64 protein-coding genes and 1 other RNA gene (2 of these 65 only partly in view) are annotated in these 57,671 nt (G+C 36.1%); 8 read left to right on the top strand and 57 right to left on the bottom strand.

Annotated features, from left to right (window positions below):
* Nucleotides 1–411 carry the start of a formate--tetrahydrofolate ligase gene (locus tag ABC228_RS03405; protein ID WP_345823675.1) on the bottom strand. 1,260 nt of this gene lie to the left of the window's left edge, so only the first 411 of its 1,671 coding nucleotides appear in the window; it begins with the start codon at nt 409–411; its stop codon lies beyond the left edge, outside the window.
* A 352-nt stretch (nt 412–763) separates the two neighbouring features.
* Here ABC228_RS03405 and ABC228_RS03400 point away from each other — a divergent pair, with 352 nt between their 5' ends.
* Nucleotides 764–964 (top strand): cold-shock protein, encoded by a 201-nt coding sequence (locus tag ABC228_RS03400; RefSeq protein ID WP_345823674.1) that lies wholly within the window; start codon nt 764–766, stop codon nt 962–964.
* Between the two features lie 55 nt (nt 965–1,019).
* Here ABC228_RS03400 and ABC228_RS03395 read toward each other — a convergent pair whose 3' ends face one another.
* Nucleotides 1,020–1,532, bottom strand: a complete 513-nt coding sequence (locus tag ABC228_RS03395) for an isoprenylcysteine carboxyl methyltransferase family protein (RefSeq protein ID WP_345823673.1) — start codon at nt 1,530–1,532, stop codon at nt 1,020–1,022.
* Nucleotides 1,532–2,617, bottom strand: coding sequence for a type III polyketide synthase (locus ABC228_RS03390; RefSeq protein WP_345823672.1), 1,086 nt, complete (start codon nt 2,615–2,617; stop codon nt 1,532–1,534). The genes ABC228_RS03395 and ABC228_RS03390 overlap by 1 nt, the downstream gene beginning before the upstream one ends.
* 245 nt (nt 2,618–2,862) lie before the next feature.
* Between ABC228_RS03390 and ABC228_RS03385 the strand changes: the two genes are divergently transcribed.
* Genes ABC228_RS03385 through ABC228_RS03375 form a run of 3 tightly spaced genes read left to right on the top strand, consistent with a single transcriptional unit; the run spans nt 2,863 to nt 5,225 of the window.
* On the top strand, nt 2,863–3,006 hold the full coding sequence (locus tag ABC228_RS03385; RefSeq protein ID WP_345823671.1) for a cytochrome c oxidase subunit 2A: 144 nt from the start codon (nt 2,863–2,865) through the stop codon (nt 3,004–3,006).
* A gap of 30 nt (nt 3,007–3,036) precedes the next feature.
* Nucleotides 3,037–3,540, top strand: coding sequence for a cytochrome c oxidase subunit II (locus ABC228_RS03380; RefSeq protein ID WP_345823670.1), 504 nt, complete (start codon nt 3,037–3,039; stop codon nt 3,538–3,540).
* The gene (locus ABC228_RS03375; RefSeq protein ID WP_345823669.1) at nt 3,540–5,225 is read left to right on the top strand and encodes a b(o/a)3-type cytochrome-c oxidase subunit 1; all 1,686 of its coding nucleotides are present in this window, start codon (nt 3,540–3,542) and stop codon (nt 5,223–5,225) included. The genes ABC228_RS03380 and ABC228_RS03375 overlap by 1 nt, the downstream gene beginning before the upstream one ends.
* Before the next feature lie 105 nt (nt 5,226–5,330).
* Here ABC228_RS03375 and ABC228_RS03370 read toward each other — a convergent pair whose 3' ends face one another.
* The 8 genes from ABC228_RS03370 to ABC228_RS03335 form a co-directional block, all read right to left on the bottom strand.
* Nucleotides 5,331–6,830 carry a carboxypeptidase M32 gene (locus tag ABC228_RS03370; RefSeq protein WP_345823668.1) on the bottom strand — a complete coding sequence of 500 codons (1,500 nt, stop codon included), beginning with the start codon at nt 6,828–6,830 and terminating at the stop codon, nt 5,331–5,333.
* A complete protein-coding gene (locus ABC228_RS03365; protein WP_345823667.1) occupies nt 6,827–7,972 on the bottom strand; it encodes a THUMP domain-containing class I SAM-dependent RNA methyltransferase in 1,146 nt (381 codons plus the stop codon). The genes ABC228_RS03370 and ABC228_RS03365 overlap by 4 nt, the downstream gene beginning before the upstream one ends.
* Nucleotides 7,973–8,100: 128 nt before the next feature.
* Nucleotides 8,101–8,476, bottom strand: an RNA gene (gene rnpB / locus ABC228_RS03360) — RNase P RNA component class B.
* A 66-nt stretch (nt 8,477–8,542) separates the two neighbouring features.
* Entirely contained in the window at nt 8,543–8,851 is a 309-nt protein-coding gene (gene gpsB / locus ABC228_RS03355; RefSeq protein ID WP_345823666.1) for a cell division regulator GpsB, read from the bottom strand.
* A 154-nt stretch (nt 8,852–9,005) separates the two neighbouring features.
* A complete protein-coding gene (locus ABC228_RS03350) occupies nt 9,006–9,404 on the bottom strand; it encodes a cytidine deaminase (RefSeq protein WP_345823665.1) in 399 nt (132 codons plus the stop codon).
* 72 nt (nt 9,405–9,476) lie between these two features.
* Nucleotides 9,477–9,827 (bottom strand): DUF1798 family protein, encoded by a 351-nt coding sequence (locus ABC228_RS03345; RefSeq protein ID WP_345823664.1) that lies wholly within the window; start codon nt 9,825–9,827, stop codon nt 9,477–9,479.
* A 107-nt stretch (nt 9,828–9,934) separates the two neighbouring features.
* The gene (locus tag ABC228_RS03340) at nt 9,935–10,204 is read right to left on the bottom strand and encodes a hypothetical protein (protein WP_345823663.1); all 270 of its coding nucleotides are present in this window, start codon (nt 10,202–10,204) and stop codon (nt 9,935–9,937) included.
* A 254-nt stretch (nt 10,205–10,458) separates the two neighbouring features.
* Nucleotides 10,459–11,409, bottom strand: a complete 951-nt coding sequence (locus ABC228_RS03335) for a DUF2515 family protein (protein WP_345823662.1) — start codon at nt 11,407–11,409, stop codon at nt 10,459–10,461.
* Between the two features lie 144 nt (nt 11,410–11,553).
* Between ABC228_RS03335 and recU the strand changes: the two genes are divergently transcribed.
* Nucleotides 11,554–12,129 carry a Holliday junction resolvase RecU gene (gene recU / locus ABC228_RS03330; protein WP_345823661.1) on the top strand — a complete coding sequence of 192 codons (576 nt, stop codon included), beginning with the start codon at nt 11,554–11,556 and terminating at the stop codon, nt 12,127–12,129.
* Between the two features lie 17 nt (nt 12,130–12,146).
* The gene (locus tag ABC228_RS03325; RefSeq protein WP_345823660.1) at nt 12,147–14,849 is read left to right on the top strand and encodes a PBP1A family penicillin-binding protein; all 2,703 of its coding nucleotides are present in this window, start codon (nt 12,147–12,149) and stop codon (nt 14,847–14,849) included.
* A gap of 43 nt (nt 14,850–14,892) precedes the next feature.
* Here ABC228_RS03325 and nth read toward each other — a convergent pair whose 3' ends face one another.
* The 12 genes from nth to ABC228_RS03265 form a co-directional block, all read right to left on the bottom strand.
* On the bottom strand, nt 14,893–15,552 hold the full coding sequence (gene nth / locus ABC228_RS03320) for an endonuclease III (protein ID WP_345823659.1): 660 nt from the start codon (nt 15,550–15,552) through the stop codon (nt 14,893–14,895).
* Complete coding sequence (locus tag ABC228_RS03315; RefSeq protein ID WP_345823658.1) at nt 15,552–16,241, bottom strand: DnaD domain-containing protein; 690 nt, start codon at nt 16,239–16,241, stop codon at nt 15,552–15,554. The genes nth and ABC228_RS03315 overlap by 1 nt, the downstream gene beginning before the upstream one ends.
* Nucleotides 16,242–16,328: 87 nt before the next feature.
* Nucleotides 16,329–17,621: an asparagine--tRNA ligase gene (gene asnS / locus ABC228_RS03310; protein ID WP_345823657.1), complete on the bottom strand. Its 1,293-nt coding sequence runs from the start codon at nt 17,619–17,621 to the stop codon at nt 16,329–16,331.
* A 62-nt stretch (nt 17,622–17,683) separates the two neighbouring features.
* Complete coding sequence (locus tag ABC228_RS03305; protein ID WP_345823656.1) at nt 17,684–18,865, bottom strand: pyridoxal phosphate-dependent aminotransferase; 1,182 nt, start codon at nt 18,863–18,865, stop codon at nt 17,684–17,686.
* A 15-nt stretch (nt 18,866–18,880) separates the two neighbouring features.
* Nucleotides 18,881–19,402: a cell wall elongation regulator TseB-like domain-containing protein gene (locus tag ABC228_RS03300; RefSeq protein ID WP_345823655.1), complete on the bottom strand. Its 522-nt coding sequence runs from the start codon at nt 19,400–19,402 to the stop codon at nt 18,881–18,883.
* 397 nt (nt 19,403–19,799) lie between these two features.
* On the bottom strand, nt 19,800–22,586 hold the full coding sequence (dinG, locus tag ABC228_RS03295; RefSeq protein ID WP_345823654.1) for an ATP-dependent DNA helicase DinG: 2,787 nt from the start codon (nt 22,584–22,586) through the stop codon (nt 19,800–19,802).
* A 163-nt stretch (nt 22,587–22,749) separates the two neighbouring features.
* A complete protein-coding gene (locus ABC228_RS03290) occupies nt 22,750–23,742 on the bottom strand; it encodes a biotin--[acetyl-CoA-carboxylase] ligase (protein ID WP_345823653.1) in 993 nt (330 codons plus the stop codon).
* Nucleotides 23,718–24,917, bottom strand: a complete 1,200-nt coding sequence (locus ABC228_RS03285) for a CCA tRNA nucleotidyltransferase (protein ID WP_345823652.1) — start codon at nt 24,915–24,917, stop codon at nt 23,718–23,720. The genes ABC228_RS03290 and ABC228_RS03285 overlap by 25 nt, the downstream gene beginning before the upstream one ends.
* A gap of 36 nt (nt 24,918–24,953) precedes the next feature.
* Complete coding sequence (gene bshA / locus ABC228_RS03280; protein ID WP_345823651.1) at nt 24,954–26,087, bottom strand: N-acetyl-alpha-D-glucosaminyl L-malate synthase BshA; 1,134 nt, start codon at nt 26,085–26,087, stop codon at nt 24,954–24,956.
* On the bottom strand, nt 26,084–26,500 hold the full coding sequence (mgsA, locus tag ABC228_RS03275) for a methylglyoxal synthase (protein ID WP_345823650.1): 417 nt from the start codon (nt 26,498–26,500) through the stop codon (nt 26,084–26,086). The genes bshA and mgsA overlap by 4 nt, the downstream gene beginning before the upstream one ends.
* A gap of 20 nt (nt 26,501–26,520) precedes the next feature.
* Nucleotides 26,521–27,315: a 4-hydroxy-tetrahydrodipicolinate reductase gene (gene dapB / locus ABC228_RS03270; protein ID WP_345823649.1), complete on the bottom strand. Its 795-nt coding sequence runs from the start codon at nt 27,313–27,315 to the stop codon at nt 26,521–26,523.
* A 32-nt stretch (nt 27,316–27,347) separates the two neighbouring features.
* Nucleotides 27,348–27,680, bottom strand: coding sequence for a nucleotide pyrophosphohydrolase (locus ABC228_RS03265; RefSeq protein WP_345823648.1), 333 nt, complete (start codon nt 27,678–27,680; stop codon nt 27,348–27,350).
* Between the two features lie 187 nt (nt 27,681–27,867).
* Here ABC228_RS03265 and ABC228_RS03260 point away from each other — a divergent pair, with 187 nt between their 5' ends.
* On the top strand, nt 27,868–28,740 hold the full coding sequence (locus ABC228_RS03260) for a YitT family protein (RefSeq protein ID WP_345823647.1): 873 nt from the start codon (nt 27,868–27,870) through the stop codon (nt 28,738–28,740).
* Nucleotides 28,741–28,778: 38 nt separating this feature from the next.
* Here ABC228_RS03260 and ABC228_RS03255 read toward each other — a convergent pair whose 3' ends face one another.
* From ABC228_RS03255 to prsW, 34 genes are all read right to left on the bottom strand, one after another.
* Complete coding sequence (locus ABC228_RS03255; protein WP_345823646.1) at nt 28,779–29,456, bottom strand: zinc metallopeptidase; 678 nt, start codon at nt 29,454–29,456, stop codon at nt 28,779–28,781.
* 78 nt (nt 29,457–29,534) lie between these two features.
* Complete coding sequence (locus tag ABC228_RS03250) at nt 29,535–29,789, bottom strand: sporulation protein YpjB (RefSeq protein ID WP_345823645.1); 255 nt, start codon at nt 29,787–29,789, stop codon at nt 29,535–29,537.
* 64 nt (nt 29,790–29,853) lie between these two features.
* The gene (lhaT, locus tag ABC228_RS03245; protein ID WP_345823644.1) at nt 29,854–30,435 is read right to left on the bottom strand and encodes a lipoprotein heptaprenylglyceryl N-acetyltransferase LhaT; all 582 of its coding nucleotides are present in this window, start codon (nt 30,433–30,435) and stop codon (nt 29,854–29,856) included.
* 80 nt (nt 30,436–30,515) lie between these two features.
* Nucleotides 30,516–31,298 (bottom strand): menaquinol-cytochrome c reductase cytochrome b/c subunit, encoded by a 783-nt coding sequence (locus ABC228_RS03240; protein WP_345823643.1) that lies wholly within the window; start codon nt 31,296–31,298, stop codon nt 30,516–30,518.
* 15 nt (nt 31,299–31,313) lie between these two features.
* Nucleotides 31,314–31,988: a menaquinol-cytochrome c reductase cytochrome b subunit gene (gene qcrB / locus ABC228_RS03235; protein WP_345823642.1), complete on the bottom strand. Its 675-nt coding sequence runs from the start codon at nt 31,986–31,988 to the stop codon at nt 31,314–31,316.
* A 6-nt stretch (nt 31,989–31,994) separates the two neighbouring features.
* Nucleotides 31,995–32,507, bottom strand: a complete 513-nt coding sequence (locus ABC228_RS03230) for a QcrA and Rieske domain-containing protein (RefSeq protein ID WP_345823641.1) — start codon at nt 32,505–32,507, stop codon at nt 31,995–31,997.
* Between the two features lie 139 nt (nt 32,508–32,646).
* Complete coding sequence (locus tag ABC228_RS03225; RefSeq protein ID WP_345823640.1) at nt 32,647–33,105, bottom strand: DUF2487 family protein; 459 nt, start codon at nt 33,103–33,105, stop codon at nt 32,647–32,649.
* 89 nt (nt 33,106–33,194) lie between these two features.
* Nucleotides 33,195–33,770, bottom strand: a complete 576-nt coding sequence (locus ABC228_RS03220) for a ReoY family proteolytic degradation factor (RefSeq protein ID WP_345823639.1) — start codon at nt 33,768–33,770, stop codon at nt 33,195–33,197.
* 27 nt (nt 33,771–33,797) lie between these two features.
* Nucleotides 33,798–35,045 carry a tetratricopeptide repeat protein gene (locus tag ABC228_RS03215; RefSeq protein WP_345823638.1) on the bottom strand — a complete coding sequence of 416 codons (1,248 nt, stop codon included), beginning with the start codon at nt 35,043–35,045 and terminating at the stop codon, nt 33,798–33,800.
* A gap of 23 nt (nt 35,046–35,068) precedes the next feature.
* Nucleotides 35,069–36,364 carry a 3-phosphoshikimate 1-carboxyvinyltransferase gene (gene aroA / locus ABC228_RS03210; RefSeq protein ID WP_345823637.1) on the bottom strand — a complete coding sequence of 432 codons (1,296 nt, stop codon included), beginning with the start codon at nt 36,362–36,364 and terminating at the stop codon, nt 35,069–35,071.
* A 9-nt stretch (nt 36,365–36,373) separates the two neighbouring features.
* Nucleotides 36,374–37,456, bottom strand: a complete 1,083-nt coding sequence (aroB, locus tag ABC228_RS03205; RefSeq protein WP_345823636.1) for a 3-dehydroquinate synthase — start codon at nt 37,454–37,456, stop codon at nt 36,374–36,376.
* Nucleotides 37,456–38,622: a chorismate synthase gene (gene aroC, locus ABC228_RS03200; protein WP_345823635.1), complete on the bottom strand. Its 1,167-nt coding sequence runs from the start codon at nt 38,620–38,622 to the stop codon at nt 37,456–37,458. The genes aroB and aroC overlap by 1 nt, the downstream gene beginning before the upstream one ends.
* A 157-nt stretch (nt 38,623–38,779) precedes the next feature.
* Nucleotides 38,780–39,550, bottom strand: a complete 771-nt coding sequence (locus ABC228_RS03195) for a CheR family methyltransferase (protein WP_345823634.1) — start codon at nt 39,548–39,550, stop codon at nt 38,780–38,782.
* A gap of 129 nt (nt 39,551–39,679) precedes the next feature.
* Nucleotides 39,680–40,126 (bottom strand): nucleoside-diphosphate kinase, encoded by a 447-nt coding sequence (gene ndk / locus ABC228_RS03190; RefSeq protein WP_345823633.1) that lies wholly within the window; start codon nt 40,124–40,126, stop codon nt 39,680–39,682.
* 77 nt (nt 40,127–40,203) lie between these two features.
* Nucleotides 40,204–41,175 (bottom strand): heptaprenyl diphosphate synthase component II, encoded by a 972-nt coding sequence (gene hepT, locus ABC228_RS03185; RefSeq protein WP_345823632.1) that lies wholly within the window; start codon nt 41,173–41,175, stop codon nt 40,204–40,206.
* Between the two features lie 35 nt (nt 41,176–41,210).
* Complete coding sequence (gene menG, locus ABC228_RS03180) at nt 41,211–41,915, bottom strand: demethylmenaquinone methyltransferase (protein ID WP_345823631.1); 705 nt, start codon at nt 41,913–41,915, stop codon at nt 41,211–41,213.
* Nucleotides 41,905–42,648, bottom strand: coding sequence for a heptaprenyl diphosphate synthase component 1 (locus ABC228_RS03175; RefSeq protein WP_345823630.1), 744 nt, complete (start codon nt 42,646–42,648; stop codon nt 41,905–41,907). Before ABC228_RS03175 ends, menG begins: the two co-directional genes overlap by 11 nt.
* Nucleotides 42,649–42,753: 105 nt before the next feature.
* Nucleotides 42,754–42,969: a trp RNA-binding attenuation protein MtrB gene (gene mtrB / locus ABC228_RS03170; RefSeq protein ID WP_345823629.1), complete on the bottom strand. Its 216-nt coding sequence runs from the start codon at nt 42,967–42,969 to the stop codon at nt 42,754–42,756.
* Nucleotides 42,970–43,166: 197 nt separating this feature from the next.
* Nucleotides 43,167–43,439, bottom strand: a complete 273-nt coding sequence (locus ABC228_RS03165; protein ID WP_010095921.1) for an HU family DNA-binding protein — start codon at nt 43,437–43,439, stop codon at nt 43,167–43,169.
* A 352-nt stretch (nt 43,440–43,791) separates the two neighbouring features.
* Nucleotides 43,792–45,270 (bottom strand): stage IV sporulation protein A, encoded by a 1,479-nt coding sequence (gene spoIVA, locus ABC228_RS03160; protein ID WP_345823628.1) that lies wholly within the window; start codon nt 45,268–45,270, stop codon nt 43,792–43,794.
* Nucleotides 45,271–45,509: 239 nt separating this feature from the next.
* A complete protein-coding gene (locus ABC228_RS03155; RefSeq protein ID WP_345823627.1) occupies nt 45,510–46,232 on the bottom strand; it encodes a hypothetical protein in 723 nt (240 codons plus the stop codon).
* A 16-nt stretch (nt 46,233–46,248) separates the two neighbouring features.
* On the bottom strand, nt 46,249–46,446 hold the full coding sequence (locus ABC228_RS03150; protein ID WP_345823626.1) for a DUF2768 domain-containing protein: 198 nt from the start codon (nt 46,444–46,446) through the stop codon (nt 46,249–46,251).
* A 265-nt stretch (nt 46,447–46,711) separates the two neighbouring features.
* Entirely contained in the window at nt 46,712–46,972 is a 261-nt protein-coding gene (locus ABC228_RS03145) for a stage VI sporulation protein F (RefSeq protein WP_345823625.1), read from the bottom strand.
* A gap of 62 nt (nt 46,973–47,034) precedes the next feature.
* On the bottom strand, nt 47,035–48,072 hold the full coding sequence (locus ABC228_RS03140; RefSeq protein WP_345823624.1) for an NAD(P)H-dependent glycerol-3-phosphate dehydrogenase: 1,038 nt from the start codon (nt 48,070–48,072) through the stop codon (nt 47,035–47,037).
* Between the two features lie 14 nt (nt 48,073–48,086).
* Complete coding sequence (gene der, locus ABC228_RS03135) at nt 48,087–49,397, bottom strand: ribosome biogenesis GTPase Der (RefSeq protein ID WP_345823623.1); 1,311 nt, start codon at nt 49,395–49,397, stop codon at nt 48,087–48,089.
* Nucleotides 49,398–49,518: 121 nt separating this feature from the next.
* On the bottom strand, nt 49,519–49,704 hold the full coding sequence (locus tag ABC228_RS03130) for a capping complex subunit for YIEGIA (RefSeq protein WP_345823622.1): 186 nt from the start codon (nt 49,702–49,704) through the stop codon (nt 49,519–49,521).
* Nucleotides 49,705–49,709: 5 nt separating this feature from the next.
* Nucleotides 49,710–50,597 (bottom strand): YIEGIA family protein, encoded by an 888-nt coding sequence (locus ABC228_RS03125; protein ID WP_345824156.1) that lies wholly within the window; start codon nt 50,595–50,597, stop codon nt 49,710–49,712.
* Nucleotides 50,598–50,689: 92 nt separating this feature from the next.
* Nucleotides 50,690–51,265 carry a YphA family membrane protein gene (locus ABC228_RS03120; protein WP_345823621.1) on the bottom strand — a complete coding sequence of 192 codons (576 nt, stop codon included), beginning with the start codon at nt 51,263–51,265 and terminating at the stop codon, nt 50,690–50,692.
* A gap of 129 nt (nt 51,266–51,394) precedes the next feature.
* Nucleotides 51,395–52,528, bottom strand: a complete 1,134-nt coding sequence (rpsA, locus tag ABC228_RS03115; RefSeq protein WP_345823620.1) for a 30S ribosomal protein S1 — start codon at nt 52,526–52,528, stop codon at nt 51,395–51,397.
* Between the two features lie 159 nt (nt 52,529–52,687).
* Nucleotides 52,688–53,362, bottom strand: a complete 675-nt coding sequence (cmk, locus tag ABC228_RS03110; RefSeq protein WP_345823619.1) for a (d)CMP kinase — start codon at nt 53,360–53,362, stop codon at nt 52,688–52,690.
* Between the two features lie 63 nt (nt 53,363–53,425).
* The gene (locus ABC228_RS03105; protein ID WP_345823618.1) at nt 53,426–54,085 is read right to left on the bottom strand and encodes a flagellar brake protein; all 660 of its coding nucleotides are present in this window, start codon (nt 54,083–54,085) and stop codon (nt 53,426–53,428) included.
* 92 nt (nt 54,086–54,177) lie between these two features.
* Nucleotides 54,178–55,521, bottom strand: a complete 1,344-nt coding sequence (gene ypeB / locus ABC228_RS03100) for a germination protein YpeB (RefSeq protein ID WP_345823617.1) — start codon at nt 55,519–55,521, stop codon at nt 54,178–54,180.
* 14 nt (nt 55,522–55,535) lie between these two features.
* Nucleotides 55,536–56,444: a spore cortex-lytic enzyme gene (sleB, locus tag ABC228_RS03095; protein ID WP_345823616.1), complete on the bottom strand. Its 909-nt coding sequence runs from the start codon at nt 56,442–56,444 to the stop codon at nt 55,536–55,538.
* Nucleotides 56,445–56,569: 125 nt separating this feature from the next.
* Nucleotides 56,570–57,202, bottom strand: a complete 633-nt coding sequence (gene prsW, locus ABC228_RS03090) for a glutamic-type intramembrane protease PrsW (RefSeq protein WP_345823615.1) — start codon at nt 57,200–57,202, stop codon at nt 56,570–56,572.
* A 99-nt stretch (nt 57,203–57,301) separates the two neighbouring features.
* Here prsW and ABC228_RS03085 point away from each other — a divergent pair, with 99 nt between their 5' ends.
* Nucleotides 57,302–57,671, top strand: partial view of an asparaginase gene (locus ABC228_RS03085; RefSeq protein WP_345823614.1) — the beginning only. 602 nt of this gene lie beyond the right edge of the window; the window shows 370 of its 972 coding nt (coding positions 1–370); the start codon lies at nt 57,302–57,304; its stop codon lies beyond the right edge, outside the window.

Genomic DNA, 57,671 nt, shown 5'->3' with positions numbered 1-57,671 from the left:
GTTCGCGCTTGTGATAGCATGTAAATCACCTGTGAAGTGAAGGTTAATGTCTTCCATAGGCAAAACTTGCGAATATCCGCCTCCGGCTGCACCACCCTTAATACCCATTACTGGTCCAAGTGATGGTTCTCGAAGTGCAATCACTGTCTTTTTTCCAATTTTATTTAATGCTTGACCTAACCCTACAGTTACAGTAGATTTTCCTTCTCCTGCAGGTGTTGGATTAATCGCCGTCACTAAAATGATTTTTCCGTTTGGCTTATCGGATAACTTGTCTAATAATTTGTCAGATAGCTTTGCCTTGGTATGTCCATATGGTTCCCAATCCTCAAGTGATAAATTGAGCTCTTCTGCGATTTCACTAATTGGCTTTAAGCTTGCTTCTTGTGCTATTTCTATATCTGTCTTCATTTCTCCTCTTCCCTTCCATTGGTATTATAGGTACTCGAAAAAAATGGGTACATGATACATAATATTTACGAAAAACAGTACACTAAGATTATACAATGAATGACAGTAAAACAACAGATTCATTATTGGATTATTCTGCATGTTTTTCCAGGAATCTTGACTGTCATGATAAAATAAGCTATAGTTGACACAAGCAAAGAAGATTTATGGATCATTAGAAATGGTGGCTTCGATTAGAAAGAAGTGGGTTATTTATGATCCAGACTTTCTGACTTAGCTACCTTTTTTGATTGTCATTTTTCTGATTTGTAATAACACGTTTTACGTGAAAGTTTTTAGGAGGATTATTTACATGGAAAACGGAGTAGTAAAATGGTTTAACGCAGAAAAAGGTTATGGATTTATTTCAGTTGAAGGTGGAAACGATGTATTCGTACACTATTCAGCAATTCAAGGTGAAGGCTTCAAAACACTAGAAGAAGGCCAAGAAGTAACATTTGAAATTGTTGATGGTGAACGTGGTCCACAAGCAGCTAACGTTGAAAAAAAATAAGAGAACATATATAAATAAACGGTAATCAATCAAGATTACCGTTTTTTTTGATGCTTTAAAGCTTCGATAGCGAGGCCAACGCTCTTTCTTCTGCTGGAATCCGAATTCGTAATAAAAGAATATGAAGAATCGGAAACACGATTGCGGTCATATATGCACCAAACAACATTGGAATCACAAATAGCTCAACTGCTACAATAATATAATTTGGATGCTTAACAAATTTATATGGTCCCTTTTTTATTAAGGCCACACGTGGCAATACAATAATTTTTGTATTCCAAAATCTTCCTAATGAATAGATACACCATACTCTTGCTAATTGTGCAGCAAAAAATAGTAAAAAATAAAGGTAGTTAAAGCTTATTTCTTGTGTTTGAAGTTGATTTTCTAGAAATACACTGATAAAAAACAGACTATGTAAATAAATAAACCATTTATAGTGATCGCTACCTGCCTCTATTCCACCTCTTGCCTTCATCCATTTTTCATTGTTTCTTGCAATTACTAATTCCACTAATCGTTGACCAATAATTATTACGATAAATATCCACATCCATAATGCCACTATTCATCCCACTCCAATAGTAAAATTTCAGAACTAAAACCAGGACCAAGAGCAGATACTATACTTTTCTCACCTTTTTTAATATCTTGTTGAATCCATTTTTGCAATACATATAGAACTGTCACAGAGGACATATTTCCGTGATTGGCAAGTACCTCAAATGAGTATGACAATTTCTCAGTTGGAATTGAAAAGGATTCCTCCATTGCCTCTAACACCTTTCTTCCTCCCGGGTGCACGATAAACGAATGAATCGCTTCTAGGCTCGTATTGTTTTGATGAGCAAACTGTTCTAAATGATCCTTCCACACTGTTTTAACTAAGGCAGGAATACTTTTAGAGAATATCACTTCAAAGCCATTATTCGTAACCTGCCACCCCATAACATCAGTACTGTTTCTTTTGGTATAGGAACTAGATGCTATAATTCTAGGCAATGTTTTTTGAAGAGACTTACGATGTTTTGAATTTTCCCCTATTAGAAGCACCGCACTGCTTCCATCTCCGAATAATGCTGTTCCAACTAAATTACTTTTCTTATGATCACTTTTTTGAAAGGTTAAGCTACAGAGCTCACAATTCACCAATAATGCATTTTTAGTTGGGTTAGCAGCTAACCAATTAGAAACCCTTGCTAAACCAATTGCACCTCCAGCACACCCCAATCCCCACAAAGGCATTCGTTCTACATTTTCACGAAACGGGCGTTCGTTCATGAGATATACATCTAGTGATGGTGTTGTAATACCAGTACTAGAAACAAACGCAATCAAATCAACCTCTTCATACGAAATGTTATGTTCGAGATAGGCGTTTTCCAAGCATGCATCCATCGCTTCTAATGAATGTTTAATCGCATATTTGTGATACAAGTCATTGCGTTCTTCAAAGCTATGATTATCCAGAAACCAAGATTTATCCACTACAAATTGCCTTTTATGAATAGCCGCATGATCAAAAACTGGTAATAGTCTGGATAATTGCTTTTCTGGATATGGAAAGATTTTTGCTACTAAGTCTTTTACTTCAGCTTGACTAATTTCATATGTCGGTAATCCAATACCAACAGAACAAATAATTGCCATCTACTCACCTATTTTAAAATGAATTATATTAGCGTTAGTTTGCAGCCGAATTCATATTTTATTACGATTTTCTACACATTTTTGTCACAAACTTTATTAACCAAAAAGTTAGTAAAATTCATCTATCAGCTCCAATTTAAACAATTGAACAAATTGTGAATCCCTTGATATGAAGGCTCTCATCGCTTGTTTATTGTGTAAGATTAAATCGAGGACATTAATGTAAGTTTAAGGGGGTTAGCGGAATGCAAAGCAAAGAAGTTTCAGCTAGTAAAGACAAAGAAAAGAATCGACAAGACTTAAAAGGCACCTTGGTTTCAGTCAGTATATTAGGGGCCATTCTTATCATTAGCTGGGTTGGAGCATATATACTATTTATTTCGAGATAGAACATTTACGATTAGGAGCGTGATTAGAACATGCATTTACACAAGTACGAGAAAATATGGTTATTGTTTGGGATAGGTTCCTTAGTAGTCTTTCTCCTCGTGTTAGGATATGGTGCCTTTTGGCAGGGAACACATCCTCAGAGTCACGGAATCACAATTGATCCAAATAATATTGAATCAAATGAAGCATTTAAACCTGAAAATTTAGGATTAACACAAGTTGAAGAAGATAAGTATATCCTTAATATAGCAGCTTCAGCGTTTTATTATGATCTTGGAAAGGATGAAGATGGTAATGCAGTTCGGCATATTCGAGTTCCCAAAGGGTCAACAGTATTGTTCCAGGTAGCGTCAAAGGATGTCGTTCATGGTTTTAACGTAGCAGGAACAAATGTAAATATGATGGTTGAACCAGGTTATATTAGTAGCTTAGAAACGGTTATGAAGAACCCTGGGACATACACCATTGTATGTAATGAATATTGTGGAATTGGCCATCACATGATGTATGCCACCTTGGAGGTGTATGAATAATGGAATTAGCAAAGAAAAATATAGATGAACAATCATTGGGGCAACTAACGATCCAAAAAACAGAATCGAAATTATATATGTCTTATATTACAGTTGCATTTGTTGCCTTACTTATTGGTGGATTAATGGGCTTATTACAGGTATTCGTCCGTTCTGGAAGATTCACTTTACCTTTTGGAATTGATTACTATCAAGTATTGACTGTACACGGTGTTATATTGGGACTCGTATTGACCACTTATTTTATTATTGGATTCCATTTTTCCTTAATGGGCAAAACGGTTGGCATTTCCACTAAACAGCGGAAATTAGCATGGCTTGCATTTTGGATTATGGTGATTGGTACAGTCTTAACAGCGACAGCAATTTTATTAGGTCAAGCAAGTGTATTATATACATTCTATGCACCACTTCAGGCTCATCCAGCGTTTTATATTGGTCTAGCAATGGTTATCATCGGAAGCTGGATAGCGGGATTTGTCAATTGGCGACAGTTATACGTATGGAAAAAAGCACATCCAAGGGAGAAATCTCCACTATTAGCATTCATGGTTACGATTAATACATTATTATGGTTTATTGCAACATTGGGAGTGGCTGCAGCAGTACTAATTCAATTTATTCCGTGGTCACTGGGGTATGCTGAGACGATTAATGTATTAGTAAGCAGAACATTATTCTGGTACTTTGGTCACCCATTAGTTTATTTTTGGTTACTGCCTGCTTATATGGCTTGGTATGCAATTATTCCAAAGATTATTGGTGGGAAGCTCTTTAGCGATTCACTAGCCAGAATGTCCTTTGTCTTATTCTTATTCTTTTCTATCCCAGTTGGTTTCCATCACCAGCTAACGGAACCAGGGATTGATCCTACTTGGAAGTTTATTCAAGTAGCTCTTACGTTCATGGTTGTAATTCCAAGCTTAATGACGGCATTTTCTATGTTTGCAACATTTGAGATCACTGGTAGAAGAAAAGGCTTTAAAGGCTTATTTGGATGGTTTAAGCATTTACCATGGAAGGATGTTCGATTTCTAGCTCCCTTTATTGGAATGCTAGCATTTATTCCTGGTGGAGCAGGTGGAATTATTAATGCTTCCCATCAAATGAATGCCGTTGTGCACAACACCATTTGGGTAACTGGTCACTTTCACTTAACTGTAGCAACGACAGTAATGTTAACGTTTTTTGGAATCAGTTATTGGTTAATTCCTCATTTAAGAGGTAGAACATTAACACCGAAGCTTAATCGTTTAGGTATTATACAAGCTATTATTTGGACTGTTGGAATGACGATTATGTCTGGTGCCATGCATATTGAAGGATTACTAGGAGCACCTAGACGCTCTTCCTATTCTGAATATGGTGGTGGCGAGCAGGTTTCTGAGTGGATTGGCTACCAACTTGCACAGGCAATTGGAGGAACAATTCTATTTATCGGTATCATCCTGATGGTTTATATCTTTATCAAACTAACCTTCTTTGCTCCAAAGGGAGATGAAGAGTTTCCTATAGCTGAAGAAGAACCTGATGCAGAGCAAACACCTGCTTTCTTTGAAAACTGGAAACTATGGATTGGTATTACAGTGGCATTAATTCTATTTGCCTACACAATTCCATTTGTCGATATCATTCAAAATTCTCCTCCTGGATCTGTGCCATTTGATTGGCCAATAGGGAGATAAGTTATCCCCCACATACGCTGCATATTTCTGCAGGGTTTGTGGGGGATATTTCATAATAGTGATTCGCCATTATACATAAAAAGAAACAGGGTCTCCCCATGCTTCTTAAAACTGGTAAATATTACGATATTTTTCAGTTAGATACGATACTAAATAATCAGGATTTAATGATTCACCTGTTACATCTTCAACTATTTGCAGTGGCTTCTTCATCTTGCCATATTGATGGATATTCTCGGTTAACCACTCACGGATCTTGGTAAAATCACCAGATTGAATAACGTCATCCATATTTATGGCATCCTTCATTTTATTATTAAATTGTGCTGCATACATATAGCCTAATGCATATGATGGGAAGTAGCCGAAATCTCCACCTGCCCAGTGAATATCTTGTAATACCCCTTCTCTATCATTTGATGGCTTGATTCCTAGATAATCTTGCATCTTTTCATTCCAAAGATGTGGTAGGTCTTTCACCTCAATCTCGCTGTTAATCAACGCTTTTTCCAACTCATATCGAACCATAATATGAAGTGGATAGGTTAATTCATCCGCTTCAATTCGTATTAGTGAAGGTTTCACTTCATTAACAGCTTGATAAAAATCATGTAGCGAAATATTGTCAAAATGCTTTGGTGCATACTTTTTAAATAATTCATAGTGAGAATCCCAGAATACTTTATTTCTTCCCAAGAAATTTTCCCAGAATAAAGATTGAGACTCATGGATTCCCATGGATGTACCAGAAGCTAAAGGTGTTCCGGCGAGCCTATTACTAATATTTTGTTCGTATAGTGCATGACCACCTTCATGAATGGTACCAAATACCGCCATCCGGAAATCTTGCTCATCGTAACGTGTAGTAATACGAACATCATTTATGTTAAGAGTGATGGCAAATGGATGGATGGTGTCATCCAAACGTCCAGATTCAAAGTCATATCCCATTCGTTTTAGTATTTCAATGGCAAATTCCTTTTGACCCTGCTTTGGAAAGTGTGTATTCAAAATTGTTGAATCTGGCTTTACAGTACTTGATTGAATTTTTGATAGTAAACCGGTTAACGACTCACGAACCTTAGGAAATACTTGGTCTAATGTTTTAACGGTAACTCCAGGTTCATAGTTATGAAGTAATGCATCATAAATATTTTCTTCATAGCCCCAGTAGTTTGCAAATTTCTTATTAAAGTCAACCAGTTTTTCAAGATATGGCTGAAATAATCCGAAATCAGATTTTTCTCTAGCTTCCTGCCATACCGATTCAGACTTAGACTGTAGCATAACAAATTCTCTAAATTCTTCATCTGGTATTTTTCGATTCTTTTCGTATGTATCGAGACACTCTAACACTGTTTTCTGGAGTACTTCATCATTAGTCTGTTCGTTAAGGGCGTCAATAAAAGACTTCATTTTATCTGATGTCTCCATTTGGTGTAGCTTATGAGACAAATATCCTACTACCTCTGAGCGTTGCTCGACCCCTTTCTTAGGTATCTTTGTTCTTAGATCCCACTGAATGAGTGTGATTGCTTCCCGATACGCATTCATTTCTTTTAAATACTCTTGAAATTCTGATTGGTTTTGTGAAATCGATGTCATGACATTTCCTCCCCTAGTTTCTTTCCAAAGTACTGATAGTAATCCGTTTTAATAAACCCATTAAATAGCTTGCGCTTCTTAGTAGCTTTTTGGCCGTAATATTTCTCAAAGGCCTCAAACGCTGTTAATATATACACACTCCAAGAAGGATGGGTTTTCATTACATTTCCAATATCCTGGTAAATCGTTTGAACCATTTCTTGATCACCAATTCGTTGACCATATGGTGGGTTACCAATAATATACCCATTATTTTGTCGTATGGTTAAATCCTTAACCTGCATTTGTTTCCATGTAATTAATTCTCCTAGACCAGCTTCTGTACTATTTGATTTAGCAATTTCGATCATTTTATGATCAATATCACTACCGAGGATTTCTAGCTTCTGATCATACTTGGCTAAATCTTCCGCCTCTTCGAATGCTTGATCCCAGTATTTTGATCTGATGAGCGTCCAATCCTCAGAAGCAAATTCTCGATTAAAGCCAGGTGCGATATTTTGACCAATTAGTGCTGCTTCAATCGCGATAGTTCCCGATCCACAAAATGGATCAATTAATGGGTATTCTGCTCGCCAGTTCGTTAATAAAATTAGTGCTGCAGCCATCGTTTCCTTCAGTGGTGCTTCGCCTTGCCCAACACGATAACCTCTTTTATGTAATCCAACTCCTGAAGAGTCTATTGTTATAAACACATTATCCTTTAAGATGGAAACCTCTACTTTGTATAACGCACCAGTTTCTGGCATTTTAGAAGCAAGACCATATTTCAATTTAAGTCGTTCCGCTATTGCTTTTTTTACGATTTTTTGACAATCAGGTACACTGTATAAGGTGGATTTAACTGATTTCCCAGAGACAGGAAATTGCCCATCCTCATGAATATAATTTTCCCATGGCAATGCCTTCGTATTTTCAAATAGCTCATCAAATGATGTTGCCCTAAATTCTCCAACGACTACTTTTATACGGTCGGCAGTACGTAACCATAAATTACATCTAGGAATTGCAGATATTGGTGCTTCAAATAGAACCTTCCCATTGTCAACCTCGACTTCATACCCTAGATTTTTTACCTCGTGTGCTACAACTGACTCTAAACCCATTGCAGCTGTTGCAATTAACTTTATATGTTGCGCCATTTTAAAAATCCCTTCAAGTTCAGATTTACAATATTATTAGTGTACCACAACGTTAAAAATAAAATAACCTTTCTGCATGCCTAAGCATACAAAAAGGTTATGGTTATTTATTATTAGACCGTTGAATACTCGATAAGCCATGTTCTGTACCATTGTACTGCAATCGGTGGTCAGCCTCGTACTTAGGTTGTAATCATCTATCTACAGGTATTCACCTGTCCCTCGTTCGGTTCATTTCCCTAATAAAGGATGCCCCTACCATAATTTGGGTTGCTCACTCGTGGGGTTTACCTCGTTCCACCTGAAATGTTTCCATCTCAGCTACGTCACTGTGGCACTTTCAAGGATAGAATTCCATATCATATAGACTTAGGAACTTCACCTGCCGTTAACCGTTAGGCTACCTTGACTTATGAATTCGTCAAGCACGAACACTACAAACATCTCAGTTTGTGTGAGCATGGACTTTCCTCTGCATCTAAAATGCAGCGATTACGTGAGTATTCAATCTCTCATCTACAACTATTGTAGCATATTTAGATTACTTTTTCATTGGTAAATAAAGTTAGTTTAGGACTCTGCATTAGCGTATTTATTACCGAAAACTGCTTTTTCTAGATTGGATAGGCGTTTCAGAACATCGTAGTTTACCTGTGGTACTGTGTTAGACGACCTAGTTTTCACCTGGCTCTCACTACTCTTTTTCAAACGTTCCACTTCTTGTTTCAATCGATCAATTTCTTTTCCAAACGCTTCATAGTCTTGGATAACAATGTCTAGAAACCCGTCAACTTCTTCTTGATTATACCCTCTCATAGCTGTTTTAAAATCTTTCTCAAGAATATCCTTCGTGTTCAATTGAGCTCGATTTGGTTGCATCGTGTCATCACCTCATTTTATTTACTTTCAATTTCGATCTTACTACGTTAGCTATAATATAATGCAAGTTAGTATACTATATGTATGTGTAACTTCTTTTATTATAGCAAAAAAGTAAGAAACAGGACAATCTGCTTCTTACTTTACGTATGTATTACTTTTCCATATCTGATTTTTGAAAAGAGAACGGTAGTAAATCCTCCATTTTTATCGTCATGGTATTGGCGTGTAAATTGGTTAAATGAATTTGCATGTCAGATGGAAAGAATTCACTCATAACTTGACGACATGAACCACACGGTGGAACAGGTCGTTCTGTATCTGCAACAACTGCCATCTCAACAAAATCTGTTTCCCCATCCGCAATTGCTTTAAATATTGCAACTCTTTCTGCACAGCATGTAACCGGATAAGCAGCATTTTCAATATTACATCCAGTATAAACTTTTCCAGAGCTTGTAACTAAAGCCGCTCCTACTTGGAATTTGGAATAAGGTACATAGGCTCTTTCTCTTATAGCAATCGCTTGATCAATTAGTTGTTGTTTAGACAACACCTTTTCCCCCTTCTCGTTGTATGGAAGCTAATTATAATAAAAATTGTCAGAATTGTAAAGATTGGGGTATTAAACAATTTCCCTTAATAACTGGTCAAGAACATAAGAAACAGATTGATTTAATTCCATATATCGCTTTCTTCTAACATCTATATAATAGCTATGCATTAAGAGTAGTTCCATATTCTCTCTAGTTGACGTAATTTGATTTGGGTGTACACTTATCTTTCTCTCTTTTACCACTTTTAATGCAAGCTCCTCCCACTTCTCCAATAAATCATAAATCGGAAGCGTATTTTGCTTAACCATTTGAAAGAACTTTTTATCTTTACGGTCCTCAGGAGGATTATTTTTTTCGAATTCTTCTCTTAGCATTTGTAGATACTCTTTAAGTTTATAGGTATAGTTAACAAGTTCCATGATAAAACCTCTATTCTTATCTAGCTTTATAACTAGTTTACCATGTTAGGCTAAATAAGACATGACTAATACCTTTGGATTCGCTACAAAAAACTTCGAATGCAATACTATCCATGACGTTTCTTCAATTTCTTCATAAAGAGCTTGGTTTGAACAAGGCTATCCCGTTGTTTTTGATACGCTTGTTCAATTTGTTTGTCAATTTGCAGTGCCAATTTTTGTTCTGAAATCCGTGCTGTATCTCCTATTTGTAATAAAGCAGAGACAAATTCTTTTCTTGGATATCCGTTCTTTTCTCTTTCTCTCATCAGAGCAAGTCCCATTTTCATCACCCTTTCTAGTAAAAATGTATTATCAAACTTATTCGCTTTATTCATTAAGGTATCCTCCGTGTTCGACAAAACTAGAAGAAATGATACAAAAGTAGTGCTTAGATTCATTTTTTTTTATGAATTAGACAAACTAAAAGAAAAAGGAGGTTGTTCTAGTGAAAAATAAAGACTTACACCAAAACAAACAAAAAGAAGAAATAAACGGGAAATCATTAACAAAAGGCGACAAAAAGCTAAATGGACCAAACCGTCCTTCCACTTAAAATAGAAAAAGGATTTGCGAATGTGCAAATCCTTTTTTACGTTACGATATTTTTCAGATGATAATAAGCATATAATAACTTTCGTTTTAAATAAAATGATGTACCGATTTCATTAGGGATCGCTAAGACCGCCTTGAACCACTTCTTCTTCATACCCCCTGAATAAAACCAGTCATTTCGAATAATATCTTGATGCTCAATAATTGGATATACCATTCGTAACATAGGACCCTTAGGACGGGTTACATCTAGGAATTTTTCATAATCTGTTCTAGAACCTGTATGTTCAACAGAGAGAACAAATTTTATTAGCTTCGAATATAGTTCTGGATGGAAGATTTGATTAGCTAACTGTTTCCCTAACGTAATTCGATTGGTTACATCTGTAAAATGATGCACAAAAGCACCATAAAGCTCTCCTGAATGTGTAGGTAGTATAACCGCATTAAGCATTAAAGCATTTTGTAACATATAAGGAAGACTTAGAAACACTTTCTTTCTAAAAAATGATTGCGATATTACTGGAGCTTGAATCACATTTTGTTCATTAATGATTAATGCAATCATCAATCGATCCTTATTATTTGTTTGCCAAAAATGCTCCCATTCACGAATCATGAATGTGGAAACACGTAACTTTCTTAATAGATAAAATAATGGATAGTCATGTTGTATGGATAATTGATATACAATTAATTGTGGAAAAGCATCAGAAAATATAAGCCAATTTGCTCGTTCATATGTCATGAATAAACGTTTTCTCTCTGCTTCACCTAACATTTTTTTATAGGGGGCTAAATGTAAATCGGTCATATTCCATCCTGCATTTCGAGACACAACACTGGCAATCAAAGCCCATTTAATCTCGGGAAAGTCAAAATAGAAATGTTGATATGCTTTCGTACGAGAAATATTATCAATATTATGCTTCCTTGTTCTATTTGTTATATAATATAGATAATCCTGGTCTTGCCATCTAAGATGCATCAGACTATTCCTGCCTTTATAAAGCTTTCTAGAATAAATTTAGTTTTATGATTCCGTTATTAATTATTTATGTATTTTAGACTTTAAAGTTACTCTGCAGGCAATTTTCTGATATGATACTGTATTATGCTAGGAGGCATAATAATGAATTACCCAAATGGAAAACAGAGAGTTTCAATGAAACAGATAAGCCAAACATTCAGCAATCGTGGTATGACTCTTGAAGAAGATATCAATATGACAAATCAGTATTATTTGGATATGGACTTAGCAGTTATTCATAAAAAGCCGACACCAGTGCAGATAGTGAATGTTAATTACCCGAAAAGAAGTGCCGCCGTAATCACTGAAGCTTACTTCAAACAAGCTTCTACAACCGATTACAACGGCCTCTATCGAAATCGCCATATCGATTTTGAAGCTAAGGAAACAAAAAATAAAACTTCATTTCCGCTTGCCAATATACACGATCACCAAATAAAGCATATGGAATCGATTGTGAGCCATGGCGGAATTTGCTTTATGATTATTCGGTTTGCTTTACATAATGAGACTTATTATCTATCTGCAGATAAATTATTTCTTCATTGGTATGAAAAGCAACGTGATGGTAGAAAATCAATACCATACAATCTAATAAAGCAGGAAGGCCATGAAATACCGTTTAATTACCAAAAAAGAGTTGATTACTTATCGATTATTGATCAGCTTTATTTTTAGATTGGAGGTAGTGAGTTATGGCAGACAATCGCCAAAGTCGCACTGCACGTAGAAAACAAAAGAAAGCCAAAAAGAAACCATTATGGAAAAAAATATTCTTAGGAATATTCTTATTTTGTATAGCTATCGGAATCGGCATCGCCGGTTTGTTCACTTATTATATTGCCACTGCACCAGAAATTGATACATCAAAATTATCAGATCCATTATCGTCCAAGGTTTATGATAAGGATGGTGAGTTAATTGCTGATTTGGGTGATTTTAAACGAACAAAAATCGGTTACGATGATCTCCCACAGGTACTTATCGATGCGGTAACGGCAACCGAGGATGCGCGATTTTTCGAACATCCTGGTATCGATATTCGTCGGATTGGTGGAGCCATTTTAGGAAACCTGCGTAATGGGTTTGGTTCTGAAGGTGCAAGTACGATAACCCAACAGGTCGTAGAAAAATCTTTCTTAGATCCTGATAAGAAGTTGAAGCTGAAAGTACAAGAGCAATGGCTTGCTTTAAAATTAGAGCAAGATTACTCCAAAGAACAAATTTTAGAAATGTATCTGAATAAAATTTATTATGGTGCTGGAGCATATGGTGTAGCCAAAGCCGCAGAAACTTATTTTGGTAAAACAGATTTGCATGACTTAACGTTACCTGAAGCGGCGATTTTAGCAGGTTTGCCTCAGCGTCCAACTGCATACGATCCATTTAATAATCCTGATTTAACAAAGGAAAGAATGGAAACTGTTCTTAAACTAATGGTTCGTCATGATAAGATTTCACAAGCAGAAGCGGACGAAGCATTACAAGTTGATATCACGTCATTACTCGTAAAAGAAAAGCCTGAATCATCACCTTATGATGCTTTCTTACAACAGGTTCAAAAAGAAGTTGAGCAAAAATTAGATGGTGCAGATATTTATTCAGATGGATTACAAATCTATACGACTTTAGATAAAGATGCACAGGATTACGTAGAATATTTATTATCGGATGCTGAAGATAACCCTATCCCTTATCCAAATGAAGATTTGCACGCAGGTATGGTCGTCCTCGATACAAAATCTGGTGCAATTCGAGCGATTGGTGGAGATAGAGGCTATCAAAACGGCTTTAACTATGCATTACAAGGTGGTAACCAAGCTGGATCAACCTTTAAGCCAATTGTTGCCTATGGTCCTGCAATTGAATATAACAAAATGTCGACTTACCACCAAATCAATGATGATAAACCTTATGAAATTGCTGGAACTGACGGTCAAGTAATTCGAAATTGGAATCGTGAATATCAAGGCTGGATGACAGCGCGCTATGCTTTACAGGAATCATTGAACGTTCCTGCTGTTAAAACATTAGTTGATGAAGTCGGCTATGATAATGCACAAAAATTCGCAAATAATCTAGGGATAGAATTTGCTAACGGCAAGCCTCAGTTAACCGATGCAATTGGTGGTGCAGATACTACAGTTAATCCATTACAAATGGCGAGCGCTTATCAAGCATTTGCTAATGAAGGTATCCGTTATGAGGCACATGCCGTTACAAAAGTTGTATTTCCTGATGAACGAACTGTTGATTTAACTCCAGAGCCTCAGGTAGCTATGTCGGATTATACAGCCTATATGATTTCTGATATGCTAAAAACCGCATTATCTGAAGGGTCATCTGGTGGTAATGCGAGAATTCCTGGATTACCAGTTGCTGCAAAAACTGGTACTACAAACCTTGAGGACGCTGAAGGCGCGAAAGACTCTTGGGTGACGGGCTATTCGACCAACTACACAATTTCCGTTTGGGTTGGGTATGATGATGGAAAACGTACGATGCCATATGCAGACACACAGATTGCTCATCACCTGTTTAAAAACACGATGACTGAAATATCGAAGGATGTTGACACACCAGATTTTAAAAAACCAGATTCAGTTGTAGAGGTTGCTGTTGAAAAAGGTTCAAATCCTGCTTCCCTACCTAGTGAATATACACCAGAATCAAAAATCGTTACCGAATTATTTGTTAAAGGCACAGAACCAAAAAAGACTTCGGAGAAATATGATAAGCTAGACCATGTAAGTAATTTGAAGGCAGAATATAGCAAAGGTAATAATGCAATTAATGTTTCATGGGATTACGACTCTGAAGATGATGTCTCCTTTGAAATTTCAGCAAGTGTTGATGGTGGAGAAATGCAAGTTCTCTCCTCTACCGAAGAAAATCAAGTCGAAATAACAGAGGTTTCTGCAGGATCTGACTATAAGATTCAGGTTGTAGTTGTCAATAAGCAAGATGAGGAAAAACGTAGTGAACCACAATCTGTCTCTGTAAAAGTTGCAGAAGATGAGGAAGAAACTGAAGCGATGAAGCCTGTAGAAGGCTTAACTGCTGCTTATGTTGCTGAACAGTCTATTATTGATGTTTCATGGGGCTATAATGGACCACCAGCTACGTTTGAGGTTGTTGTCGAAGGACCACAAGGTGGGACACAGGTGGTAGAATCAAATGGCATTGAAATAAGTGGTACCTTCGAGCCAGGTCAATCCTACACAATTCGAGTTACTTCCATTGGTAAGAATGGAAATAATTCAGGAGTTCGAGGTGAAACAAAAAGTACAACACTTGAAATCCCTGCTTCACCAAGTGATCCAGGAGAAGGATCTGAAGATGAATCTGGAGGAACAGAGACGCCCAAAGACCCTGATCCTAACGATTCAGAAGAATAATTACTATAAGTAAGAGGAGTTCCGTTATTCGGAACTCCTCTTTTTAGCTTACTGCTTCTCTCTTTTTCATTCGCTTTTGGCCTTCTCTACATACTTCAAGTAATGGGCACTCTGGACAATTAGGATTTTTAGCTTTACAGTGATATCGACCGAAAAATATCATTCGATGGTGTGTTACACTCCACTCTTCCTGTGGAACCTTCCTCATCAGAGTCTCTTCAACTTCAACAACAGAATCCTTCCACCTGCAAATACCAAGTCGCTTCGAAACACGTTCTACATGTGTATCTACTGCAATCGCTGGTTCGCCAAAGGCAACAGAAGCAACAACATTAGCTGTCTTCCTCCCTACTCCTGCTAAGGTAACAAGCTCTTCTTTTGTTTTTGGAACTTCACCATCATATTCTTCTAAAAGTACCCTACAAAGCTTCTGAATATTCTTAGCTTTGTTACGATACAAACCGATCGAACGAATATCATTTTGTAATTCTTCTAATGAAACATGTAAATAATCTTCTGGGGTTTTATATTTCTTAAAGAGATCCCTTGTAACTTTATTTACTAGCGCATCCGTACACTGAGCTGATAATAACACAGCAATAACTAGCTCAAACGGGTTATCATGTGTCAACTCGCATTCTGCATCTGGAAACATTTCAGCAATTTCATCTAAACAAAATCGGATATCTTTCTTTGTTAACATTATTCCTCTCCCTCTAACCAATTATAATAGATGGATGTATCACGCTTTTTAGTTGGGGTGTTTGGTTGCTTGGATACTTGGTAGTCGTGAAATCGTTTGCTTGCTTCTCGTGCTTGCTCAACTGAATGAATACCCTTCTTCTTCCACTCTCTTAATATCCGATCCATATATTTAAAATTTAACTTCCCCATTAAAACAGATTCTCTTAGTGCGGCTTTTATTAGAGCAGGAGCAATATCATCTTCGTCTAGCCAGACATTGATTGTCTCGATTTCAAAAGGTGAGATTGGTCTACCGAATTCCTGTTCAAATAAAATAAACAACGATCCTTCATCAGACTCTTGCTTTTTCTCCTTTACCTCAGGCTTGAATAGCTTCTCCCATAATGGCTCAAGCGAATATGCTTCACTCAATTGATATTGATTATTCTCTGAACGTTCAATACGTAATAAATGTAGTTGGATAAGCTTCCGTAAAATTTGGGAGCATGATTTATCATCTATAGTTAATGTATTTGATAGCTCTTCTAAACTTGGGAAATAGTTGCCCTGTACAATAAATCGATGTACCTGTATGATAACCATTAATTCTGTCTCATTAAGACCCATTTCTTTGTAATCTGTAAGCAGCTTGGTGGGTAATGATACTTGATTTAATAAAATATGTTGAAATGAATTAAATTTTGTCATATGATTGCACCTCTATCTAAGTATAGCATGATAAAAGGTGATTCAATAATAAAATCCCTTGCAATTTAGCAAGGGATTGAGATGAAATTATGGATATAAACGGTTTAATAATCTTGGGAAAGGAATTGTCTCACGAACGTGTTCAACTCCAGATAACCAGGCAACAGTTCGTTCTAGACCAAGACCGAATCCTGAGTGTGGTACACTACCGAATTGTCTTAGCTCTAAATACCATTGGTACGCTTGACCTGTAAGCCCATGCTCTTCATAGCGCTGCTTCATAAGATCAAGATCATCGATACGCTGAGATCCACCAATGATTTCTCCATATCCTTCAGGAGCGATTAAGTCAGCACATAGTACGACTTCATTTCGGTTTGGATCTGGCTTCATGTAGAATGCTTTAATATTTGCAGGATAATTTGTAATAAACACTGGCATATCAAAGCTTTCTGCAATAGCAGTTTCGTGAGGAGCACCAAAGTCATCTCCCCATTCAATATCAGTAAATCCTTTATCTTTCAGTAATTGAATTGCATCATCATATGAAATTCTCGGAAATGGAGCTTTTATTTTTTCTAGCTTACTTGTGTCACGCTCTAGAATTCCTAGCTCTAGCTTACAATTTTTTAGCACTGATTGAACGATATAGCTAACATAATTTTCTTGAATTTCAAGACTTTCATCATGCTCAACAAATGCCATTTCAGGCTCAATCATCCAAAATTCAATTAAATGTCTGCGCGTTTTAGATTTCTCCGCACGGAAGGTTGGTCCGAATGAGAAAACTTTACCAAAGGCCATAGCAGCTGCTTCCATATATAATTGTCCACTTTGAGATAGGTAAGCATCTTCTTCAAAATATTTTGTATGGAAAAGCTCAGTAGTACCTTCCGCAGAAGATCCAGTTAAGATCGGTGGGTCAATTTTAACATATCCGTTTTGATTGAAGAATTCATATGTCGCACGAATAATTTCATTACGAATTTTCATGACAGCATGCTGTCTTTTAGAACGTAGCCACAGATGGCGATGGTCCATTAAAAACTCAGTACCATGTTCCTTTGGTGTAATTGGATAATCTGTTGCTTCATGGATTAATTCAATTGCCTCTACCTGCATTTCATAGCCAAACGGTGATCGTGTATCTTCTACAATAGTTCCTGTAATATACAAAGACGATTCTTGTGTCAAATTCTTAGCTAGTTGAAATGTTTCTTCACTAACATCACTTTTGACAACAACAGCTTGAATAAATCCAGTACCATCTCGCAATTGTAAAAATGCGATTTTACCGCTTGATCGCTTATTTGCAAGCCAAGCTCCTATTGTTACTTTTTCCCCTTCATGTTCAGGTACTTGTGCAATTGTTGTTTTCAATAAAATTACCTCCAATAGTTAAAAAGTTACATCCTTCGGGATTATCATGATGAAATCTTAGGTTACAAGCGATTTTCTACAAATCGTCGAATACGGGTTGCTGCTTCTACTAACTGTTCTTTCGAAATCGCATAGGATAAACGTATGTAATTTGGTGCACCGAATCCAGAGCCTGGAACCACAGCTACCTTCTCATCATCCAATAGTGCAGCTACCCATTCGTCAACAGTTGAAAACCCATTTAACTTAGCTGCTTCCGATACATTTGGAAAAAGATAAAAAGCACCTTTAGGTTTCTTACAAGTAATTCCTGGAATGTCAACTATTAAATCATATAATGCATCAAGTCTTTCTGCAAATACTTTCCTCATTTCAATCGTAGGATCCTTTTCGGCTTTGTACGCAGCTACTGTTGCATATTGTGCAATTGTGGTAGGATTTGATGTTGAATGAGATGCCAGGTTTGTCATCGCCTTAATTATCTTAACTGGACCAGCTGCATATCCAATCCGCCAACCAGTCATAGCATGTGATTTTGATACTCCATTAATTACCACTGTTTGATTCCTTAATTCCGGTGAAAGCTGTGCAATCGATATATGCTTATCGTCTGTGTAAATTAACTTTTCATAAATTTCATCGGAAATGATTAGTATGTCATGCTTTAAGCAAAATTCTCCAATGGCTAACAATTCGCTTTCACTATAAGTCATCCCAGTTGGATTACTTGGTGAATTAATAATTATTGCTTTGGTGTTAACAGTAATGGATTTCTCCAGCTGTGCAGGCGTAATTTTAAATTCATTTTCCTCTTTACCTTCAAGAAATACTGGAGATCCACCAGCCAATTTTATTTGTTCTGGATAACTGACCCAATAAGGCGTTGGTACAATCACCTCATCACCATCATTAAGAATTACCTGAAAGAGCGTATACAAGGCATGCTTGGCACCAGAAGTAACAATAATCTCATCTAAATTATATAATAGCTCATTATCAGTAGATAGCTTATCAACAATAGCTTGCTTCAAATCATTTGTTCCACCAGCTGGTGTATACTTTGTAAAGCCATTGTCCATTGCTTTCTTTGCGGCATCCAAAATATAATCCGGTGTATTGAAGTCTGGTTCCCCTGCTCCAAGTCCGATTACATCGTATCCACTTTGTTTTAATTCTTTGGCTTTTGCAGTGATAGCCAATGTTGTCGAAGGTGTTAATGTTCTTACTCTATTTGCAATCTCCATTTACATATCCCTCACTTATTCAAACATTTTCTTGAAACGAAATTCTTCGTATTGTGTTCCATCATACATGGATACATAATCAATAACATATCGATTTGCCTCATCTATGTATGTTATCTCCCATAGTACATTGTCTTTAATAATAGCAGGTACAATGTTCTTAAGCTCACATCCAGAACAATTTTTTTTCCAATCAGATTCGATGGTGTCAGAGGATAGGATATCCTCCTGATCGACAATGGTGAGATCCACCTTTTTATCGTTTGGTACAAAGACAATCTGTTCTTTATTTTTCTCGGTTTCACCATAAACGACATGATACGCTTCATCACCATGGAATCGTATGGTATTACGAATGCTAGTTATCGATGTTTCATCTAGCACACGTTTTTCGGCAGAGAAATAGCCTTCTGTTTTACTATTTTGTATATCAACATAAAGGAAAGTAATAAAAGCAATAATAGCTACCATTAGTAGAAGTACGCCAAGAACAACCCATTTTGTCCAGGAGGGAAAATTTAATCGTCTATTATTCATTACTTTGTAAAAACTTATCCTTAATTCTTATGTCATGAACCACTAAATTAAATCGTTGGGATTTCATTAGTTTAAACCTCCATTATTCTATATACATGTTTTATGGCTTCTTTTATTATCAATTATTGTTAAACATACTTCTTATGTCGCTGATTATACTATATAGTAAAGTTGAACTTAAATAAGATGAAACACATACATTATATCAGCAAAATTATATTTTGTTTTGATTTTATTTATTTCAACCCAAAAATTCTTCTAAACACCATACCAACATTGTTACTGATGCATTCACGCATCAGTAATTTTTTTATAAAAATAGAAATGCTTCATTCTCCCTGAACCCTAAATTAGCATCATAGTCCCTTCTAAGACTACCTACTGATGACCTGTTCCCTTAAAACCAATCGCTTGCTTTTTCCATTAGATTAGCAGTCGAATCATATGCAATTGGAACCGCTGGAATTGATTCTGTAAAATAATTTCCATATCGGGATTTAATAATACGGGCATCACATACAAAAACGATACCTCTGTCATTGGTTGAGCGAATCAATCGACCAAATCCTTGTTTAAATCGAATCACGGCATTTGGCAATGCAAGCTCATAAAAGGCATTTTCCCCATTTTTTTTCATCTCAATTGATTTTGCTTCATATACGGGATGGTTGGGCGGCTGAAATGGTAATCTTACAATCATCAGACAGGATAGATCATCTCCAGGAATATCGACTCCTTCCCAGAAAGAGCTTGTTCCTAAAAGAATAGACTGGTCAAATGTTTGAAAATTTTTCTTTAGTCTTGCTCTACTACCACTTGAAATTCCTTGCGCGATCAACACAAAATTTTCGCTTTCAATTGCTTCTTTAAGCAAGTAATAGGTTTTTCGAAGCATATCATATGACGTAAATAGAACAAGCATTCTTCCATTGGTTATCTCAGCTAACGATAAAATTGCCTCTGCCGTAGCAGTAATAAAATCATCTGTTTTCCCATATGTCGCTTCGGGGAAATCATCTGGAATCATGACGCGTACTTGGTCCTTATATGAAAATGGTGATGGTATTTTTTTAGTACTTAAGCGCTCAGAACGAAGTCCCAGTCGTTTTTGAATGAAGCTAAAGGAGTTTTTCATGGTAAGTGTAGCACTCGTTAAGATTACACTATCTTTAACATCAAAAAAACTCTCCGCCAAAATAGAAGAAATATTTACAGGCTCACTATAAAGATATACTGCATTTTTTGCTCCGTAGGCTTCAATTTCAATCCATTTGACATCTGTAGCATCATTATCTAACAAAAATAACTGTTCTAAGCCGTCGATAAAGGATTGCAGAATCTCTATCTTATGATGCACATCTTCCTTGATTTCTTTATCAGTCAATTCCTGTCCTAACATAGTTAGCAAATGAATTAAGTCCCGTAAATAATATATCATTCGTGTGGCCATTTCTCTAATCGTCAGCCAATTGTTTTCTTGCTCTTTTCTCGTTTCATATCGATATTGAATACGTCCCACATCACTAAGAACTTTTTGCGAGCCATGTTGTTTGATGACATACTGAAAAATGGTACGGAACAAATCATCCAGCTCATATTTTGTTAGCGCATAAAGGTCGTTCCAACGCTCTTTGGAAATGCTGTCCTCAACAGAAGGATTATCAAAGATGATTTTCTCTATCCATTTTCCTTCTCCAAAGGAACCTAATTGATTTAATACTTGCTGCATATTGACATAGTCTAGTTTCAACCCGTAATGCTTAGAAGCTGTTTCTTCTAAGTGGTGCGCTTCATCCACAATTGCCTTCTCATAGGAAGGTAAGAATTGATATTCATTAAACATATCCGTACATAACAATGCATGATTGGTAATAATAATGTCTGCTTGTTGTGCTTTTCTTCGTGCCTTTTGATAATAGGAGTATTTATACCACGGAGAGGCAGGGTCTGCTTGACCTTCTGTATCCGCAGAGATTCGTTTATAAAATAATTGCCCATGTGATGGTAAATGTAATTCATCTATATCACCTGTTTCGGTTTCTAGTAGCCATACAAGCAGCATAGCTTTGGTTAATGCAACATCATAATTATCTTGTTGATCACTATTCACTTCATTCGCAAATTTCTCAAGACTAATGTAATGCTGTTTGCCTTTTAACAGGGCAACTTTAAAAGGAAAAGATACCAACTTTCGAATTAGTGGTATTTCTTCCTCTAGCAATTGTGATTGTAATTGTGTCGTATATGTACTAATGATAATTCTTTGTTCAGATTTGACTGCTTCGTAGATACTTGGTAATAAGTATGCCAAAGACTTCCCTGTACCAGTTTCCGCTTCAATTAAAGCGTGTTTTTTGGATTGAAATGAGTCGTATGTTTCCTCAGACATGATGCGTTGACCCTCTCTTTTCTCATAACGCTTCATGTGGTGCTCCATTGCACCATCCTTCTCATAAATAGAATCCAAATATTCGCCAAACGATGAAGTCAGTGTAACTGACTTTCTTTTCTCAAGCACATTATTACGAAATGCAAGTCCCTTAAAGGTTATGTGTTCCTCATCTGTGGGCACATGAAAGGCAAGTGCATCTTTTCGCTCAGTTAACAGTTGATATAAATCAGATTTCAGCATTTTTTCAAGCTTAAGTAAGTGAAGAACTGTCTCATATGGTAATGAGGATAGTTTTTCCTTTAGCTTAATAAAAAGCTTCGCAGTTACAAATGCATCTGATAACGCACGGTGAGGATTTTCATGTGTAATAGTTAGGTATTCCGCCAATATGCCAAGCTTAAATCCCGGTGCTTGTGGATATAATATTCTCGTTAACTCTACTGTATCAATAACTGGATTAGTTAATCTCTTTTTACCTATTGCAGATAATTCAGCATTCAAAAATCCTAAATCAAACGGAACATTGTGTGCAATTAAATAACTGTTCTCGAATAATTCCACAATCGTATCAGCCATATCTTCAAATGTCGGTGCATGCTCAACATCTTTATCGGTGATACCTGTTAACTTTGTTATAAAAGGTGGTATTGATTTATTGGGATGTAGCATCGTAGAAAACTCATCGGTAATTTGATCGTTTTCGATGACAACAATCCCAACCTCAATTATTTTATCTTCATTTGCAGCTGAATTCCCCGTCGTTTCTAAATCGATTACAACATATCGATCCATTCCCTCACCACCTTTACTATTCATTGTTATGTTACACTATCTAGAATTCCTATATTCTTTTTCTAAGTGTCCTTTACTTTGCTTCAAGAATAAAACTCTTATCTTGTATACGATAAGAGTATGCCATATCTCACAATATGGAAGTCATTCAACTTTGAATCCATTAGAAGCTTCCCTTATCAAACCAATCAATTTCTCCGGAATAAACCTTACTTACTTTACCATCCAGGCTCTCAGCTAGTAAAGCTCCATCTTCAGCTATTCCAATAATTTTTATTTCATTCACTTCTTTATGGGTCTTTATTCGAGTTATTTCACCGATACGATACCCGTAACGCTCCCATTTTTCCTTTATAACTGAAAAACCCTTTCTCATATAAGCAGCATAGGTCTCTTCAAATTGTACTAGGATTAGTTGAATTAGGTTTGTAATATCCCATTTCTTCTCGGAAACAATACTTATTGAGGTCGCCTTATCTTGAATATCCGCAGGTAAATCAATTTGTTGTTGATTTACATTAATCCCCATCCCAATGACAATATATTGAATTTGGTCTTGTTCTGCTTGCATTTCCGTTAAAATACCTGCTATCTTTTTATCATCCATGATGATATCATTCGGCCACTTTATTTTCGGATCAAGCTTCAATTCATGTTTTAGTACATCTGCTAAGACTGTTGCCGTTAATAAGGTTAGCTGTGGTGCTAAATGGGGTAATATATTGGGTCTAATGATCATACTAAGCCAAATCCCCTGTTGTTTAGCACTATGCCATTGTCGACTTAACCTTCCCTTACCTGCAGTCTGTTCATCAGCAATTACCACCGTGCCATGAGCTGAATTAACCTGTGCTAATTGATGGGCTATATGCTGTGTAGAGGTTGTTGTTTCCTTATGATAGATTGTTTTTCCTAACCACTCCGTATTCAGTCCCCATTGAATGGTATTTTGACTTACTTTTTTAGGAGCATCAACAATACGATAGCCCTTATTACGAATTGCTTCAATAATATAACCGTCTTTTTCTAATTCTTTCATATGCTTCCAAATCGCGCTTCTTGAAATGTTTAGTTTATCCGATATCTCCTGTCCAGAGATAAATATGTCATTACTTACCGATAATAGATGAATTAATTTATTTCGGGTGGATTCCATTTTATCCACTCCTTTAGCATTGTTTTCGTATTGAATACGTTCCCTAGAACGACTTGCTTCTCCATATCTATCAGTACAGAATGAATCCATGGTCCTTTTTTATGATTTGGATACATCTCTAGTATATCATTACCATTTATAGCAAGGTCTTTTTTTGAACGAATTGTTAAGTTATCATGCATAGTAGTTAAAGCTTCCAAATCCACTTTTTCTGAAAGAAGTACGGCTATAAGTTGTGAAAATCCTTTATATAATTCTGGTGGTAATACATACACTAACCAATTATCTAATCCATTTGACTTATAATAGCGAATAGCTTCATTTAAGTGCATCGCATTTTTCAGTACTTTATTCGAGCACTTCCACTCTGCTACGATGTCACGAATTTGTATATTGGGTTCCCGCTGGTGGATGAAGCATATCACTTCACTCAATGAAGAAAGTGGCCGTGTGATATGCTGTAAAGTCTGTATATCTTTAAATTGCTTTAAGATGGGAATATGAGCTGTTATATGTAGATCTACTAAATACTCCAAACCTTTTGCAACATAATTTCCCGCAAATAGCTTGTGGAGTTCTTTTGTAATTCGTTCAATTGCAAGCCCTTCTATTTCTGGTTTTACGTTTATAATTGCCTGCTTTGTATGTTCGTCTATCCAAAAACCTAATTGACTAGTAAACCGAACTGCTCTTAATATTCGAAGTGAATCCTCTTTAAACCGTTCGTTACCATTTCCTACCGTGCGTATAATGCGATTTTCAAGGTCTTCTCTCCCATTGAATAAATCTATTATCTCGCCAGTTTTATCCATCGCAAGTGCATTGATAGTAAAATCACGACGTTCTAAGTCTTTATCTATTTGATTAATAAATTCAACCGTATCCGGATGGCGCTTATCAGAGTATTCACCTTCCACTCTAAAGGTTGTAACCTCATAAGAAACATCTTGATGTCGGACGATTACTGTACCATGCTCAATCCCTACAGGAATTACGTCATCAAAAATTGCTTGAATAACGTCTGGCTTAGCAGAGGTAGTAATGTCGATATCACCAATTTGACAATTTAACAAAAAATCACGAACGCAACCTCCAACATAGTATGCTTGGTGACCGGCTTCTTCGATAGCTTCAATAATAGGCAATGCATCCTGAAAGGGCTTTGTTAATAACAAGGAGTATTCACCTCTTGGTCTCAAATTTTCTGAGACTTATTCTATGTTTTCTGTTAGAACTTTTTGATACAAATCGAGATACTGCCTTAAAATTATTGATGAGTGAAATTTTTCTTGAACATGATGTAGTGCATTTTTTGAAAAAGTATAAAGTAAATCTTCATTTTGAAGTATTTCTGTAGCATGAGCAGCTGCACTTTCTATATCACCAAGCTCGACAATATAACCTGTTTCATTATGTGTAATAACTTCTGGTATACCACCAACATTTGTTCCAATGCAAGGAACTTCACATGCCATGGCTTCTAATAACACCAAGCCAAAGCTCTCTTTTTCTGACAACAGCAAATTTAAATCAGCAATTGACAACAAATCACTTATATTCTTCTGTTTGCCTACAAACAAAACATCCTGCTGTATCCCTAGCTTTTGAACCAAATTAAATGTATTGGAATACTCTGGTCCATCGCCAACTAATAAAAGCTTTGCCTTCACATTTTCTTTAATCAGATGAAACGTGTGGACAATATCCTCAAGTCTTTTTACTTTACGAAAATTAGAAATATGAATGACAACCTTCTCGTCATCTGATATACCATATTGACTCTTAATTTGCGTTAAGTTCTTTTTAAAATATTCTTGTTCATTAATAAAATTATAAATAACGGAAATATCCTTCTCTACGTCAATCATGCTTTTGGTTTGACGAACCAAATCCTCTGAAACAGCAGTTACAGCATCCGATTGCTCTATGCCATACTTAATCATTCGTTTGAATGTATTATCAATTCCTAAAACCGTAATATCAGTCCCATGTAATGTTGTAACAATCTTCACATCTCGCTTAGCCATATCACGCGCGAGTATGGCACATATTGCGTGAGGCATCGCATAATGTACATGTAAAATATCTAACTGTTCACGATCAATTACTTCTGCCATTTTCGTAGCTAGTGCTAAATCATACGGCGGATATTGAAAGACTGGATAATGACTCACTTCTACTTCATGGTAATAGATAGAAGGATATACACGATTTAAACGGAATGGAAGACTTGATGTAATAAAATGTATTTCATGACCTTGTTCTGCTAATAAAATTCCTAATTCGGTCGCAATGACTCCTGAACCACCCACTGATGGGTAACAGGTAATTCCAATTTTTTTCATCCTTCACGATCCTTCTTCGTTTTAATCACATTTCTCCAATGAAAATCTCCTCGTTCTAAACCATGGATAAATAGTTCAGCTGAAGCGAGGTTTGTAGCTAATGGAATTTGAAATACATCGCATAATCGCATTAAGGCGCTCACGTCTGGCTCATGTGGTTGAGCAGTTAATGGATCTCGAAAAAATATAACCATATCCATGTCATTCGTTGCAATTAAAGCGCCGATTTGTTGGTCTCCACCGATTGGACCTGATTGAAAGCGATGTATTGCAAGACCTGTCTCATCTGAAATTAATTTCCCGGTTGTACCAGTAGCATAAAGTGTATGCTTTTCAAGTATGTGTTTGTACGCAATTGCAAAGCCAATTATACTAGACTTCTTATCATCATGAGCAATTAAGGCAATATTCATAGGTTACCTCCAAATAGGATTTATGCTAAATCAAGAACATTTTCTAAACCATAAACGTATTCCTTCAGATTCATAACTTGTTGAACGGATAGTTTAATCCCTTCCATAAATGATTTTCGATTCATAGAGTCGTGCTTGATTGTAAGTGTTTGTCCTTCCCCACCAAAGATTACCTCTTGATGAGCAACTAAGCCTGGTAAGCGAAGGCTATGTATTCGAATTCCGTCATCTGAAGCACCCCTTGCCCCTTGCATCGTTTCTACTTCATCAGGGTGGCCTTGTATTTTTGAATTTCTTACGTTTTTTATCATTTCTGCTGTTTTAATAGCTGTACCTGAAGGAGCATCAATTTTTTGATCATGATGTTTTTCAATTATTTCAATATCCGGGAAAAATTTTGCTGCAATTTTAGAAAAATGCATCATTAATATAGCTCCTAATGCGAAATTAGGTGCGATGATACATCCGGTACTGTTCTCTTTGGCTGTTGCCTTCATTGTCTGAAGTTGCTCATTCGAAAACCCAGTTGTACCAACCACACAACGAATTTGTTTTCGTAGTGCCATCATCACATAGTCGTAGCTAGATTCTGCAACCGTTAGATCTATTAGAACATCAACCTCTTGTGCGTAGAAGCATTCCTCAGCATCTCGATATACAGGTATTCCTTTCTCAGCCAAAAAAGGCACTTGTACTTCCTTATCTTTACGATCTATACAACCAACTAATTGAAAATCTGGCTCATCTAATACCATTTTGACAGCTTCCTGCCCCATCCGTCCACGTGGACCGGCGATTACTATCTTAATACGCATCTGTCTATTCCTCCTAAAGCAGTTCTAATTCGTTAATCCTTGCGAGTCCACCTATCTTTATCTCTTGTCTCAATTTTCGTCATTGCACGGTCGAACGACTCAGATAAATCAATATTTAATGAATTGGCAAAGCATGTTAAAACAAAGATAACATCTCCCAGTTCATCTTCCATTGTCTTTTCCTTCTCCGTCAACTTCTTCGGTTTTTCACCATGATAATGATTCACTTCACGAGCTAATTCACCTATTTCCTCTGTTAGCCTCGCCATAAGTGCAAGTGGTGAAAAATAGCCTTCTTTAAATTGACCAATATAACGATCAACACGTTCTTGTATGTCTTTGGTCGTATATACTGAGTTATTCATTTTATAAGACTCCTTTATGTATGATGCATACCGCGTAAAGTATCTAATCTAATGTTAGCGAATACCAGTATATTTGACAAATTATTTAGTTCGAGTTCAGTAATTATTGTTCTTGTCATCTAAATTGATTATAATAGTGAAGGTGCGATTATGTTAACGGATTAACTGTACTAGTGGAGGTGTCAGCATGATTTTTGGTTTAAAAATAAAAAATATCTTATTTATCTTATTAGGTGCTGCAATATTTTCTTTTGGAATCGTACACTTTAATATGCAAAATAATTTAGGTGAAGGTGGTTTCACTGGTATTACGCTAATTCTCTACTTTGCATTTAAGTGGGATCCTGCGATTACCAATATTATTTTAAATGTTCCTGTGTTATTTATAGGATGGAAGTTTCTCGGAAGAAATACGTTATTATATACGATTATTGGAACTTTTGCGGTATCTTTTTTCTTAAGTGTATTTCAGATTAATCCCTTTACAATACATCTACAAAATGATTTAACGCTTGCCGCACTGTTTGCAGGAGTATTCATCGGAGCGGGACTTGGTATTGTATTTCGATATGGTGGAACAACTGGTGGCGTTGATATCATTGCTCGCATTGTACATAAATATGTTGGGTGGAGTATGGGGAAAACCATGTTTCTATTTGATTTTGTCGTTATTGCTACGTCAGTATTTACGATTCTACAGCTTGAACAAGGAATGTACACATTAGTCGCTGTCTACGTTGGAGCACGAGTAATTGACTTTATACAGGAAGGTGCTTATTCTGCTCGTGGCGCAACCATTATTTCCGGTAAAAGTGATTTAATAGCTGAGAACATAATGAAGACCATGGATCGTGGCGTTACGGTGTTAGATGGTCGTGGAAGTTTTACAGGTGAAAAAAGAGATGTGTTATATTGTGTTGTTGGAAGAAATGAAATTGTAAAGCTAAAGAATATCATTAACACGATTGATCCTCATGCTTTTGTAGCAGTTAGTTCTGTCCATGATGTTGTTGGTGAAGGGTTTACACTCGATGAAAACAAGAATCCTATTCGTGATTAAGAAAAAGGGATGAACCTAGTTGTTCATCCCTCTCGTTATTAGTCTTCACTACTTGCAACAATCATTAATATAAATCGAATCAATTCTGCAACAGCTACTAGTGCAGCAGCTACATATGTCATTGCAGCAGCATTCAATACTTTTTTTGTTTCACGCTCTTCATTGTTACGAATAATACCCGTAGAAACTAATTGAGCCATTGCCCGGTTAGAAGCATCAAATTCAACAGGTAAGGTTACAAGTTGGAATAATACAGCTGCACCCATAAATACAACACCGATAGTTGCTAACTCTAACATCCCAAAGATAAAACCTGCTATGATAAGAAATATTGAAATATTCGATCCAAAGTTTGCGACAGGCACTAAAGCACTTCTAAATCGCATAAAAGCATACGATTCGGCATCCTGGATAGCGTGTCCAACCTCATGTGCTGCTACAGCAGATGATGCCATAGAGTGACCATGGTATATCCCACTTGAAAGTCTAACCACTTTCTTTCTTGGATCATAGTGATCGGATAATAAACCTTTTGTTTCCTCAATCTGAATATCGTAAAGCCCATTATCATCTAAGATTTTTCGAGCTACTTGAGCTCCTGTCATCTGTGATGAAGTAGCTATTTTTGAATACTTTTTGTAGGTACCTTTCACCCTTGATTGAGCCCAAATTGGGATAATTAAAATCAAGGCTAAATAGATAATATATGCACCCATTCTTTGCATTCCTCCATATTATGTTAATTCGTCTATCTATAGTCAATTTTAGTCAAAAAGTAAATAAACGTCAATTATTTACTCGGTGTCCAAGTTTTTTTTCTCTTCCTTTTCTCCTCTATATTTTCTCCAGCTAACGTAAGATAATGTAATCGCGATTATTCCTCCGACAATAATGATTAACCAATAAAAGGGAAACATATTATCGTCTCCCTTTTGGTTTTGCTTTGTATTGGCATTTACGGTTTCCCCAATTATTATTTCAATTAGTACATAAAGCAGTATCCCTATGAGTAACCATTTAAAGATATTTACCAGTTTGTTTCTTTTCATAGAGACCACCCCACACAAAAGAATCACTTTTAATAATGTATGAGTGGCAAAAGTATTATATAACTTATAGGCTTGCTCTATTTTTATTTCTTATCGTCAGCATATAGGCTATTCCAACAGAGAGAATGCTTAACCAAAATGTGAAATAGCCAATCTCATTCATGTATTTCGATAACGATGCATAGCTCGGCATCATTTCAAACACATAATCGATCACATCATTGTGTAACGTCCAAACAGCAGCAACAACAATATGTATTGGTTTTATTTTGTAATACGGAGAATATAACAAACCCTGAACGGCCATCGCACCATGTGATGCAATTAACATATATCCTTCCCATGGTAAGCTTCCATTAACAACTAATGTCAATAGATTCATCACAACAGCCCAAACACCATATTTAAACAATGTAATTATGGCTAATGCCTCAACCAGTGGAAAATGCTTTCGAAATAAAAAGAACAGTAGAAATATCGTAAAAAACAGGCTAGCAGTTGGACTGTCAGGAACAAAGACAAGAAAGATATCTGGAGTAACGACTAATTGTGACTTATACCAGTAGTATCCATATATCGTTCCAAGCAAATTAACGATAAATAATAGCACTAAAAACTTTCGATCAAGTAGTATGGCTTTAATCATTCAGATACTACACCTCTTTTTGTAAATTATGATAAAAAAACACCTTTACCACAACTGGCAAAGGTGCTTTTGTTTATTGTTTATTCTTCACCCTGTTCATTTACCGAGATGATAAAATCAACTAGCTGCTCTAGCTCTTCATCGGAACCTGTGAACATATTTGGAGGCATTGAATTTATACCTTCTCTTGCAATTTTTGCAATTTCTTCAGCAGAATACTCAATACCAATTAAAGTTGGTGCAACACCAGAAGTTCCCTGTAATTGATCACCATGACACTGCAAGCAGCTAGATTCATAAACCGCATAACCAGCATGGTCCGTATCAATTTGCACCTCACTAGGTGGAACCGGTTTATTCATCTCTGCACGAGCTTCCCAATCAACATGCTCAGCTGAAGCATATGTTAACCAAATGGTTGAAACTAATGCTAATAACATCATGATAACAGCAATTGGACGTTGATGTGGTCTTCTTCCTGGTCCATTATCTAAAAATGGTGCTAAGAGAAGCGCTCCAAAAGCTAGACCTGGAATACCTAATATTCCAATTAACACATATGGTCCGCTTGCAAATTCATATTTTAAGAGTTCGTATAAGAACAAGAAGTACCAATCCGGCAAAGGTATATAGGATGCATTCGTTGGATCCGCCATTCCTTCCAGAGGAGATGGGTGAGCCAAAGTAAGGCATAAAAACCCTACTAAGAATACAGCACCTACTAACCACTCTTTTAATAAAAAGTTGGGCCAAAAAGCTTCTGTTCTTCCAGGATACTCAGAATAATCTTTTGGTATTTGTGATTTGCGTTCAGCGGAAACACGAGAGTCTCCGACAAATTTCATTCCTTTTCCCTTATGCATAGCTTTCCCCTCCTTCTAAAGTGGTCCTGATATACCTTGTCGACGGATTAAAATAAAGTGTGCCGCCATTAAACCAAATAATGCAGCCGGTAAGAAGAATACATGGATTGCAAAGAAACGAGTAAGTGTTTGTGCACCTACAATTTCATCATCACCAGCTAATAATGTTTTCAAATCGTCACCAATAAGTGGTACTTGTTCAGCAATTTCTAAACCTACTTGTGTTGCAAAGTATGCTTTGTTATCCCAAGGTAATAGATATCCAGTAAATCCTAGACCTAGCATAACAAAAAAGATTAGAACTCCAACCATCCAGTTAAGCTCACGTGGTTTTTTGTATGCGCCTTGGAAAAATACACGTAATGTATGTAATAAAAGCATAACAATAACTACACTAGCACCCCAGTGGTGCATACCTCGGACAATTTGTCCATGCGCTACCTCTGTTTGTAAATAATAAACAGACTTCCAAGCGTTTTCAATATCTGGTACATAATACATCGTTAAAAACATACCAGATAAAATTTGGATAACTACCACAAAAAATGTTAACCCACCAAAGCAATATACAAAAGCTGAGAAATGATGCGCAGGGTTTACATGTTCAGGAACTTCGTGGTCTGCAATATCTCGCCAAATTGGCGTAATATCTATACGCTCGTCAATCCAGTCATAAATTTTTTGTAGCATATGTAATTACGCCCCCTCTCTTGCTATTGCTTTACCTAAGAATAACATTCCGTTTTCCACTTTTTGTTGATATACCGCTAATGGAGCAGTTGGTGGTGTTCCAGGAATGTTTACGCCATCTTTTGTATAGCGTCCTTCATGACATGGGCAAAAGAATTGATTTGGATGACTTTCGCTTCCTTCCCATGATACAACACATCCTAAGTGAGTACATATTGGGGAAAGTGCTATGATGTCACCACTATCATTTTTGTACACCCAAGCAGTTCTTCCAACTTTTGATTCATACCATCCATCTACTTGATCAATCTTCCAATCGACACGTTGAGGTGTTGTTGTGATATCTTCAACAGCAAGACCAACATTTGCATATTCTCCAGTACTTGCTGGCTGCAAAACTGGGTCAATTGCCATTCTGAGCATTGGTGCAAGCATTCCTGCTGCCATAAATCCGCCAACACCTGTTAGTGTATAATTTAGAAACTGACGACGGGACACTTGTTGCTTTTCTTCGCTCATGATTTTCCCCCCTCTTTTTACATTTATCACGGACAATAATTTTAATCAGATTACTAGGACATTACCATGATAGCGCAAACTTACTGCTCGGTCAATATATAACCATATTTGTTCTGAAAGAATTCACTATTTTTTATTATTACCAATAGCTACGAATAAGCTCTACAACATCTGTTACTTGTCCACGAATTAATTGTTGCATTTTTGTAGAGGCTGTATTTTCAGAAGTGAATCCGGGTAACCACAATAAATTTCCTTCTAAATCACTTTCTACTTTCTTCCAATTTGCATCTAGGGTGAGAATAAAGACATGTTTAAATGGTTGTTTTTTAATTTCCTCTATCCATTGATTTAAGCGCTTTAACTCTTCCGATTTATCACCGAACTCTAGATAATAATAATTCGGTATTAATAGAATCCTTCCTGTAAGCTCTTGTTCAATTTCGGTTGCAAAAATTGATACAACCTCTCGTTTTAAGGTACTCTTTCCAATCGTTGATTCTTGTGAAACTTGAAAAGGGATGATTGGAATAAGAGCAGTGTCAATATACTCCTTTGACCCAACATATAGTTGCATATCGTTTTTTGTCCATTGCATGTATGTAGTCACCATCCTATAGTATTTACCAAATTTAACAATTTATTATACCCGTGTAAATGTTACTGATGAATACAAAAAAAATCAACCTATTGCTCTTGCAAGCTAGGTTGACTTAGCATCTTTGCTTCCAGTATTCGAAGTTCCAATACTAGCTTATTAAACTTATCACGGTCTTGTTCATCAAGTGTTTGATCAATTTCAGCTAGAAGCTGTTTCCTTTTAAATTCAAACAGGGAGTTATCTAGTAATATCGTTGCATTATCTTTATCTTGTTGGGTAATGACATAGTCATCAGGAACAAAAGGATTTTCTTCTAACACCGAAGCATACATGTGATTTTGATTGGATTTATTAAAATTTAATTGAATGTATAAGGACTCATGTTGATTTAAGCGAATATCATGAAAAGCTTTTTCCGCATCCGTCGTAACTAAATGATTTTTATAAAATCGAAAAGGGACTTCTTTTGAGCATTGACTAGTAATGATGATACTTCGCATGCAAAACTTAGCATCATGGACAAAATGAACGTTCTCCAAAATTTCATGATGGTTAATTAAATAATTTAAAATCCATACGCTTTCCCGCTTCTTCAACTGATAATTGTTAAGAAACCATTGTAAAAACTTCTTTTTATCCTTTACGGAAATAGGAGTATGCATAAAGTGAGTTACCTCCTCCTTTGCTCATTACAATTGCTTCAACCGACTAACATAATCTACGATTTCATCATCCTGATTTTCTAAGTGCAAATATGACTCAAATACGTTAATCGCTTCTTGTGTCCTCCCTTCCTCGGTTAGAAAATATCCGTATTCCTTTAAGAAGTCACTGTCATGTTGTAAGCTATTATATGCTTCTTTATAGTAATTTAATGCATCATTATATGATTCTATTTCGTTAAACGCACGTGCGATTTCCCAGTCATATATTGGGTCATCTCCGCCTGTTTCTTTCACATTATGGATTAAATCTATAATGTCCTCTGGCTTGTCCTTTTCTTTTAATAGCTCAATTAAAAATAACACCGCTTCTCTATAATCAGCATCCAAAACGACTGCTTCACGCACATGCTTTTCACTATCTTCATCAAGATTAAGTTTATGCGCTAAAGAACCAGCGAGAAAATACAATTCTTTATTAAATTCATCAACCTTAATTCCTGCTAAAGTTGTTTCATAAGCTTCCTCAATCAACTCTTCATCTTCATAAGCTTTAGCAAGCTTCATGTATGCAGTGTGATAATATGGATCTTCCTCTAAGAGCTCTTTCCACACATTAATCGCAATATCCTTTCTATCTGCCTGAAATGCCGTAAAGCCATATTTATATAAGACATCAGAATTTTTATTATCGTCCTTCTCATAGAATTCTAACGCAAGCTCATATTCACCAATATTCGCGTAAGACTCTGCTAACCGCTCATGCATGGAAATTGCTAATTCATCATTCTTTAGCACCTTTTCATAATGTGTAACAGCTCGTTTAAAATCACCTAATGAATAGTAAAGTTCTCCTAGTGCAAAATCAATAATTACCTCTGATGGACTTATATGCTTAGCTTGCAAGAGTTTTTGTTCTGCTACTTCGAACAAACCTTGTGCTTGATATAAATCTGCTAACGAAACAAGTACTTGTAAGAAGGAATCATCTTCTGCATCAATGGAATTAAGAAGCTCGATTGCATCCTCATCTCGTTGTTGTTCAATGTAAATATCCGTTAGTAATAGTTTTAATTCACTCTCATTAGGATAGTTAACCAGCAATTTATTTAGAACTTCTTCGGCTTCAACTAAGAAGCCCCACTGAATATAAAATTCAGCAATAGCAAATAATTCATCATCCTTTGCAGTAGGAATAGATGAATTTAATAATTCGATTGCCTCATTTACCTGGTCCATTTCCATTAGTTTTGTTGCATCTTCTAATAAATTCAAATTAATTACCCTTTCTATCTTCGTTAACTATTGTTCTTAAGAATCGATTCCAAATCATCTAGAAATCTCGGATAGGAAATTGAAATCGATGAAATATCATCAATGGTCACGTCTTGTTCTGATATAAGTGAAGCAATAACAATCATCATTGCGATACGGTGATCTTGGTATGCGGAAACAGAACCACCTTTTAAAGAGGATTTACCCTTAATTATCATTCCTTCATCAGTGGCCTCTATATTGGCACCCATTGTTCGTAACACATTCACAACAGCCGCTATACGATCGGTTTCCTTTACCCGTAGTTCTTCTGCATTGCGGATAATGGTATTCCCCTCAGCTTGTGTAGCAAGTAAAGCAATTATAGGTATTTCATCAATAAGCCTAGGGATAATCTCTCCTTCAACAACAACGCCTGTTAGCTGGTTATACGTAATTTGCACATCTCCAATATCTTCACCACTAAGTACTCTTTCATTGCTAATCGAAATATTAGCACCCATTTTCTGCAATACTTCTAGAAATCCAATGCGTGTTTTGTTGATACCAACCTTCTTTACGGTAACATTACTACCAGGTATAATAGCAGCTGCTGAAAGCATAAACGCAGCAGATGAAATATCTCCTGGAACGTAAACATCTGTTCCTAATAGCGATTTACTAGCATCAATTTGAATGCCGTTACCACTAACTTCGATATTTGCTCCAAATGCCTTTAGCATTCTTTCAGTGTGATCCCTCGTCTGCTGTTGCTCAATGACTCTTGTTGTCCCTTTAGCTTGCAAACCAGCTAACAATATCCCCGATTTCACCTGCGCACTCTTTACTGGCAATTCATAAGTTATCCCCTCTAGATTTCCCCCTTTTAGGGCAAGTGGAAGATAGCTTGATTCATTTCTCCCCAAAACGGTAGCCCCCATTTTATTAATTGGGGTAATTACCCGGTCCATCGGTCTATTCGTCAATGAAACATCACCATAAACAACTGTTGAAAAAGGAAGCCCTGCTAATAATCCAATCATCAGCCTCGCAGTAGTGCCTGAATTCCCAAAATATAACGGCTCTAATGGTTCAAGTAAGCCAGATAACCCTTTTCCTTCAATCTCTAAGAAGGTTCCTTTAGTAGTAATAGAAACCCCCATAGAGCGAAATGCTTCGACTGTACGCATGCAATCTTCACTATCTAGAAAATTTTCCACTTTTGTTATTCCATTTGCAATTGATCCAAGAATAACAGCTCGATGTGAAATAGATTTATCGCCAGGAACCTCTAGTTCCCCTTTCATATAGATAGTCCCTCGCCTCTTTAAAGTTTTCATTTGATTGCTTCACTTCCTACTTTTAGATATCTGTGCGATGAAAGTAGCCAAATAATCTTTCATTTTCGTTACGTCCATAGAATGAATAACAGGTTCTCCCAGATTTTGCAATAATATCATCTGAATATCTTGTTTAATTACTTTTTTATCACGTTTCATTAGGTCTATTAATTCGTCAATCATCTCGATGGAGAGATTGAAAGAATAATTGTTTTCTTCTAACCATCTTGAAAGCTTTTCTTTCGGTAGGTTAATCTTGAATTCCGCCTCGCTAACATGCATGGCAAACAACAAGCCAACAGCAACTGCTTCTCCGTGTGTCATGACACCATATCCGAGTTTCGTTTCTAAAGCATGACCTAACGTATGACCAAGATTTAAATGCTTTCTAATTCCTAATTCTTTTTCATCTTTTTCGATAATCCTTGCTTTTATCTCGATACCTTTTTTAAGATATTCCGTTAAACTATCTCGATTTAATCGAGCTAATGGTTCTGATAGAAGCTTTTCAAACCACTCTTCATCAGCAATCAAGGCCTCTTTGATTAATTCAGCATATCCAGAACGAATTTCTTTTGTAGGCAAGGTAGCCAATGTTGCTGTATCAAATAATACTAAACTAGGTGGGTAAAAACTACCAATTAGATTTTTTCCTTGTTCATGGTTAATCGCAACTTTACCACCGACACTACTATCATGTGCAAGTATGGTCGTTGGAACTTGTATATAATCGATTCCTCGCATATATGTCGCTGCCACAAATCCTGCTAAATCACCTATGACACCGCCACCCAATGCAATAATTAAAGAATGTCTATCTAAACCTAATTCAATTGCCTTTGTGAGAAGCTCATAATAGATATCAACGCTCTTCGATTGTTCACCCGCATGAACTACTTCTAAATATACGCTATCGTATCCTTGTAATCCCTGCATAATATCGTCTGCATATAAGTCTGCTACATTTGTATCCGATATAAGTAGAATGGAAGAATATTGAGGCTGTAGATAATCGCTTATATCATATCGAATGCCGTTTCCTAAAAGAATACGATATGGTTTTATGTTGGAATCAACATTAACAATTTTCATTAGAAGCTCCTTATTTCATCACGGTATTGCGTAATAGCAGTTTGTAATGTTGAAAACTGATCACTTGGAAACTGCTCCAGTATTGCTTTTGCTAGCTCAAATGCAACTACATGCTCCATTACTACAGCAGCTGCAGGAACAGCACAGGCATCTGATCGTTCTACACTAGCATGAAACGTCTCCTTTGTCTTTATATCAACACTCTTTAGCGGCTTCATCAAGGTTGGTATTGGCTTCATGACACCCTTTACGACAATTGGCATCCCTGTTGTCATGCCACCTTCGAAGCCACCTAATCGATTCGTTTTTCGATAGTATCCACGGCTTTGATCCCAGGCAATTTCATCCTGAACATCACTACCTTGTTTTCTAGCTGCCTCAAAACCAATTCCGAATTCTACACCTTTATAAGCGTTAATACTGACCACAGCTCCAGCAATACGACTATCTAACTTCCGGTCATATTGAACATAAGAACCAATTCCAGCAGGCATCCCCTCAACATAGACTTCTGTAACTCCTCCTAAGGAGTCTCCATTTTTTTTTGCATTATCAATTGCTTCCATCATCTGTTGCGCTGCAAGTTCATCTAAAGTTCGAACAGGAGAACGCTCCGCAATTCCTTGTCGCTCATTCATCGAAAGCTCTGTTATTTCTCGAGCTTGTACGCCACCTATTTCTTTGACATACCCACAGACTTCAATGCCTAACTCACGTAATAAGGTTTTTGCTATTGCCCCCGCTGCAACTCTAGCAGCCGTTTCACGAGCTGATGATCTTTCTAGCACATTACGCATGTCACGATGGCCATATTTCAGTGCACCATTTAAATCAGCATGTCCAGGTCTCGGTCTTGTAACAACTCTTCTAATATCCGAATCCTCTACCAAGGGATCTTCCCCCATAATATCAGTCCAGTGTTTATAGTCATCATTATGTATAACTAATGTAATCGGTGAGCCAAGAGTATACCCATGACGTACTCCACTTGTAATTTCCACCAAATCCTTTTCGATTTGCATCCTTTTCCCACGCCCATATCCTTTTTGCCTTCGTAGCAAAGAAGCATTAATATCTTCTCTCAATAATGGCATTTGGGCAGGTATACCTTCAATAATAGTCGTTAATTGTTTTCCATGAGATTCACCCGATGTTAAATAACGCATGTTTTACCTCCTACTAAGTACTTCCTTATTTGCTATTATAGACTATTTTCTATACTGAAATAAAAAAAATGCTCCTATCCAACGAACTGTACATGCCAAGCTGTTAGATGATGTCCAACAATTGGTGTCACTTCACTATGATAAGAGCACTCTTTACTTATTTTTGATAGAAAAAAGTATCCAGAAGCTTGAAACCGTATTTGTGAGGGCTAAAAATTTGCTCTGTACTACCTACAAATAATACCCCATTAGTATTTAATGAATTTGCAAAATCATGATATATCTTGTCTTTAGCATCATCTGTAAAATATATCAATACATTTCTACAAATAATTAAATCAACATTTTGTGGATACTTATCCTCAAGTAAATTATGTTTTTTAAATTGTATTTTTCGCTTTAGAGTTGGGTCGACTTGAAATTGACTACCAACTTGTTTAAAGTATTTTGCTTTTAATTCCTTTGGCAGCTCTTTAAGGGCTTGTTCTAGGTAGATACCCTTATTTGCTTTCTCTAAAACCCTATCATCAATATCCGTTGCAATAATTTTAGCATTAAGATCTGGATAGAATTCTTTTAATAACAAGGAAATGCTATATGGCTCTTCTCCGGTGGAACATGCAGCACTCCACACTGTTATATCCTTTTTATCCTTCTTAATTAGTGGGATAATTGTATCTTTTAATACATCCCAACGTTTCGGATTTCTGTAAAATTCTGATACATTTATTGTAATTCGATCAACAAACTCATTTAATAGTTCATTATCTACATTTAAGGCATTAAAATAAGACATAAAATCAGGATAACCTTTTTTATCCCTTAGAGATGTAAGTCTACGCTTCATTTGCGCTTCTTTATATTGCTTTAAATCAATACCCAACTTGGAGTATACTTTTTCTGTGAATTTACCATAATCGTCTGACATGTCTACGCCTCTTTACTCTTAACTTGGCATTCGCCAAGTAATGGACGAATGCATGTATACAACTAATTTTCAAAGACTTCCGTACTATCTAATAAAATGCCCCCATTATAAAACGGAGGCATTTTTTTCTTAATAAATCCAATTACTATCTTGTTTTGAATACGCTACTAATTCTTTTTGATCAAAGAATAAATTAATTTCTCTTTCAGCGCTAGCTGGTGAATCTGAGCCATGGATAACGTTTTTACCTACTGTTACACCAAAATCGCCTCTTATAGTTCCTGGTGCAGCTTCTAAAGGATTTGTTTTACCCATCATTTCACGAGCTATCTTAATGACATTTTCACCTTCCCAAACCATTGCAAAAACTGGTCCAGAAGTAATGAAATCAACTAATTCTCCAAAGAAAGGTCTTTCTTTGTGTTCACCATAGTGTTCACTAGCCAATTCTTCAGAAATCTGCATTAGTTTTGCACCTACTAATTTAAACCCTTTTCTTTCAAAGTGGTTTACGATTTCTCCTACTAAATTTCGTTGTACCCCATCTGGTTTGACCATTAAAAATGTTTTCTCCACGTTTACACCTCTTTTATGTATATCTTAAATGTAACCGTTTAAATTCTATCAAACTTTTGGGAAAATAACAATATAAACTATGATCTTCGTTTCCCAATAAATTTAGCTATTTGTTCCAATGTTATTTTTGCCTTTGTATTTGGGAAATTATTAAGAGCTTCATAAGCCTTTTTTAGGTATCGCTCACTCATTTGATAGGATTGTTCGATTGCGTCTGTATGGTTTAATGACGTGATTAACATTTCCATATCCTCTTTCGATACTTCATTAGGATCTTCAAACTTACTTAGTAGAAGTTCTCTAAACGAAGAATCTTGCATCGCTATTAATACTGGTAATGTAACATTTCCTTGGTACAAATCATTCCCCGCAGGTTTACCTAGCTCCGCTGAGGAGGAGGTAAAGTCAAGAATATCATCGATAATCTGATAACTCATACCAATATAATAACCATATTGAAATAATTTATTAACTTCTTTCTCTGATAGGCCTGATGTAATTGCCCCAAGCTTGCAGCTAGTCGCAATTAAAAGAGCGGTTTTCCGCTTAATTCTTCTTAAGTAGGTACGAATATTTTGATTCCAATTATATTTCTCTTTAATTTGTTCAATTTCACCTAAGCTAACTTCTACTAAAGTTTCTGATAAAGCTTTATGAAGAAGCGGATTATGAATTTCTGTAATACATTCTAGTGCTCGAGCTAGAATATAATCGCCAGTATACATTGCTACCCGATTTCCATACTGCTTCTTTATCGTTGGCTTTCCACGCCGAAGCGCAGCATCATCGATTACATCATCATGAACTAAAGTGGCCATATGAATTAATTCTAATGATACAGCAACGTTTTTCACTTGTTCTATATCAACCTTACCAAATTGACTGGATAACAAAACAAAGACAGGACGAATACGCTTCCCCCCTGCCTTTAACAGTTGTGTGGATGCCTCTCTTAATACCGGATGGTCCGCTTGAATAGCTTCCATTAATGATGATTCAATCAGGTCAAGATCCTTTTTTAAATAATTATAAGTCTTAGGTAGTTTCATGTAATTCACCTTTTGTTTTGTAAAACTAAAATTTGTTATTTAATACCCATATGCATAGCAGCAACGCCGCCAGTATAACTCTTAACCTTTACATTTGAAAAACCAGCATCCAAGAACATTTGTTTTAAGGTATTTTTATCTGGAAAGTTACGAGTCGATTCATTAAGCCATGAGTATTCTTTATAGCTTTTCGCAAAGATTCTACCAAATAATGGCATGATATATCGAAAGTAAAAAAAGTATAATTGCTTAAACCCAAACAAGGTTGGTTGTGAAGTCTCAAGACACACTACTTTACCACCAGGCTTTACAACTCGTTGCATTTCTTGTAATACAGTCCTATAATCTGGAACATTTCTTAGTCCAAATCCTATTGTGACAAAATCAAATGTATTATCTTCATATGGTAACTCCATTGCATTTCCATGGGTAAATTCCAGATGCTTATATTTCAAAGCTTTATTTTTTTCAATAGCTACGGAAAGCATATTCTTACTAAAGTCAAGACCAACAACTTTTCCAGTTGGACCTGTGGCTTCTGCTAGTGCAATAGCCCAGTCCCCTGTACCACAGCAGACATCAAGTGCAGTTGCCCCATTAGTAACATTCATTTGCTTCATAACATCTTTTCTCCATGCTTTATGCCTTTGAAATGAGATAATAGAATTCATGGAATCATAATTATCATAAATTTTTTCAAAAACGTTGTGTACACGTTCTTCTTTTGTTTTATCTGGCATTGCTATTCCTTCTCCCAAGAGGTATTTTATAGATAAGCGATTCAAGTAATTGGGCTGTTTCCTGTTTAAACAGTGCAAAACCTTCTGGAAGTTCATCTATAACACCTTTTGTTTTATTTATTTGTATCTCTTGGAGCATCGTAATGTCCTCAGCTATGGTTAGCGTTTCTTGTTCAATCAAGTAACTGGCTAATAATAATTCTTCAATCACAGGAACTTCATTTGTCATTTGGAAAAATTCCGCAACGTACTTTATGAGTATAGAATCGATTTGTTTTATAAGCTTGAAATACACTTCTATCGATTCATCTTCCAAGTAGTAGAGTCGCATTTTTAATTCGTTGATATCTTTGATTGCGGTTGCAAGCACGGTTATAAACTGATGTTCTTCGATTTCTGATAAGAGTAAATAATAAAGTCCACTATAATAATCACCAGCAAGTATAGACAATTGGCTATCTGTTTCAATTGCAATGTTTTCCTCTACGCCATAATCAGGTATCTTCTGATGAATATCCAATGCAATTTGAACCAACATAGTAGAAATAATATATTGTTCTTTAATATTAGGGGCGAGTGAAGTTTTATTTAGAATATTGTTAAGAAAGAAAAGCTTGTATTCATTAATAGCAGGCTTTTGGATATGCTCTAATAGGAAAGTATGATGTATACGATCTTCTATCAATACTTTTAGTTGTTGTAGTTCTTTCTCCATTGTTTGCAAATTAATCACCTTAGCCCCTTTTACCTTATTGTTGCCTATGTTATTATAACATAATTATATTCGTAGGATAATGAAAAATATGAACGGTGTCTTAAAGCGATACGTTATTACCTTTTAGTTATTGCTTACTTCACCATGACTTGTTTGGATAAGGGCTTTACCTCTTACCTTAACAGCTGAAGTGTGCTCAGTGAATTGAGCGATCATAATTTCATCCTTATCTAGCTTCTCCGAGTGATGAAATTTGGTATCGGATCCTCTTGTAAGACCAATTACATGAACACCATCCTCGAGGGCTTTTATGACAAAAAAATCAGTATTTTGATTCACGGAATTCTCTCCTTTTGGTAATACTTCTAATATATTGACATTGTGTCAGGTTATCATATGTAATGTTACGAATGTTCATTCTTTCTTGTCACTTATATAATTAAAAATCAATTAGATTATGCTACATTATTTACTATAACATTTTTTAACGAAAAAAAGGGTGCGAATTAACGCACCCTTTTAACCCTATGTACGTATTATTTTACGCTGTCTTTAAGGGCTTTACCTGGTTTGAAAGCAGGAACTTTGCTTGCAGGAATTTCGATTTCTTCTCCAGTTTGTGGATTACGACCTTTACGTGCAGAACGCTCACGCACTTCGAAGTTACCGAAACCGATTAATTGTACTTTTTCACCTTTTTTAAGTGAATCCATGACAGCTTCGAAAACTGCATCTACAGCTTTTGTAGCATCTTTTTTAGAAAGTTCGCTTTTTTCAGCAACTGCATTTACTAAATCTGTTTTATTCATGACATTCACCTCCTCCCAAAAAATTTCGGGTCACATTGGTACAAATATTTCTCTCTCATCATTTGTTAACCAATTTACCATCTTTTATACTTGATTGCCCCTATAATCAATAGTGACAAGGCTAATATTAAACGAGATTCCCTCAAAATTCAACAAAAAATTACTATTTTTTCATATTTTATTAGATTTCAACCATAATTCCATATAAAATTGACAAAATATGGAAAGTCGAACAAAGTTGTTATACATGTTGTTAGTATAAGTATTCGATACACTTTCCTTATTTCCTTCTCTTATTTTAGAAAAGTTTCACAAAAAAATAGAACAGCAGCTTTGATGCTGCTGTTCTATTTTATAGAATTATGGCGATTAATCCCCCGGAACCTTCATTAATGATCCTTTCAAGTGTTTCTTTTAGCTTGTATCGAGCATTTTCTGGCATTAGTGAAATCTTCGCTTGTATACCTTCGCGAACGATTGAGCTAAGCGATCTACCAAATATGTCCGATTCCCAAATTGATAGTGGGTCTTCTTCAAAATCTTGCATGAGGTAACGCACCAATTCTTCACTTTGTTTCTCTGTTCCAATAATTGGAGCAAATTCGGACTCTACTTCTACTTTTATCATATGAATAGATGGAGCAACCGCTTTTAAACGGACGCCAAATCGAGAACCCTGACGGATTATTTCTGGCTCATCCAGCTCCATATCTTCTAAAGTTGGTGCAGCAATTCCATAACCTGTTTGTTTTACCATTTGTAAAGCGCTTGCGACTTGATCGTATTGCCGCTTCGCATATGAAAAGTCTTGCATTAACTCTAATAAGTGGTCTTTACCTCTTATTTCTACACCTACAATTTCTTTCAATACTTGATCATATAGATAATCTGGAGCGTGAAGATCTATTTCCGCAATCCCTTCTCCCATTTCCATCCCGGCTAGATTGGCTTTGTCAATATAATCATAGTCTGCAAAATCACCCACGATATGGTCCACATCACGAAGCCTTTTAATATTTTTTACAGTTGACTGAATTGCTTCCTGATAGCTTTCTCTTAACCAGTGATTATCTTTAAGTACCATAACCCAGCTAGGCAGATTTACATTAACCTCAAGTACCGGGAATTCATATAAAGCCTCTCTTAGAACATTGTATACATCATGTTCAGTCATAGACTCAACACTCATTGCTAATACCGGAATATCATACTTATCCGATAATTCCTGTCGTAATAACTCCGTTTCTTGACTAGTTGGTTTTACAGAGTTGACTACCATGATGAATGGTTTTCCCACTTCTTTTAATTCCTCTACTACTTTTGTTTCTGCATCTACATAATCACCCCGTGCGATGTCCCCAATCGTACCGTCAGTTGTCACCACTACCCCAATAGTAGAATGCTCCTGAATAACCTTTCTCGTGCCAATTTCTGCTGCATCATGAAATGGTATTGGTTCTTCGTACCATGGTGTGTTAATCATTCTAGGACCATTTTCATCCTCGAATCCTTTAGCACCTTCGACTGCATAGCCAACACAATCTACTAATCTTATGTTGACATCTAGACCTTCATCGACCGATACCTTCACTGCCTGGTTGGGAATGAATTTTGGCTCTGTTGTCATGATAGTTTTTCCCGCAGCGCTTTGTGGCAATTCATCCTGTGCTCGAACTCTTTCGCCGTCGTCTTCAATGTTTGGAAGCACAACTAACTCCATAAATTTTTTTATAAAGGTTGATTTTCCTGTTCGAACAGCTCCAACGATACCAAGATATATATCGCCGTTCGTACGTTTTGAAATATCTTTAAAAATATCTACCTTCTTCAAACGATCCCCTCCCGATCACTACAATATTAAATGAACAAACTACGAATAATTGACATTACAATTCTATGATGTTGTCCTATCAAATTATGACTTAATATATGCAAAAGAATTAAAATAAATGCTAAAGGTTACTCGCAGTTCGGTATTTTTTTGAATCACCCCTAAGTATTGGATAAAAAAAACCCTTGCAACAAATATATGCTACAAGGGAATTTATATGAAAAATTATTTATTTAGTACTATTTTTCAATCATAAAAATTGGTTCATTATCTTTTACCGTATATGGAAGAGAATAAGCAGGTAAGAATGGAGTATTCTCTGCTAAGAGGTATCGAATATCTTCACCTTCCTTATAATCATGCTCATACTCTTTTAATGCAATATTTAAATCGATTCGATAGTCAACATATATTTGACCAGCCGTGTCCATGACAACTGGTAACGTGACATCTGAATATGGACTCTCAATTGTTGGTGGTGAATCCATACCAATTTTCTCGTAATCGACCTTAAAAATACCTGGTTCAATTTGTTCTCCAAATGGAGGGTATAGATTTTTGTCTCGATAGGTATCAATTCGAAAATTCACACTTCTAAGTGCCTCTGTAATACGCAAATCGATTAATTTTACTTGGGCATCAGTTTCTGGATACAATATGGCATACTGATAAATTCCACCATTCTCATAAGCGTTACCTGGAATTTCAGTCAGACTATTACTTTCCTTTAACGTCGTAAAATCAATCAGATATTTCTCAAATATTGGTGTGTCATTAGACTTCGTTCGAATTGGTAATAATCCTCCCGAACCTTCTTGGTAATCATCAACTGCAGCTTGTACCATATCAAGTTGTGCTTGATTAGGAATCTGATTTTTATCTAATTCACTATTAGGGTACATACAACCACTTAAGAACACAATCATTAGAATAAGAATACTAGTTTTATATGTATACTTCATGACATAACCTCCAAAGCTAAATCGATGGCCCACTAAATACAATATATAGGATGATAATACCGCCTAGAAGCAAGCTAATATATGCAAAGAATGAAGTAATAATTGCGAATATCCCTTTGAGCTTGTGTCTGCTTAGCACGATGAGTCCAATTGCTAAAATTAATAAAAACATTCCGGCGAATGATATCCACATCTTAAGCATTGATTCTGACATAGTTTCACCTCTTCACATCACGATTGCTATATTCTTGCACATCGTATTATATCATACTGTAAGCATACTAGCATGGATTAACCTAATACTTTGCTAACGTAACAGATGACAATTCATTTCTACCTACAAAAATCCGGGATGAAGAGGGGCCTTCTCCATCCCGGTTTGACTAAATAATTCCCACAGCAACTCTATCTATGAATGCTTGTGCGTTTCATTTTATGCGAGTAGACGCGAGGTTGTATCCTCACCTGCCCAGTTGCAGTTATTTTTTAAATAACTGACTCAGCGAGTTAAAATCTGTTGGAACTTTATTGTTTGTTATAGACTTTACGATTTTGTCTTCTTTTTCTTTTGAGATGGGTTTATTAGCCATTTTTGCTAATTGCCGAACGAGTTTTCGAACGGTTCTTTCATCCGAAAAGTCGGCATTTTTAACCGAATCAGCAACCTTATAAATTTCGCTTGGATTAATACCTGCGTTTTGCTGAATTTTGTCAAAGGGACTATTGCTTTTATTGCTCACACGCTCGCCTCCTTGCTGCTATGATACTTCAACATAGTATATGCAAGGAGGAAAATAGTGTGTTAGCGTGCGTAACGGTTCTTTATTAAAGAAGCAAGATCATCCATCTCTTCACGCTTGTCTCGATTCATCAATTGCTCTACAACCTCTTTTGGCTTTTTGTTATGGTGGATAATTTGATAAATACCTGCCGTAATTGGCATATCAATATTTTCCTCTTTCGCAAACTGGTAAGCTGCCTCAGCTGTGCGAACTCCTTCTACGACCATACCCATTTTTTCTAGAACATCTTCTAACGGATTACCTTTTCCAAGCAGATTACCTGCTCGCCAGTTTCTACTGTGAACACTAGTACATGTAACGATGAGATCTCCTACCCCTGGTAGGCCAAGAAAGCTTAAAGGATTTGCTCCTAAATAGGTACCTAATCGTGTAATCTCTGCAAGCCCTCTTGTAATGAGTGCTGCTTTAGCATTATCGCCATAGCCTAAACCATCTGATATTCCAGCTCCTAGGGCTATAATATTCTTTAATGCGCCACCAAGCTCGATTCCGATAACATCATTGCTCGTGTAAACGCGAAAGACCTCATTTATAAATAAATCTTGAGAAACTTTGGCATTCTGATCATTGATAGCCGCTACCGTTACCGTTGTAGGCTGTCGTTGTGCAACTTCTTCTGCATGACTAGGTCCAGACAAGACAACAATATCCTCATAGCTATAGTGATCCATTTCCTCTGCAATCATCTGAGAAACTCGTTTTAAAGAACCTGGTTCAATACCTTTTGTAGCATGAATTAACACTGCATCATGCTTTAGTATCGTATTCAATTCATGACATACGTCACGAATTGCTTTTGTTGGTATTACTAAGAGAATGACATCCGCATCTTTTATCGCTTGATCCATTTCATGATAGGCTTTGATTTTTTCGGGAATCATAATTTCTAAATATCGTTCATTTTTATGTGTCGAATTAATGCTATCAGCTTGCTCTTTGCGATGTGTCCATAAACGCACATCGTGACCATTGTCTGCTAAAACAATACTAAGGGCAGTTCCCCAGCTTCCTGCTCCTAAAACAGCAACTTTCTTCACTATATACTCCTCCTCTAACTTCGCTTCCTTGCAAAGATTTTAATCGGTGTTCCGACAAATCCAAACGCATCACGGATTTTATTCTCAAGAAAACGTTGGTAAGAAAAATGCATTAACTCTGGTTCATTCACAAATACAACAAAGCTGGGTGGTTTTACCGCAACTTGTGTAGCATAAAGAACCTTTAGACGTTTCCCTTTTACGGTAGGAGTTGGATTCATCGCAATTGCATCCATAATAACGTCATTTAGTACGTTCGTAGAGATTCTCTTTGTATGATTCTCACTAGCAACTTGTACCATAGGCAATAAGGTATGTAATCGTTTTTTTGTTTTTGCTGATAAAAACACAACTGGTGCATAGTCTAAGAATTGAAAATGAGCTCGAATTTTATCTTCGTATTCCTTCATCGCTTTTTCATCGGTTTCAACTGTGTCCCATTTGTTAACAACAATAACAATGCCTCGCCCCGCATCATGCGCATAACCAGCAATTTTTTTGTCTTGCTCACGAATACCTGTTTCAGCATCAATTAATACGAGAACAACGTCAGACCGTTCAATAGCCTTTAATGCCCGTAATACACTATACTTTTCGGTTGTTTCATATACTTTACCACGTTTTCTCATTCCAGCAGTATCGATAATCACATACTCTTGTCCATCTCTTGTAAGGTGTGTATCGATCGCATCTCTTGTTGTCCCTTCAATATCGCTAACAATAACTCGATCTTCATTTAATAAAGCATTAACTAAAGATGATTTTCCAACATTCGGTCTTCCGATTAAACTAAAATAAATGGTCTCTTCATCCATCTCTTGCTGAACAACCTGTGGAAAATGCTTAACCACTTCATCTAATAAGTCACCAAGTCCAAGTCCATGTGCACCAGAGATTGGAAATGGCTCGCCAAATCCTAAAGAGTAATACTCGTATATTTCATCTCGCATTTCAGGATTATCTACTTTATTAACGGCTAGCACAATTGGCTTATTTGATTTAAACAACAATTTAGCAACTTCTTCATCGGCAGCTGTTATTCCTTCTTTTGCATTCACGATGAAAATAATAACATCCGCTTCATCAATCGCAACCTCAGCCTGCTGACGCATTTGCACTAACAATGGCTCATCGCCAATTTCAATACCGCCAGTATCGATTAGATTGAAGCTGTTATTTAACCACTCAGCCTGTGAATAGATTCTATCTCTCGTTACGCCTGGTATATCCTCTACAATAGAGATTCTTTCACCAACTAATCTATTAAATATGGTCGATTTTCCTACATTCGGTCTTCCTACAATTGCAACTACAGATTTCCTCATAGAAAGGAACATCCTCTCTCTTTTTGCTTTTTATTCTATGTATGAAATAAAATCCTATCTATTGAATATTGGATTTCATAGCTTTATTTATTCTAGCAAAAGAATTTCATCTTAACAATGTTTAATGTTTTACAATGATGAAAACCTCATCACTTAAAGCATGTGCAATCCCATCAATAATCGCTTCTAGATTTGCTGCCGTTTTCTGAAGTTCTTCAAAATGCTTACATATAAATATAGGTGCACCACCAGATACCTTATCCTTATTTGTCGTAATAATCGCAAGGACTGATTTTTCGATTACCATATCTTTTATACCTCCTTGTTATGTACATTAGATCTTGAAGGCATTCGAATAGCTGTCTCCAGTACCGGAACAGCACCTATTATCTTTATCGCTTTATCCACATCTCTTACTTGCGGTAAAATAAATACACCAATTCTACCATCATCCAAATCACGTTTAATTAATGGTACTAGTGCCGGTGTTCCGGAATCACGAAACACCCCCAAGGACACGGATACATCATGTAATATAGCTTGTCGTTGTCCCAAATGAGCTATCGTATTTACGACATTCATATTTTTAGGTGTTAGTACAAAGCCCATTCCGTATTTTAAGATTTCTTCTTGTCGTTCTGGTAAACCGATATTCATAATATAAATATTATCCACATATAAACCAGCTCCATCAAAATGTGGTGCCGAATATTCAATATCTACAAGGTCTTTCATGGTTGAACCGCTCTGTAATATCTTGCTGATTATGAAGCAAATAATGGCACCAACAATAGCCATATATACATTCCAGACCAAATAAAATAACGTACCAATAAACGACGTTAGAATTACTAGATAATTTCTACTTTCAAAGGATATAGCAATTCCTTCTATGTATGCTTTCCCCCGTGAAACAAGTTCATAACCATCAATTTCAGATAGAGTATTCCGCTCCATATTACGAACCTCACGAAATTGTGTTGCAGCTACTGTTAAAAAAGTAACGGCAGTAAATTCCATTTCCATAATGGCAGGAACTGCAACTGCACCAAGTGAACCAGCAATAAAACCTAACGCTACATGAATAATTTTACCGTGTAAATAAGTAGGATACTGTCGATAATCTGTTCGTAACATTAGTATTCGAGCGATGGTTCCAATTGTTACGCCAAATACAATTGGCATTGTATATTCATTCATCATGACACCTCAATTGCTGTTTAATTGCTTCATTTAGAAATTGACAACGAGCACCACTATTAGATGGACCTATCTTAGCTAGTCCAAATAATTCATGCTTTTCGGATTACTAATATGAATTTTTCTCTACCTTTTTGAATTACTTCCAAACAAACTAAGATAAATAGGACGATTAATAACGTATCTAAAAATTCTCGCTCACCTATTGTCTGTCGAATCGAAAATCTAGATACCATTACACTGTACAAAAATTCCCCACCGCATAATCCCAGCGTAACAAGTGTCATCCTTTTCTGAAGGCCTTTAGCAATGAACGTTATCAATAGGACGCATATGATTGGAATAATCAATAGCCTAGGCATGAAAATCCAAACTGGAGCATGTGCCTCCCATATTAATAAGCTCGTAAATCCAATCATTATGGTAAAAGCAGAAAAGATGCTAAATCCGATTCGACTTAATAATGAAATAGAAATAAAGCTCCCGACAATTATGAGTAAAAATGACATGGATATTTCAATGTAATTGAATGAGAGATACAGGTTTGACACTGTAATAATGACTAATAACCAGACTGCTAAAACAGTTCTTTTTTTACTTTTTGGCATAAGGAAGGTAATAACTATCCAAAACAACCAACAGAACCAATAAAAATATACGCCTTCCACTTTACAATCACCTACCATATTTATTATTGCTTTCAAATGTATATTTTAAACCCAGTCCATATCGTTTACTCCTATGACCAACAAAAAAACTCCTTTCATCTCTGAAAGGAGTCTTCTCTATAGTATTTCTTATTTTTTAAATTTATTTAATTTGTCACCAATTAGATCACCAAATTGGAAGCTAGATTGCTCTTCATCTTTAGCGTATTGCTCAAATTCTTTTGCTTCTTGTTCTTCTTCAACTTCTCGAATGCTTAATGACATTCTTTCTTCTGACTCATTGATATCTAAAATTTTTACTGTAACCTTTTGGCCTACTTCTAAGACCTCTTGAGGAGTACCAATATGTCTGTTTGCTATTTGTGAAATATGAACAAGTCCTTCGATGTTAGGAAGCACTTCAATAAATGCTCCAAAATTAACAAGTCGCTTAACCGTACCTTCCACTATCTGACCTGGTTTAACTTTTTCGTTAATATTTGACCAAGGTCCAGGAAGTACTTTTTTACGAGATAAAGAAATTCGCTCGTTATCACGATCAACGGATAATACTTCTACCTTAATTTTATCTCCTTCAGAAACTATTTGAGATGCATTACGTACATGTTCATGAGCTAATTGGGAGATATGTACTAAACCATCAATACCACCAAGATCAACAAACACACCAAAATCTGTAATTCGTTGAACAGTACCTTCTAATACTTTTCCAGCTTCTATTTGTTGTAAAGCCTGTGATTTTTTAGAAGCTTCTTCTTCTTCAGCAACTGCACGATGAGAAAGAATAACTCGATTTTGCTCCTTATCAAGCTCTACAATTTTCACGGATAATGTGCAATCTTGATATTCAGAGAAGTCATCAACATAGTGTGATTCAACTAAAGAGGCAGGAATAAAGCCCCGAACACCGATGTCAGCAACTAAACCACCTTTTACAACTTCTTTCACTTGTACATCAAAAACTTCTCCACTATTATACTTCTCTTCCAGATCTCCCCATGCTAAATCACGATCAACCGCTTTTTTGGAAAGAATAACCTCATCATCTTCAATCTTTTTAATCGTAAGTGTTAGGCTGTCACCTTCTGACACAACCTCATTTGGTGTTTCAATGTGGAGATTGGAAAGCTCACTTATTGGAATAATCCCCTCAGTCTTAAATCCAAAATCGACAAGAACATGTTTGTCCTCTATTTTAACAACTGTTCCTGTTACCGTATCCCCAACAATTAAATTTAGGTTTTCTTGATTCGCTTCACTCATTCCATTTCCTCCTTAACCAAAAACAACAAACGTATAAATTCTGAAAAAAAGTTCTTTTTTATAACTTCTAATATTTACATATATTTGTCAAGTAAAGTAAACAAAATTTCACAAATAATATACCGTAAATCTGCTATAGTTTTCCATTCCTCGATACTTTTATTTAACGTTTTTATTCACTTCTGCTAGAATTCGTTCTGCTACATCTTCAATTGAAAGAGAGGTTGTATCAATTTCAATTGCATCCTCTGCCTTCACTAAAGGAGAAGCCTCTCGTTTCGAATCAATTAAGTCTCTTTTCTCAATTTCTTTCTTTAATTCTTCTAAATTAGATTCAAATCCCTTTTTTAGATTCTCGGTGTGTCTTCTCATCGCACGTTCCTCCACAGAGGCTACTAGAAAGATTTTAACCTCCGCATCAGGAATAACCTTTGTTCCAATATCACGACCATCCATCACGACGCCTCTTTTTTCGGCAAGTTCCTGCTGCCGTGCTACCATATCCTCACGAACTAATGGATGTTTTGCAACATAGGATACATTATTCGTAACATCATTTGTTCTAATTGCTTCCGTTACATCTTGGCGATCTAATAAGACACGTTGTCCTTCATCATGTTGGATCAACTCAATATCAGTAGACTTCAAAAGTGTTACTAATGCTGCTTCGTCATTAACATCAACAGCTTGTTCTAATGCTTTAAATGTGATAGCCCTGTACATCGCTCCAGTATCAATATAGATATACGATAATCTATGAGCAACAATCTTTGCTACAGTGCTCTTTCCAGCTGCAGCAGGACCATCAATAGCGATTGCGAATAGTTTTTGCATAAATACTCTTCCTCTCATTTGTCTATCAAAAGTTGCTTCTATATCATAACACCTTCAACTATTCTAATGAAGTTCTTTTTGCCTTGCTTCTCGTTGCTTTTCAAAACAGTAGCGTATGATTCCTTGTTGTTCTAGCTTACTAAGCGATAATAGCTTTATGGAAGCTGTTGTTGCAGCGTTTTTACTCTCAATGATACGAACAACTTCTCCTGCTATATGAAGATATTGATAATCGCCAGATTGCATTGGAAGAACTAGATATAGCCTGATTTTTGTATTTTCAGCTAGTTGTACGCCTCTTGGTACGACTATAGACAATCCTCCGCCACTAAGGTCAACGGAAACAGTTGTAAAAGGTGTAAACTTATTTTCTTCGCTATGTATTGCAATATCAATCGCAGTATCAACTCGAACATATTGTCGTCGTTGAATACGTTCTATCTTTTCCTCATCCGGTATTTCAAGAGCAAGTGTAGGTATTTTTCCCCGTCGTCTTTCTTTTATCACTGTTTTAAATCGATAAACCGATTGATTGTTCCCAAAAAATTCCGCATCTAGCTTTGTTCCAACCTGAAAAATAGTAGTACGCTTTGTTTTCATATTTACTGGATAATCAATATACAAATTCTCTTTATTCATATCAATTATTTTACACCGATATTTCTGCACGCTATTTGTTTCAGTATGAAATACCTCTAATGTTAAAAATTCGCCAATTTTCATGACAATCCCCCATATACAATCTCCATCAAATTATTTTCTCTATACTCATTATCACAAAAAAAGTAAAAAAGGGAAAGGACTAAAACCTTTCCCTACGAAACTCCAGCATAATTTATTTCTTTACCGTTCAGTTTTTCAACCTTTTCCTCGGTTCCATCCATGGCATTGATAAAAATTCGATACGTGTCGTCTCCTAACAATCCTAAAAATTCGTAGGTCAATACTTCATCACCGAGATCATTATCGATAACTGCTAAGAATTCTTCTTGGATTTGAACATTTGGGTTCACATAATCTCTAGCGTCATCTAGTGTTAATTCAGGCTCCGGAATTTCTCTTTCATGATGATTCATAAAGTAATTATTGGAAGTCAGTCCTAAGATATCACCATTATCTAGGGCTATCTTTACCTCTATTGCATCCGAAAACACTCTCACATCATCTTGTTGATAAATGAACGAGTACATGCCAACATTATTAAATTCACTACTATTCAATAATGTCATATTATCAAACCCATGCTCTTTTATATACTTTTCTGCCACAGTAAACCCTTCATTAAGACTGATTTTCTTTTCACCAATAGGTCGATCAACTAACAGATTAATCGGATGACCACCCTGTTGTGTTATATCCAAGTACGCGTTCTTATTCCCGTTATTATACGATACACTATACAGCGGTATATCTGCGCCTTCACCTGTGGATGTAATTCTTAAGTCATTTACATCTTTTACATTGAATAAATCTTTACTATAATCCAATGCCTTTTCTTCACTTAATTTATCTCCAGTAACATTTTCATACTGGTGGGTTTTTGAGGAAGTTCCAATTATGGATGAATCTACATTTGCTTGGGAAAAGCCTTCTACTGTTTTCTCTACCGTTTTGAATCCATCAATAATGGTATTGTCTGCTTGCTCATCTTCTGTCGCTAACGCCAATTGCACATCCATCCATCTAAGATTGTTTTCCATTGCTGTATGCTGCACTTGTCTTAGTTCGTCTTTGATATCGCCAGCTTGTGCATAAAGATTCTTAAGGGTCTCGATTTCTTCATCAGAAAGTGGGTCCTTCTCAAGATCTCTAATAGCAGTTCGATACGTAAAATCACCTATGTCTGATAAAAATTCCTCCGTTTTATTAAATGGTAATAATGTAAGCGGAAGCTGACCAACATTTGATAATGAATCAGAAGTTAGTCGCCATATTTCAGCCAGCTGTGGTGATAATCGTTCCCTAGAATTCATTGCAATTGCGGTACCTATTTTATCGTGCATCAAATCAATATTATACGTTAATTCATGAAAGGATCGTTGATACGTATTTTCCGCTTGAATTAAAATGGCATTTTTCTCCTGGTGCTCCATATACCCCCAAGCGGCTGTTCCAGCAACACCAAGAGATAGAATTCCTATTGCTATCCATCGTAACATGTTCCATCACCTCTCTATTTACAAAAGATATGTTTTCCAATTCGTTTAATTTGTGGTCTACCCCAAATCCAACTTGATGTTGCTGTATCTGGATTAAAGTAATAAATTGCTTCTCCAGTTGGGTCCCAACCGTTAATAGCATCCAAGACTGCTTCTTTCGACTTTTGATTCGGTGTTAACCATATTTGACCATCTGCAACCGCTGTAAAGGCTCGCGGCTCAAAGATTACCCCTGCAACTGTATTTGGAAAGGTTGCACTTGCTACACGATTTAAAATAACCGCTGCAACAGCTACTTGTCCTTCATATGGTTCGCCTCTTGACTCACCATACACTGCGTTTGCCATCAAATTAATATCATTTTGCGAGAATCCTTGTGGTACATTTACTGCAGCAGTATCTCTTGCCGGAGTATTATTTTGTTGGCTTGTATTTCCTGTATTCTGTGTATTCGTATCTGGCTGTTTTTGAGGCTGCTGTGGTTTCGGATTTGTAGCTTGTCCTCCCCCGGCCTGGTTCTGTTTATTGGACTGTGTTTGTTTATTGATATCTGTACCACCATAGTACGTAAAATCATTACCTTTTCGGATTTGCTCCTTAACCCAAGCAGCATTATATTTACTTGCTTTTACAAGCTTTTCTTTGGTTGTAGCACCTGCTAATCCATCAATATCTAACCCGAAATCCTCTTGAAAATTGCGGAGTGCCCAGTATGTACCCCAACCGAAAACTCCATCAATCTTTCCATTATAGAACCCTGTATACTGTAATCTAGCTTGCAATTCAATGACATCATCACCCGTGGCACCACGTTGAATTACTTGATTTGTAAATGCATCTACTTCTTTAGGATTATATGTTTCTTGAAGTCCTATAGCAAATAGACATATAATAATTAAAAAGAAGAATTTTTTTAGACTCATGTTGATTCCTCTCGCTTTCTTCATTATCTAGTAGTATCTATTTTTCGATGAAATGATTTATTTATGCATGAATTCAAGATAAAATAAAAAGACCACTCTTAGAAGTGGTCTCCATACTAGGTCTATTAAATGCTTGCTTTTTTTGCATGATGCATACTAAAGAACCAAAGAACAATCATAAATGGTATAGCATAGAACGCCCAATTTTCGTCTACTACCATTAATATAGAATTATAGGTACCATGTAATGCAATTGGTATAAATAATGCAAGAACGATATGCCATATAACATTGCTTTCTTTCATTTTTGCTTTTCCAAAATGGTACCCCATAATCACACCGAATAATGCGTGGGAAGAAACCGGGAATAATGCCCTAGTAAATGCGTACTCAATTCCATTAACAAATAAGTACAATATATTTTCAACCGTAGCAAATCCTAGACTGATGGAAACTGCATAAACAATACCATCATAATGGGCATCGAATTCTGTATGTTGATAAATTACATAAAGAAAAATAAACCATTTAAAAAATTCTTCTAAAAAAGCAACGATGAAAAAGGATTCAACAAATATACTATTGACTTGAATTCCTTCAAAAGCGTATTGAATAAACATAATCGGAAAGACGATTAAACAACCATAAATAAACGTTCGAATAATTAGTGAGATAGGCTCAGTAATCTTGTCTTTTAAATAAAAAAAAGACATTAATGCTAATGCGGGAGCAACTCCAGCTGAAATGATACCTAACATAATGTAACCCTTTCATATTGAACTAAGTTTATCGTAACACTTAACCAAACGGTTGAAAATACACAATTTTAAAAGTTATTTATAAAAGCAGGTGACCCAATGAAAAAAATATTAATTATTCATACTGGTGGTACAATCTCAATGCTTGAAAATAAAGAAACCGGAGAAGTGAATACCACGAATACACATCCATTATCCAATATTCCTTATCATTTTGGAGAAACCATCGTCATTGAGGAGCATATTGAATTTTCGTTACCATCTCCTCATATAACACCGAATCATATGCTTCAATTAGCCGATACCATTAAAAATTCCTTGTCAGAATATGATGGAATCGTCGTTACACATGGTACTGATACATTAGAGGAAACAGCCTACTTTTTAGAGTTAGTTCTAAATACGAATAAGCCTGTGATCCTGACTGGTGCCATGAGGTCAAGTAATGAAATAGGATCTGATGCTCTAT

The organism is Ornithinibacillus xuwenensis (assembly GCF_039614845.1).
Lineage (GTDB): Bacteria > Bacillota > Bacilli > Bacillales > Amphibacillaceae > Ornithinibacillus > Ornithinibacillus xuwenensis.
The sequence above is the reverse complement of the archived record's forward strand: the minus strand, read 5'-3'. Positions and strand labels throughout refer to the sequence as shown.

Bases quoted from the DNA above. Each gene is read 5' to 3' on its own strand.
- ABC228_RS03400 (WP_345823674.1), top strand. From the start codon at position 764: ATGGAAAACGGAGTAGTAAAATGGTTTAACGCAGAAAAAGGTTATGGA.
- ABC228_RS03390 (WP_345823672.1), bottom strand. From the start codon at position 2,617: ATGGCAATTATTTGTTCTGTTGGTATTGGATTACCGACATATGAAATT.
- ABC228_RS03385 (WP_345823671.1), top strand. From the start codon at position 2,863: ATGCAAAGCAAAGAAGTTTCAGCTAGTAAAGACAAAGAAAAGAATCGA.
- ABC228_RS03380 (WP_345823670.1), top strand. From the start codon at position 3,037: ATGCATTTACACAAGTACGAGAAAATATGGTTATTGTTTGGGATAGGT.
- ABC228_RS03375 (WP_345823669.1), top strand. From the start codon at position 3,540: ATGGAATTAGCAAAGAAAAATATAGATGAACAATCATTGGGGCAACTA.
- ABC228_RS03370 (WP_345823668.1), bottom strand. From the start codon at position 6,830: ATGACATCGATTTCACAAAACCAATCAGAATTTCAAGAGTATTTAAAA.
- ABC228_RS03365 (WP_345823667.1), bottom strand. From the start codon at position 7,972: ATGGCGCAACATATAAAGTTAATTGCAACAGCTGCAATGGGTTTAGAG.
- gpsB (WP_345823666.1), bottom strand. From the start codon at position 8,851: ATGCAACCAAATCGAGCTCAATTGAACACGAAGGATATTCTTGAGAAA.
- ABC228_RS03345 (WP_345823664.1), bottom strand. From the start codon at position 9,827: ATGGAACTTGTTAACTATACCTATAAACTTAAAGAGTATCTACAAATG.
- ABC228_RS03340 (WP_345823663.1), bottom strand. From the start codon at position 10,204: ATGAATAAAGCGAATAAGTTTGATAATACATTTTTACTAGAAAGGGTG.
- ABC228_RS03335 (WP_345823662.1), bottom strand. From the start codon at position 11,409: ATGCATCTTAGATGGCAAGACCAGGATTATCTATATTATATAACAAAT.
- recU (WP_345823661.1), top strand. From the start codon at position 11,554: ATGAATTACCCAAATGGAAAACAGAGAGTTTCAATGAAACAGATAAGC.
- ABC228_RS03325 (WP_345823660.1), top strand. From the start codon at position 12,147: ATGGCAGACAATCGCCAAAGTCGCACTGCACGTAGAAAACAAAAGAAA.
- nth (WP_345823659.1), bottom strand. From the start codon at position 15,552: ATGTTAACAAAGAAAGATATCCGATTTTGTTTAGATGAAATTGCTGAA.
- ABC228_RS03315 (WP_345823658.1), bottom strand. From the start codon at position 16,241: ATGACAAAATTTAATTCATTTCAACATATTTTATTAAATCAAGTATCA.
- ABC228_RS03305 (WP_345823656.1), bottom strand. From the start codon at position 18,865: ATGGAGATTGCAAATAGAGTAAGAACATTAACACCTTCGACAACATTG.
- ABC228_RS03300 (WP_345823655.1), bottom strand. From the start codon at position 19,402: ATGAATAATAGACGATTAAATTTTCCCTCCTGGACAAAATGGGTTGTT.
- dinG (WP_345823654.1), bottom strand. From the start codon at position 22,586: ATGGATCGATATGTTGTAATCGATTTAGAAACGACGGGGAATTCAGCT.
- ABC228_RS03290 (WP_345823653.1), bottom strand. From the start codon at position 23,742: ATGGAATCCACCCGAAATAAATTAATTCATCTATTATCGGTAAGTAAT.
- bshA (WP_345823651.1), bottom strand. From the start codon at position 26,087: ATGAAAAAAATTGGAATTACCTGTTACCCATCAGTGGGTGGTTCAGGA.
- mgsA (WP_345823650.1), bottom strand. From the start codon at position 26,500: ATGAATATTGCCTTAATTGCTCATGATGATAAGAAGTCTAGTATAATT.
- dapB (WP_345823649.1), bottom strand. From the start codon at position 27,315: ATGCGTATTAAGATAGTAATCGCCGGTCCACGTGGACGGATGGGGCAG.
- ABC228_RS03265 (WP_345823648.1), bottom strand. From the start codon at position 27,680: ATGAATAACTCAGTATATACGACCAAAGACATACAAGAACGTGTTGAT.
- ABC228_RS03260 (WP_345823647.1), top strand. From the start codon at position 27,868: ATGATTTTTGGTTTAAAAATAAAAAATATCTTATTTATCTTATTAGGT.
- ABC228_RS03255 (WP_345823646.1), bottom strand. From the start codon at position 29,456: ATGGGTGCATATATTATCTATTTAGCCTTGATTTTAATTATCCCAATT.
- ABC228_RS03250 (WP_345823645.1), bottom strand. From the start codon at position 29,789: ATGAAAAGAAACAAACTGGTAAATATCTTTAAATGGTTACTCATAGGG.
- lhaT (WP_345823644.1), bottom strand. From the start codon at position 30,435: ATGATTAAAGCCATACTACTTGATCGAAAGTTTTTAGTGCTATTATTT.
- ABC228_RS03240 (WP_345823643.1), bottom strand. From the start codon at position 31,298: ATGCATAAGGGAAAAGGAATGAAATTTGTCGGAGACTCTCGTGTTTCC.
- qcrB (WP_345823642.1), bottom strand. From the start codon at position 31,988: ATGCTACAAAAAATTTATGACTGGATTGACGAGCGTATAGATATTACG.
- ABC228_RS03230 (WP_345823641.1), bottom strand. From the start codon at position 32,507: ATGAGCGAAGAAAAGCAACAAGTGTCCCGTCGTCAGTTTCTAAATTAT.
- ABC228_RS03225 (WP_345823640.1), bottom strand. From the start codon at position 33,105: ATGCAATGGACAAAAAACGATATGCAACTATATGTTGGGTCAAAGGAG.
- ABC228_RS03220 (WP_345823639.1), bottom strand. From the start codon at position 33,770: ATGCATACTCCTATTTCCGTAAAGGATAAAAAGAAGTTTTTACAATGG.
- aroA (WP_345823637.1), bottom strand. From the start codon at position 36,364: ATGAAAACTTTAAAGAGGCGAGGGACTATCTATATGAAAGGGGAACTA.
- aroB (WP_345823636.1), bottom strand. From the start codon at position 37,456: ATGAAAATTGTTAATGTTGATTCCAACATAAAACCATATCGTATTCTT.
- aroC (WP_345823635.1), bottom strand. From the start codon at position 38,622: ATGCGTTATTTAACATCGGGTGAATCTCATGGAAAACAATTAACGACT.
- ABC228_RS03195 (WP_345823634.1), bottom strand. From the start codon at position 39,550: ATGTCAGACGATTATGGTAAATTCACAGAAAAAGTATACTCCAAGTTG.
- hepT (WP_345823632.1), bottom strand. From the start codon at position 41,175: ATGAAACTACCTAAGACTTATAATTATTTAAAAAAGGATCTTGACCTG.
- menG (WP_345823631.1), bottom strand. From the start codon at position 41,915: ATGCCAGATAAAACAAAAGAAGAACGTGTACACAACGTTTTTGAAAAA.
- ABC228_RS03165 (WP_010095921.1), bottom strand. From the start codon at position 43,439: ATGAATAAAACAGATTTAGTAAATGCAGTTGCTGAAAAAAGCGAACTT.
- ABC228_RS03155 (WP_345823627.1), bottom strand. From the start codon at position 46,232: ATGAAGTATACATATAAAACTAGTATTCTTATTCTAATGATTGTGTTC.
- ABC228_RS03150 (WP_345823626.1), bottom strand. From the start codon at position 46,446: ATGTCAGAATCAATGCTTAAGATGTGGATATCATTCGCCGGAATGTTT.
- der (WP_345823623.1), bottom strand. From the start codon at position 49,397: ATGAGGAAATCTGTAGTTGCAATTGTAGGAAGACCGAATGTAGGAAAA.
- ABC228_RS03130 (WP_345823622.1), bottom strand. From the start codon at position 49,704: ATGGTAATCGAAAAATCAGTCCTTGCGATTATTACGACAAATAAGGAT.
- ABC228_RS03125 (WP_345824156.1), bottom strand. From the start codon at position 50,597: ATGAATGAATATACAATGCCAATTGTATTTGGCGTAACAATTGGAACC.
- rpsA (WP_345823620.1), bottom strand. From the start codon at position 52,528: ATGAGTGAAGCGAATCAAGAAAACCTAAATTTAATTGTTGGGGATACG.
- cmk (WP_345823619.1), bottom strand. From the start codon at position 53,362: ATGCAAAAACTATTCGCAATCGCTATTGATGGTCCTGCTGCAGCTGGA.
- ABC228_RS03105 (WP_345823618.1), bottom strand. From the start codon at position 54,085: ATGAAAATTGGCGAATTTTTAACATTAGAGGTATTTCATACTGAAACA.
- ypeB (WP_345823617.1), bottom strand. From the start codon at position 55,521: ATGTTACGATGGATAGCAATAGGAATTCTATCTCTTGGTGTTGCTGGA.
- sleB (WP_345823616.1), bottom strand. From the start codon at position 56,444: ATGAGTCTAAAAAAATTCTTCTTTTTAATTATTATATGTCTATTTGCT.
- prsW (WP_345823615.1), bottom strand. From the start codon at position 57,202: ATGTTAGGTATCATTTCAGCTGGAGTTGCTCCCGCATTAGCATTAATG.